This is a genomic window from Candidatus Neomarinimicrobiota bacterium, assembly GCA_018651745.1.
Classification (GTDB): Bacteria; Fidelibacterota; Marinisomatia; order Marinisomatales; family TCS55; genus JAAZYX01.
Genome location: JABIDL010000030.1, coordinates 1 through 57,671 on the forward strand (window position 1 = coordinate 1; position 57,671 = coordinate 57,671).

The following is a 57,671-nucleotide window of genomic DNA, read 5'->3' on the forward strand; positions in this document are numbered from 1 at the left end:
TACTATCTCTGCTCAAGATAGTTCAAATACGATAATCATGACCATTGCATATTTAGATAACAGAACGTATGATTCATTTAGGTTAGAATCACTTGGAACCTTGGTTGCATGGTATGACGGTAACGATCCACATGGCACAGGAAGCGTAAGTGTAGGTGATGAGATTGAAACATGGGTAGATAAGAGTGAAAACAACATCCATGTAACGCAATCCGAATCAGACAAACGTCCTGTGGTTGTAGCAGAAGGAAATAACTACTCTTTACAATTTGATGGAAACGATATGCTTGGTGTAGATAACGCCACCATGGAAGAAGCTTTTTCAGAATACACGTTTATTTCAGTCGTTAAATCATCAGTGAGCGGATATAAAAACATCATGGGTAGAAATTATTCAGTTTGGGAGTACCAATGGCATGGGGCTGCTAAAATAAATATGTACATTAATAATCGTGAGCAAGATGGCTCTTCAGACACATATCCGTTTGATGGGCAAGCAAGAATTGGCCTTTTTAGATATCACGATGCGAATGATGCCTTAGATCAATGGATCGACGGAACATCAACATTTACGAATAATCACAATCAATCAATCCCCAGTTCTACAAACGACTTTTACATCGGAGCGAGAATGGGTACAGGTGAATTTTTTAACGGAGAAATGTTGGAGTTGATTGTTTTTTCCGAGTATCTCACAAACACAAACAGAGAAAGAGTCGAAAATTATTTGGCTAATAAGTGGGGACTGAATGGTGATGATTTAGAACCTGAAGATGGAGAAGAGTTTGAAGTGGTAAATGTTGCACCGTCTCTTGCTGCACTAGCAGATGCAAGTACGGATGAAGAAACAGCCAGTGTACGTGTTCTTTCTGCTACAGATGCAGATGGAGATGCATTAACCTATTCTGCATCATCAGATACGTCGGCAGTGACTGCAACGGTCAGTAATGATACACTGACATTGACACCTGCGGTGAACTGGAATGGAATAGCTGATGTTATGGTTACTGTAAGTGATGGCGCTTTCTTAGATACAACATCATTTACATTAACGGTGAATGCAGTGAATGATGCCCCGTTTGTAAGTACACCTGTTCCGGATGTTACCATAGATGAAGATGATTTTGGTGCTGTAATAATAACAGCATTGGAAGCCCATTTTAATGATGTTGATCTAGATGATGATCTTTCTTTTAATGCTACTGCTTTAGGAACTGGTTTGGATTCCTTATCATTGAGTGATGATGGTATGCCACCCATGGGGCGATTTGCACATTATGGCTCTGCAAAGATCATGACCATAAAACGATCTGTAAAAAAGAATGCACAGGCGAAAGTGTTTACATTGGGTCAGGCTGAAGATAAATCAGCTCTTATGGATATTGTATCAATCAACAATCCTGTTGGACAAGGAAGATTCTCAAGCAGAACTGATTCCACATCTTTAATCGTATATCCGACGGAAGATTTTTTCGGTAATGTAGACATTGTTATTACAGCCACAGATTCGTCGGGTGAGTTTGCAACGGATACATTAAATCTAACCATTGAGAATCTCAATGATGCACCGTCTCTTGCCGCGATATCAGATGCAAGTACGGATGAAGAAATGGCAAGTGTACATGTTCTTTCTGCAACAGATGCTGATGGAGATACATTAACGTATTCTGCTACATCGGATACAACGGCAGTTACTGCAACGGTCAGCAATGATACACTTACTTTAACACCTGCAGTTAATTGGAATGGAACAGCCAATGTTACGGTATCTGTAAGTGATGGCGCTTTATTAGATACAACATCATTTACATTAACAGTTAATGCTGTTAACGATGCTCCGAGCAGTTTTGATTTAGTGGAAACAGATGCCGTCATTACTATTACTGAATCTGAACTTTCTACCGGCTCACTTGATTTGGAATGGGAAGGTGCAGAAGATGTGGATGGTGATTCGATTACTTATCATTTTACGGCGACTTTGACAGTGGGGACCTATACTGAACAAATGGATTCATCTTTAGCTGATACGAATTTTTCCCTCATGTCATACCAAGAGTTATATGATAAACTCTTTGCAATGGAATCGACAACAGCAGAATTAGAATGGAATGTAACGGCTGATGATGCTCAAATAAGTACGCCTGCTGGTAACGGTCCACTTACATTGACCATTGATGTAAGCAGTTTATCTATAGATGACGAGTTGATGCCTGACGTTTTTGCCTTACATCAAAACTATCCAAACCCATTCAATCCTGTAACGAATATTCGTTTTGATGTACCAGAGAACTCAATGGTCACAATGGTTATTTATGATCTTTTGGGACAAAAAGTAAAAACATTGGTCAATTATGAAATGAATGCAGGTTTTCATTCAATACAATGGAATGGAACCAATGATCACGGGAAACCGCTTGCCAGCGGTATGTATATCTACCGGATCAATGCAGGTGGATTTCATGCAGTGAAGAAATTGGTTTTCATGAAATAAGTTTAAGAACAATCAATACGAAAAGGGATGGCTTTTGGCTGTCCCTTTTTTTATTGGTTCTTCAGGGAAATGTGTGGAAGGTGTTAACAAGAATTTCAAACTTTATGGTAAATGAATAATCAAAACAACGTAGCGTGGGCTTTAGCCCAATAGATTGGGTAAGTGAGGTGATATTATCAACATCCATCCTAAAGCAGGAAGAGTCTAGTAATTTAGATTATTTTTAGCTTATCAATATTTTTTGACTAAATCTTTTAATCTTCTAAAACGATAGATATAGGAGTTAAATTTCAACAAATAGATTCGGAAGAATTATTTTGAAAGTTTTTTTCAAGTTTCCTTCAATATTTCACCAATAGGTGAAACAGCATATAGTAAAACGCTAAATGGTGAAATACTTATTTATGAAAAATGGACATTGGGAAATAATCACATGAAGTCAAAAGAATATTACTTAAAGTTCGCCATCTTTCTGGCAGCTGTTACCGTTTTTTATAACATTTTTGAAGGGATTGCGGCTATCTATTTCGGTTTAGAGGATGAAACATTGGCACTGTTCGGATTTGGTTTAGATTCTTTTGTGGAAGTGATTTCCGGTATTGGAATATGGCACATGGTTTTGCGGATCCGGAAGAGTGAAGATGAACATCAAGGACATTTTGAGAAAACGGCTCTCAAAATCACCGGATCGGCATTTTATATATTATCCGCAGGATTAATAATTTCATCAATATATAATTTGATAACTGGTGCTCAACCCCAAACTACATTTTGGGGAGTTATCATAGCTGGCTTGTCTCTTGGTGGGATGTGGTGGCTCATCCGGGAAAAATTAAAAGTGGGCAAAGCACTGCAATCGGATGCCATCATTGCCGATGCGAATTGCACCAAAGCTTGTATGCAATTGTCCTTTGTTTTATTGGTTTCCAGTTTGGGCTATGAATTATTTGGAATCGGAAGCATTGATGCTGTGGGCTCTCTAATTATTGCAGGGTTTGCATTTCGAGAGGGAAAAGAATCTCTTGAAAAAGCAGATGGTAAAGGAGAATGCAGTGATTGTGAACAATCTTCAAAACCAATGTGACTAAACCAGAGAATATAGAAATTAGTCAGGTCTATCTCTGTTGGGCATTATATTAAGCCATGTTTCTTCCGTCACATATTGCATCAGGATACATTTTGGGGAACGCTTTGAGCTGCAAAAATCCCACTTGGACAGATGGTCCGTTTTTGTCGGTTTTACTCTTTTCTTCCATCCTTCCGGATGTGGATGGAATTTGGTCAAATACCGTGGCGGGGCATCATTCGTTTCTTCATACACCCATTTTTTGGATATTCCTTTTTATAGGAATGACGGGCTTGGGGTCGATTTCAAACATCCGCTGGATGAAACCCGTTTCTCTTGGAATTGTTCTGGGTGCGATGCTGCATCTTTTCACAGATTGGATTACGGCGCGAACGGTTGGGATTCAGTGGTTATATCCGTTTAATATGACCAATTTTGATGTTTATTCTGTTCAGCCCGAAAAAGGACAAATCCCGGTTTGGGATATGATTCGCGATCCGTATTTTTCGTTTTACATTGAGAACAAAGTATTGCTTTGGTTTGAAATTGGCATGAATGGACTTGCCTTAATCTTATTTGGGAAAAATAAATTACAGGGAAATCGAGTATGAAATCTATTCTGCAAATTCTGACACCGATATTTTTGTCAACTTTGTTGTGGGGTCAATGACCTCTCTGAACGAATCCAAGCCTCCCGGTCGGGACGGCCAATTCTGGTGTTGGATTAGATAAAGGTGATCTTATCGTGGGGGCGAATATGATGGTTCAAAATATCGAGTGGTGGCATAGTGAGTTAATAGAATCCGGTGGAGACCACGAAGGGAATCTGAAATCAAGCTTGGCAGAAGTAAATGCAACCTATGGGATTTCTGATAACTGGAACCTGAGTGTGGATGTTATGACGGGAAACAGATCCATGGATTTTTATCCTGACGCGAATATTCATCACCGCGATGAAAACAAAATGGGCATCGGTGATACGAGAATTACGCTTCGCTATTTGATAGAAAATACAACATTTGGCCCCGGTCAGCGGGTTTTTATTGGAGGCGGATTAGTTATTCCTTCAAAGAATTCATTGACTGAAAATCCATTTAAACTTGGGGAATCCGGAGAGACACACACACATTTTGATTTGAGCGAAGGCGTGGTTAAAGCGCATACAGAATTCCAATATTTCAGGCGATCAGAAGGATCCATTTTTCCGGGAGGCGTTTTGAAAGTGGAAATACCGTTAGAAACGAATCAATACGGTTTCAAAGCGGGAATCCAATTATCCGGTGCGATTCTGGTTTATTTTCACACCCAATCTTTTTGGAGTGGGATTCCATTTTTACATATGCTGGGTCAGTATCGAAACCCAGATATTTGGGATGGAGAAGAAGCACCGAATTCAGGGGGAAGTGTACTGCAAATTGGCGGAGGCTTAACCTTTTCGAAGAACGGATATCTATTAACTGGATCGGCTCGTGTACCGATATATTTTAATGCAAGTGTGGCAGGCCAAGAAGAAAAAGATGTATCAAATAGAACGGATGTTTGGGGAGGATCCTTAAGTATTAGAAAAACAATTAATCTGTTTAAATTTGAGGACTAAAACCATGAATATAATGAAAGGAAACAACATGAAAAAATCACTCATTCTAATCGCCGGAGCAGCAATGATTATTGCAGCATGTGGCGGAGAAAATAAAACAGCAGATGTGGCACTTAGCACAATTCAATGCGGAATGTGCACATCTACAATCGAGAATGCTTTATCTGATGTCAAAGGTGTAGTAAGTATCAAAATCGATGAAGAAAAGAAAGTTGGGAAAGTTGTGTATCAGGCAGGAGTTGTTGATTTGGCAGCAATTGAAAATGCGATAGCAGCTGTTGGTTACAATGCCAACGATACCAAAGCCGACCCAAAAGCATATTCCGAACTTGCAATGTGCTGTAAAGTCCCTGGCAAGGAGTAAACCATTTTAAGAACAATGAATCGGGGTTGACGCTTTATGCTAATCCCGTTTTTGTTTACTTTTTTATTTGCAGGACGCTTTACGGATCCACCTGTTGGCGTTGGTAGCCGCTACCCCAATATCACCGAAACTGATCGCGGATTTACCCTTTGTTGGTTTGAACCGGTAGGAAAAAAATTCAGCCTAAAAATGTCTGAATTTGACGGAAACTATTGGACTAATCCGGTTACAATTACTATGGGCGAGAACTATTTTATAAACTGGGCAGATTTCCCCTCAATTTATTATTTAAATGATAATCGGTTTGCCGCACACTGGCCCCAAAAGAGCGGAACCGGTCCGTATGATTATGATGTGAAAGTTTCGCAGTCATTCGACCGCGGAAAAACATGGACAACCTCTGTGACGCCGCACCGCGATAAGAAATCCGGCGAACATGGTTTCGTTTCGTTCTTCACCAATTCCAAAGGTGGCCTTGCGTTGGCTTGGCTGGATGGCCGGAATATGTCCGATGGACATGGCGGAGGAGATTACGGAGCTATGAATTTGTTCACAACCACTCTGGATCTGGATGGGAATCTTGGACCCGAAATAATGCTGGATGATAAAGTTTGTGAATGCTGCCCGACATCGGCGGTTAATACCGAAGATGGTGTATTGGTGGCATACAGAGATCGTTCCGAAACTGAAATCCGCAACATAAATGTGGTAAGATTAACCGAATCATCTTGGACAGAACCCGAGCCACTTCACAATGATAATTGGAAAATTTCCGGTTGCCCGGTGAACGGACCGAAGCTTGCGGCTAACAGTAAAAATATTGCAGCTATATGGTTCACGTCACCCAATGAAACACCACAAGTTCTGTTTTCTTTATCCAAAGATTTGGGGGAATCCTTTAATGATCCTGTAAGATTAGACAGCGGAATGCCGATTGGCAGGACCGACCTCATTTGGCTAGACGGACGAAAGGTTCTGGCAAGCTGGATGGAATACGGGGAAGACAATACACACATTATTTTTAGGACAATATCCATTGATGGGCGGTTAGGGAAACCGTTTATTGCAGCAGAAATTGACGCCGGTAGGGCCAGCGGTTACCCGGTGATTACTCGTATCGGAAGAAAGATTTTCTTGGCATGGACGAGCAGCGGCGAATCCGGGAAAGTGGAATCGAAATGGGTTCCGGTTTCAAAATTTTGATCTATTCAATTCTAATTTTTCCATTTAAAAACCCCTTTTTCTAATTTGATGATTGTGTAAATTCATTTTCATATTATGAAGCAACTCATCACAGTCTGGCTCATCCGAATCTTAACCGCAACCATTTTCATCGGAGGCGTTTTACCGGTTTTAACTACACCGGTTTCTGCCCAAGAATCCAATAAGAAGAAAAAGAAAAAAAGCCGAAAAAAACCTTCTAAGAAAAAATCATCTAAGAAGAAAAAGAAATCCTCTAAAAAAAAGAAGCGAGGAAAGGCTAAAAAGAAACGTAAAAAAAGACCCACAAAAAAGAATAAAGCAAAACGTAAAACCAAAAAATCGAGTAGTTCAAAATCAACCGTGGCAGACCGGTCACGTCCACCTAAGATGAATGTGACAGAATTTGCCGATGAGTTATACACCATTACTGAGGCACTGAATGTCAGTTCAGATCAATTATCCCGAGCAACGTCTTATCTTAAAGAGCCGGATCAAAAGCGCCTTGTTAGGCTGGATTCGAGGGAAGCATTTACGACAACGGACTATGAAAAAGCAGCAGATAATGCACCTCAAAATATCCGCCTTCAAAGACAACTCGGTTTGCATTATGAATCGGTTCAGGAATTCGAAAAGGCAAAAGATGTGTATTTCCGGCTTTTGACTAAAGAACCCCAGAATTCGGATTATCATTACTTTTTAGGTTCCCTTTATGCTAAAGTTGGCGCTATTGGGAAGGCACAGCATTCATTCGAAGAAGCCTTAGATCTCCAACCTGATCATTATCAAACGTTAAATGCGATGGCATCTTTTTTAGGTTCGCCCCGTGAAAAAAATATGAGCAATGAAGTATTATCTCGATCTGCAGTAAAAAACCCGGATGGTCCGGCTCAGCAAATGACATCCATCCAAAATAAATTGAACTCGGGAGAAGCCCAAAAGGCAATTATGTTGGCAAAATCTGCTTCTGAAGAGCATCCTAACCACAGTGGATTTATATTTCTGCAAGGCAAGGGATATGAAGATCTTGGCGAAATTGATCAATCTAAAGCGTCTTACCAAAAAGCAATCCACATGGATCCAAAAAATAAGGAATCCCATATGGCACTTGCGAACTTGTACTACAACCAAGGAAAATATGTGTATTCTGCATTGGGTTATAGTGATGTAGTCTATCTCGATCCGTATAATGTTGATGCCCGATACATGCAAGGGCTCAGTTATTACAACGCATCCGAATGGGGAAGAGCCGCCAATGCTTGGGAAGATCTTTTGCATTATGATCCACAGCATCCGTTGGTCCGCATGTTGTTGCCCCAAGCATATTATGTATTGGCAGTGGAATACAACCGAATCGGAAAATCGGCACAAGGACGCTCGGCATTTGAAAAAGCAATGAGCATTAATTCTAACACGAGATCTTGGCTTTCGGGTGCGATGCGAACCTTGGGGAAAACGTATCGGGAGCGAGGAATGTATAAAGAATCGCTGGCCGCTTTTCAGGAAGTGATCGAACTAAAACCAGCCGATTCAAATGCATACCTTGGCATGGGTGTAACCTATTGGAAAATGCAAGAAACTCAACTAGCAAAAGCTGCATGGAATCGCAGTCTGGAATTAAGCCCGGATGACAATGAAGCAAAGGGTTGGTTGTTCATTGCACATCAAGCTGGTTCTTGAGCACTCGTTTATTTCGTAATATTCCCTTTCTTAATTCTATGAGAATGAAACCCATCTTATGTTTGGTTTCGTTTTCTATTCTTTTCTCATCACATCCTGCCGATGATAAAGTCCATGAAGGCGTTCGAGCTTTTTATAATTATGAATATGATCAAGCTGTATCGATATTAACTGATGTAAGTTTTGAACATCCTGATCATCCCGGAATTTTTCTTATTTTGCCTGCTGCAAGATGGGTGCTGGCGCAGGCGCATAGTAGTGTTGAAGTTTCCTATACCGTATTAGAGCATGACTTAAATGAAGCGTTGTTTATCTATAAAGATCTGATAAAGGATAATCCGGACAATCAGGAATATCGTCTTTACTATGGTTCTGCTCTGGGCTTAAAGGCAAGGGTAAATCTTGGGAAAAAGGAATGGGTCAAAACGCTTTCAAATGCTTACAAAGGCTTCCGCATCATTCAAGATGTGGCGGAGAAAGATTCCTCCCTTGTTGACGCCAATCTCCCAATCGGTATTGTGGAATATTATGCCGGCATGAGCAATGGACTGATTCAGTTTGCCGCCGGATTGTTTGGGCTGGATGCCTCACGCGAAGTTGGACTCTTGAAAATTCGTAAGGCGGTCGAAGCAGGTTCTTGGTCATGGACTGAAGCAAGTGCGATTCTTTCTTTTATCTATTTATGGTCTGACAGAAATCCGGACGAGGCTGAAAATTTCAGCCGAAAACTGGTGGAAACATATCCGCAAAATTTTTATTACCGAATTTTGTTAACCGAAAGTTTAACTCGCAATGGGAAATTGGAAGATGCTAAAAAATCGCTGCTAATTTTGGATAATTCGATTGGAAGTCTAACGGAAATTCAGCAAAAATGGTTTTATGGATATCTTCAATTCGAATGGGCACTGTATCATTTCTATTCCGAGAATCAGGAAGTCTCAATGCGCTATGTGAAACAAACCATTTCCTCTTACGGAGCGGAATTGGATATCATTCTGGGCGAAGCGTTTTTATTGAATGGAAAATTACTCGACTTAAAAGGAGAGCGAAATGAAGCGGTGTTATCCTACCGGCGATGCAAAGAATTGGATAACATGTCGCAAGCAATGCGTGATGCAAAAGAGTTTCTTAAAAAACCATTTTCTCTACCGAAGTGATTGGATGTTGTGTTTCCTCACCGGTAAATTTGTAGTCTATGATTGAACGGCATGAAACACGAAAAGTAATGGTTGGCGATGTTGCAATCGGAGGCGGCGCGGCAATTCCGGTGCAATCCATGACCACTACCAAAACGCATGACATCAAGGCGACGCTAAAGGAAGTGGAACGCTTGGAAGAAGCGGACTGCCAAATTATCCGTATCACAGTTCCCGATGAAAAAGCAGCCAAGGCGCTACCGGAAATCAAAAAACACATGACGGTTCCGTTGGTGGCAGACATTCATTTCAATTATCGCATGGCGCTCGAAGCCGTGGATGCAGGCGCTGATAAGATCCGCATCAATCCCGGAAATATCGGCGGAAAGGCGCGCGTGAAGGAAGTGCTGGAAAAAGTGAAAGGCGCGAACCTACCAATCCGCATCGGCGTAAATGCCGGAAGTTTGGAACGGGATTTAATAAAAAAATACGGATTTCCAACCGCGGAGGCGATGGTGGAAAGTGCACGCCGGCACATTAACATTTGTAAAGAGCACGATTTTGAGGAGATTATTGTTTCCCTAAAAGCATCGGACGTAAATCTCATGATTGATTCCTACCGCCTGTTCGCCGAAGAATTTGATTTTCCCACGCATCTCGGCGTTACCGAAGCAGGGCCGACCAAGGCAGGCAGCATCAAATCCGCTGTTGGCCTCGGAACACTCTTAAAGGAAGGCATCGGAGACACGATCCGGGTGAGCCTTACGGACGATCCGGTGGAAGAAGTGCACTGCGGTTACGAGATTTTGAAATCGCTTGGGCTCGCAACCAAAGGCGTAACGGTTGTTGCCTGCCCAACCTGCGGACGTTTGGAAGTGGACCTGTTCAAGATCGCCGGTGACATGGAAGAGCGGTTGAAAAATGTGAAAACGCCGATGTCAATCGCGCTGATGGGTTGCGCGGTGAATGGCCCCGGTGAGGCGGAACATACAGATCTCGGAATTGCCTTTGGGAAAGGCGCCGGGCATTTGTATTATAAGGGCGAAAACATTGGAAAGGTTAGCGAAGATGCGGCAATGGGAAAATTGGAAGAGCTAATTTCTGATTACGAAAAAGAGGTATCTACAAAAGGAGACGAATCATGAAAATATTACTCTCATTATTATTCATCACATCGTTTGCATTCCCTCAGGATGAAGCAAATCCGAATACCATTTCCCCGGCAGTGGCTTACTGGAAAACACTGACACCGGGCGAAAAGGAACTGTATTTATTTTCGTACCTCACGCAGGTGTATGAAACGCACCAGGACTTGATCAAAAAACGTGGCTACGATGAAATAACAACCTGGTATTACGAGAACCGTGCAGAATTAATTTATGGCATTTTTGACAAACTCGAAGAGGAGGAAATCAGTCGATTTGTAACTTGGATTGACGAATATTACAGCCATGAAGAATATATAAATCGTCCATTCTATGAAGCGATGTCCTTTGCTTTTCGGTTTCAAAAAGCATCAGGAGAGACCCTTTGGGATAAGTACGAAAATATGAAATTTGATACAATAAAACCGGATAACGACTGATGTCATTTTACCGGCCGCGTTTCCTCAAGGAATGGAATTTCATTCGGCAGGAAGGCGGATATAGACTTCTTTTCAAGAAAAAGGGTTGGGTGGTTTTTTTTGCCTTTTGCACATTTTATCTTATTCGAGATTCAATTTTATATTTGCTGATTCCTTATCTTGCTTTCAAAGGAATTATTACCTGTAATTAAATGGTTTCCAAAGTTCTTAGTAGCGCTGTCCTTGGGATTGATGCCTACATTGTTGAGGTTGAGGCAAACCTTTCCGGTGCTCAGTTACCCAAATTTATAACCGTTGGCCTCCCGGAAGGTGCCGTAAAGGAAAGCAAAGAACGAGTCACAGCTGCGATTCGCAACAGCGATTTTATTTTACCATATAAACATATTACAATCAACCTTGCTCCGGCGGATATTCGCAAAGAAGGATCTGCATTTGATCTTCCGATTGCCGTTGGAATCCTTGCAGCCACCGGTGCGGTAAAACAAAATTTTCTCAACAATTTGCTTTTGTTGGGTGAACTTGCTTTGGATGGCTCGCTCAGACCAATCAAGGGAGCGCTCCCGATCGCCATTAACGCTGCCAAAAAAGGAATTAAGGGAATCATTCTTCCAAACGAAAATGCGCAAGAAGCCGGAATTGTGGACGGTATAAAAGTAGCCGGTGTGGATTCACTGGCAGAAGTGGCGGCTCTGCTAAATGGAAAAATGTCCATGGATCCTATCAAAGTAGATAGACAGAAACTCTTTAATGAACAAAAAAATTATGATTTGGATTTTGCCGATGTGAAAGGTCAGGAACATGTAAAGCGTGCAATTGAAGTGGCAGCAGCCGGAGGGCATAACGCCATTATGATCGGTCCTCCCGGAAGCGGGAAGACGATGCTGGCAAAACGTCTTCCGACCATTCTTCCGGACCTCGTATTGGAAGAAGCACTACAGACTACCAAAATTCATTCCGTTGCCGGATTGCTTCCAGATGGAAAGGGGCTGATTGCTACACGTCCGTACCGTTCGCCGCATCATACTATTTCGGATGCAGGACTGATTGGCGGCGGAACGGTTCCGAAACCGGGTGAAGTCAGTCTTGCGCACAACGGTGTATTGTTTTTAGATGAACTTCCGGAGTTCAAGAAAAATGTTTTGGAGGTCATGCGTCAACCGCTGGAGGATGGTTCTGTTACCATCGCGCGCGCAACAATGTCGCTAAGTTACCCATCCAATTTTATGTTGGTGGCGGCTATGAATCCATGTCCTTGTGGTTATGCGACAGATCCGAAAAATGAATGCACCTGTAATCCGCAATTGATTCAAAAATATATGAGTCGAATTTCAGGTCCACTCATGGATCGAATTGATATTCACATCGAAGTCCCGTCAATCTCATTTGATGAATTATCCGAGAAGGAAAGTGGGGAAGCATCCAAATTTGTGCAAAAAAGAGTGCAGAATACCCGCAATGTTCAATTAACAAGGTTTGAAGGAAGAGATTCCATTTTTTGCAATGCACAAATGGAATCCAAAAATATTGCTGATTATTGTAAAATTGACAAAGAAGCATCTGATTTGCTGAAGACAGCCATGGAAAAATTGGGCCTATCAGCTCGAGCGTACGATCGGATTTTAAAAGTATCACGGACGATTGCAGATTTAGAATCTTTAAAAGAAATCAGTTCTCAACATGTGAGCGAAGCAATTCAATATCGTAGCCTGGATCGTAAGTTATGGCTTCAATGAAAGGAAAAAGAAAACATATTCGATTAGCTGATTATGATTATTCTCAATCAGGTATTTATTTTGTCACAATTTGCTCTCAGATACGGGAATGTATTTTTGGTGAAATAACGAATGGAAACATGAAATTAAATCTAATCGGGAATATTGCTTACCGTTGCTGGGAGGGAATCGAAAAGCATTATACGTCTGTAAATCTGTTTGATTTTGTAGTGATGCCAAATCATGTGCATGGAATGGTAGGATTGAATTCAACTCAATTCAAAAATCCGGTATTAGGTGATATTGTTGGCAAATATAAAGCAGCAGTAACAAGGGAAATAAACAAACGTAGGGGCGAGATATATCGCGCCCCTACAAAGGTTTGGCAAAGAAATTATTATGAACACATCATTCGGAACGAAACTGCATTCGAGAGAATTACAGAATACATTCGATCCAATCCATCCAATTGGAAACAGGATAAAGAAAACCGAGATCGAAACAAATTGAATAATTTTTATGGATGGGTAGATACCTACTGGAAAAATTAAAGAAAAATATGATACTCATTATCAGTTCAAGTTTGAATCCCAACAGCCTGAGCAGGGTCATGGCTCAACAGGTCAAGATTAGACTTGAGGAAAATAATGCGGAAGCTGAATTTATTGATATGCGTAATTACGATCTTCCTTTTTGCGATGGAGACTCATGTTACAATCATCCGAAAGTAAAGGAAGTAAAGGAAAAAATACAGTCAGCTCGTGCGATTTTATGTGCATCGCCTGTTTATAATTACGATGTGAATGCTGTTTTGAAAAATCTGGTCGAACTTACAGGAAAAGCATGGGAAAATAAAACTGTTGGACTTGTATGTTCGGCCGGTGGACAGGGTAGTTATATGAGTCCGATGCCATTTTTAAACAGTTTGATGCTGGATTTCAGGTGCCACATAATTCCACGCTTTGTTTACACTACAAAATTCGCATTTACAGATGGCGCCATATCTGACGAAAATTTGAAGAACAGAATTAAAGAATTATCAGCTGAATTAAAAAATACAAGAAGATAATGAGATGGAAAAAGATTTAACATTAAAAGACGTTTTCCCACCCATTGATCCGTATAATGGATTTATGTTAGATGTTTCTAGTCTGCATTCAATTCATGTAGAAGAGTCTGGGAATCCGAATGGTAAACCGGCTCTCTTCCTACATGGTGGGCCCGGAGGCGGAATTGAACCAATCTATCGCCAGTATTTCGACCCCGAGAAATGGCGACTGATTCTAATAGACCAGCGCGGCTGCGGAAAGAGTTTGCCGTTTGCCGAACTCGAAGAAAATACTACCTGGGAACTTGTAGAAGATATTGAGAAAGTCCGCGAATATTTGGGAATAAAGAACTGGGTAGTTTTCGGTGGAAGTTGGGGAAGCACCCTTTCTCTAGCCTATGCAGAAACGTATCCCGATCGTGTGATAGGGTTAATCCTGAGAGGTATATTTATGCTCAGAAAAAAGGAACTGCAATGGTTCTATCAGGAAGGCGCTAGTGAAATTTATCCGGACGCTTTCGAGCATTATGTAAAACCTATCCTTGAAGAGGATCGAGATGATTTTCTGCATGCTTTTTATAAACGCTTGACCTCTAAAGACAGGATGACTCGATTGGAAGCTGCCAAAGCCTGGTCAATTTGGGAAGGCGCAACCAGCAAACTGTATGCAGACTCAAATTTGGTTGAACGGTTCGGAAAGGACAAATTTGCGGAAGCCTTCGCGCGCATAGAATGCCATTATTTTGTGAATGGAGGATGGTTTAACCCGGAAGACCAGCTCCTGCGGGACATCAATAAAATTCGGCACATACCGGCCGTAATCATTCAAGGGCGGTATGATGTTGTATGTCCAGCAACTTCTGCTTGGGAGTTGCACAAAGCCTGGCCCGAAGCAGACTTTCATATTGTTCAGGATGCCGGTCATTCCATGTCTGAACCGGGAATTCGCTCAAAATTGATAGAAGCAACGGAGAAGTTTGCTACTTTGTAAAAATGTCAGAATCTTGATAAAATGGATTATGAACGTATGCTTTGATCAACAGATTGGCGTTATTTCCGTGAATTCAATCCACTGTTTTGCGTTGCTGAGTTTTTTAACTAAATTGTAACCATGGCTGGCCAATCCCGAAAGAAAACTAAAACCCTTGAAGTCATGGTTGCGGATGTAATTCGTGAGACTCCCGATACTTCAACGATAATCTTTTTTACCGGCAATGACCATCTTGATTACGCGCCGGGGCATTTTCTAACAATTGAACCCCACCAGTTTCCAGCACTCGAACGGTGGACTGCATATCTTGAGGATCAAAAGGGTAGAAGAGAACCTCCTCGGGCGTATTCTATGGCAAGTTCACCGGATGAACATCACCTTGCGATCACAGTCAAGGAAGAACGTTATGTTACCGATGTCACTAAATATCCTCCACTTTTATCCCCGATCTTGGCCTACCGCACTGTCCGGGGAACCAAAATGAAAATCACCGGATTTGCCGGTCCGTATACACTCCCGAAGGATGGGGTTCCTGAGAGTATTCTGCATATTTGTGCCGGTAGTGGAATCGTCCCAAACTGGAGTATTTTGAAGTATTGTCTTCGTAACCATCCCGATATGAAACACCGCCTCATTTATAGTAATAAAACGTGGGCAGACACTATTTTTGGCGAAGGATTACTTGATTTGCAGAGACAATTTCCTGAAAACCTAGAAATAGTATTTACCATAACCCGTGAAGACACTTTCCTGAAAAATGGCGCAACCTTACAAAAAGGTAGGATTACGAGAGATTTAATAGAAAAAACGATTGAAGAGCTTGATAACCCGATGCTGTATGTTTGCGGTCCGGCTTTGTCTAAATGGGATAAATTGTTAGCCAAAAAGAATGGAACTACCCCACCGCCTAGATTTATGGAATCTGCCTTGGGATTGTTGGAAGATCTGGGGGTAGATAAAAAAAGCATTACAAAGGAATCCTACGGTTAAACGGAAGTTTTAATTATTTCATTGTCTTAATCTTTTAACTATTTTTGGATAAAGCCCCAAAATCTTCAAAAAATAGGTTTCCATTCACTCATGAATTGTAACTGAAATTCATCTTACGTTTATTAGAAATAATCCCATTGACAAATCATTGGTTTAGGGTTTAAAATCTCAAAAACTAGGAATATGATGATCGTCAATACGCTCGTTAGTAGAAATCATTAAAATTTTGTACATTACTTGGCTTTATTTGAACCCAATAAAACATCTTTACAAAGGAACAGGAAAAAACATGAATAAAATAATAGAATCCCTAAAGAAGGGTTTCACAATGATCGAGATTATGGTTGTGGTTGTAATTGTCGCGATTTTAGCGGCGGTAGCTGTGCCTATTTATATTGATTATGTTGAAAGTGCCCGTGCGTCTGAGGCGAAATCGGTAATTGGAAGTATCACAAATGGTGCAAAGATGTATCGGCAAACGTACGGCGAATGGCCGTCAGATGTTGAAGAAATTGAAAGTGCAGGACAAATAAGTGTCGATCGAGCAACCAAACGTCAATGGATTTTCGAAATCCAAATGCCCGAACGTGTTCTTGCTACCAGCACCAGTGAAATGGAAGGTGGCGAAGGAAAGGTTGTTGAATACAATGCCGAAACGGGACAATACACAGGGTACGGAACCAAAAAACGTAATTAGAATTGTATGAACATTGATAAACTTCTATCCTACGCTCTCGAAAGCGGTGCTTCGGATTTACATTTAAGTACCGGATCTATTCCGATGGTTCGCATTAACGGAACCATGAAGCCGTTGAATCGTCCTGAAATGGAAGATTCTGATATGGAGACTATTCTTCCTCAAATCATGGACGAAGATCAAATTTCTCGGTACCGAAAAGATAAGGAAATTGATTTATCTTACAAATTAGATGGTCAGGGAAGATTCCGCGTGAATTTCTTTCACCAAATCAGCGGGCTTGCAGGAGTATTTAGAACTATTTCTGAAGTTCCGAAAGGGTTTGAAGAACTTGGATTGCCGCCTGTTTTATCGAATTTAGCAATGCTCGAAAATGGTTTGGTTTTGCTTACCGGTCCTACGGGATCGGGGAAAAGTACCACGCTTGCCGCTATGATTGATTATGTGAATCAAAATAAGTCGAAGCATATAATCACGATCGAAGATCCTGTTGAATATTTCCATAGTTCTAGCCAATGTCTCATCAATCAGAGAGAATTGGGTCTTACGACCCATAGTTTTGCAAATGCGTTGAGAGCAGCTCTTAGAGAAGACCCTGATGTGATTTTGGTTGGTGAAATGCGGGACCTTGATACGATTTCACTTGCACTCACCGCGGCGGAAACGGGACACTTGGTTTTGTCAACTCTTCATACTTCGAGTTCCGTAAAAGCAGTGGACAGAATTATTGATATTTTCCCCGCCAGCCAAAAAAGTCAAATCCGATCGATGCTTTCGGAAAGTTTGGAAGCAGTCATTTCCCAAAAATTATTACCAACCAAAGATGATAAAGGTCGAGTCCCGGCATTGGAAATTCTTATGGCGACAACGGCTATTCGGAATCTTATCCGAGAAGACCGAATTTACCAAATTCCTTCCGTGATGCAGTCCGGAGGAGTGGATGGAATGCAAACGCTTGACCAAGACCTTCAAAGACTTGTTTCTCAGGCAATTATCGAACGATCGCAAGCAGTTGCATTAGCAGATAATCCGAAACTATTTGAATCAAAAGTCCTGTAGATGAAACTGCACAATTCAAATGGATTTACGTTTATCGAAGTGTTGATTGCTGTGGTAATTGTGAGTGTGGCAGCATTTGGCTTAATGCTCGGCGCTGTACATGCAAGAGGAGAATTGCAGGCGCTTGAAATCCGCGAACGTGCGACAGAAGAATTATTAAGTTTTGTAGAAACCATGAAAGGTCGCGTTGCAGATGGACGATTAACTGGAATTGAGCGTAGTGGAGATTTAGAAGGGAAACAAGTTTTTCTTTTGGGGAACAATGAAAACCCCGATAAAATCGAAGCAAAAATTTACTACGATCCGATTTATGAAGAACCTTCAGATTCTTCCGGTGGAATGGATCGCTATAGGTTTAAAACATGGATCACATGGAAGGATTATACGTCTGCAAGAAACGATGTAAAGAAAACCCGTGTATTAGAAATGGTAATGCTGGAGTATCCGCTGTGAAGATTTCTTTCACTGAAAAATCATCTCCGGGACTTACTCTCATTGAGTTGGTTACATCTATGACGGTGATTGGCATTATGGTTGTCGGACTCTCAATGGGTGTACAAGGAATTCTTTTTCATTATCAAAACGACTCAGTCTTGTTGGAAGTTCGGCAATATGGTCAGGCTGTTATGCGGGAAATTATGTATGAAATTAATTCTTCAAGATTTATAGAAAGAGATTTTGCAAACGGATATGCACGTCTTAGTCTTTATAAGTATGATAAAAATGGGAACGAATCTACTTTGTTCATATCCGGGCATGCGCTGGATGGAATTCAATTTGATGGAAGAAATCCGGTAGGCGGAACACTCGGGTTTCCCAGAAAGGGTCGCTTTCGTGATAACCGTCAGCGGATTGTTCGGCTCGAAACATTCAAGGCAGACCAGAGGATTGAAGAACGACCAAGTCTCCAAAAATTTGCAGAAGCCACATGGGATATCGAATTGATTTTTTCAATTGAATCAGATGTAAACGATCAGAATCCGTTGAATACAAATATCCGGGTAAAGCGAACCGTATTTATGCCGAATAAATATATTTCTCTCTACGAAAAATCCAGCGAACAAGGGTAATTATGGGACATTTTCAAAAAGGTACTGCAACAATTACGGCTGTTATTTTTACCATGATTAGCCTACTGCTAACCATTGCCTATTTACGATATTCCTTGTCGGCTGCAGTCGTTGAAAAATATAGGTTTGCTGAATCGACCGCCATATTGCTTGCGGAAACAGGAATTAATAAAGAAGGGATGCCGAAATTGCCCTATTTATCCGATGAAGCTTTAGTGTTGGCAACCGAAAAAGTAAAATTCAGCGAAACGCCTGAATTTGATGGGTATTATCACGACGTTGTTTGTTCATCATATGTGAATGAATACGGGAAAACTTTCTTTTACGCTAGCGCCTGGGGAACGGTTGAATTTGAAAGTACGGAGGGGCAAACGGTAGAAATTAAACGGAAGGCCGAAGTCAACCTTGTTGCGGAAGATTTTTCAAAATTTATGTATTTCACAAATTCAGAAGAACCGGGTGGTGGTCCGCAGGTGAGTGGAACAGTTACGTTTGGTGCATCTGATTCCCTTGAAGGGATTGTTCATACTAATGGCGAAATAACAATGAGCAATTGGGGTTGCCCTGTGTTTTCGGGAAAGGTGAACGCTAGCGACGGGATTAATATGGCGAATTGTGAGGGAACATCTTTTGCGAATGCTACTTACGACGACTCCGCGGACGTTATAAGTTATCCACCAACAAATACGGTTCAATTAGTTAAAAATGCAGCAGATTACGTGTTTACAGCTGATGATTTACTTGGGCGAGGTTCCATTAAAGATTCTTTGATTATGACAGAAATTGAATTTGTAACAGGGGGATTTAAAGTTGCACAATGGGCGTATGTTGTTCCTCCGATTACCTTAGATGGCCAACCTGTTCTTTCATTTACTTGGGATGAAGATAACTCAATTGCCGAGTTAGATAATGGAAAAATAGGTTTGGAACTTCCCTTTAATGATATATCCGGATATGCCGGTGCAGATTCAGTTTTCATAAGCAGTTACGATTCTGAGGGTGAAGATGTTGATAACGTTTTGTCTGATTATGCTATTGGTGATACTATTGTTATTTCTTCTGTGGATACAAGTTATAAATATTGGGCTGCGGTCATTACCTCTAAATCAACCACAGGAGGCAATCATATCTACAAAGTAAGTTACCAAGAACAAGGCGCTTTTATTTTCGGTGGATTTGTAGATGGGGAGTCTGTTCAATTATCACACCGAACAGGATTAGAATCTGGAAGATTTAATCAATATGGTTTTTACCATAATCATAATGATAATGGTTCAATGTGTGCATCATCCGGTTTTCACCATTTTGATTTTGACCCACCAAGTAGTGGGGCTCAATATGTAATGAATTGGACGATGTTTCATAGAGACAGAGCTGTGATTTATGTGAAGAAAGGTCAAGTTCGAGTTTACGGGGAGGTGGATGGACAGTTTACGATTGTGACGGATGATAACGTTGAATACAGGCGCCACGATGATTTACAAATATGGGATAGAGTATGGGGGAATATTTGGCTGATTGATGATGTTATTTATGCCGATTCAAACCCGACTACCGGCGAGGTTGTATATGGCACATCCAATCGCTTAGGACTCGTATCCGGAGGAAATGTAATTATTGCGAATACTGCAGAAAACGGTGCAAGAAACAAAGCAAATGGTGCGGATATCATTGTCAATGCAGGCATTATTGCTATGCATGATTCTTTCGTAGCACATTATTGGCAGAATTCAGTTACCGGTGATGCGGAAAATGGTTGGAACCCTTTTACAAATGCGCCATATTATGCTTCAAATCCTACAAATTCTAGAGCAGATGGACGCGGTACTTTTAGGAATCCAAATTCAATTTTGCAACAGGATACAGGAAATGATTTGCGTGGTACGGTAAAATTGTGGGGGTCGATTACTCAAAATTTGCGTGGATATTTGAAAAGGAATCCATACGGTCCTTATGGTAATTACAAAATTGAATATGAAAAGAGTTATCATTACGATTATAATTTCAGCGATTTTTATGCGCCTCCCAATTTTCCCAATACAACGGGTGCTGACGGTGGTTTAAAATTAATTCTGAAAAGTTACAACGAAGTTCAAACTCGGAACGGAGGATCTGAAGGATGATTCTTGGATTGGATGTAGGAAGGCAGGTTATCAAAACTGTTACTGTGGAAAAACAGCGATCCGGAGGATATAAACTTCTCCATGTAGCTCAACGGCTTATTCCGGAACAGCATAAAGCGTATGACCCGGAAGCTGTAAGTCGTCCCATTGTTGTGATGGCAATAAAAGAAATCCTGAAACAGCAAAAAATAAATCCGAAACGTGTGCGAAATCTTGTAAGCAATATCAACGGCACCAATGTCAGTGTTCGTCAAATCATGACAATGGATATGGCGACGGAAGAATTGCAATCAGCGCTCACTTTTGAGGCAAGAAAGCATATTCCGATGGATGGCACAGATGCGGTCATTGATTTTCAAATCTTCGGCCAAAATCCCAATGAAGTGGATAAAATTGATGTTGGTATGGTCGCTTGTACGAAGCGCGTTTTGAATGGACATTTGGATTTATTAAAAGAATCCGGGTTTAAACCGGGAATCGTTGATACAGATCCCATTGCACTTTCTAATGCGTTTGTGTTACACCACGATTTCCCTGAAGAGGGTGTGATTGTGTTATTAGACATCGGTGCTGTATCCAGTTCCTTGGTGGTTTGGGGACAAAAAGACCAATTTTTTACACGAGACATTCCGGTAGGTGGACACTTGTTTGTAAAAGGATTATCAGATGTACGAAAAATGGATTATATAACGGCGCAAGATGAATTGTACAAAGATGGCGTGAATGCTTTTCAAGAAACAAACGGTACGCAGGAAATCGGTCTAGCCGAAACTCAGCGAACGGTTTTTGATAATTTAGTTGAGGATGTTCGAAGGTCACTTCGGTATTACGCTAAAACAACCAACCAAAGTTTCTTTCAAAAGATTTACCTTACAGGTGGCTGTGCAGGTACTCCCGGTCTTTGTGATTTTATTCAAAGTAATTTGAATATTGATGTAGAAATATTTAATCCGTTCGCAACTCTAGATGGAACGGATGGGTTGGATATTTCTAATCCCGGCCAATACGGTGTAGCCGTTGGGCTTGCCATTCGCGGAGGGGTGGAAGCGTGAAAAAATTTATCACAATTAACCTGAATCAATCCGAAACAAAGGAAGCACGGATTGAAATCTGGCGTGATCGCGTTAGATGGGGAATTTTTGGAATGATCATTTTGTTTTTACTGGGTGCAAACATCGGGGTGTGGATGATTGGGCAGGGATATCGCACACTAATTGAACAAAAACAATCTGAAATAACTCAAGTTAAAGAAGACATAAATAATCTTCGGAAAAAAGGAAAAAACCTATCTAAAGATGACATCATTTCCTTGGCAGATTTAGAGGGTAACAGATATCTGTGGGCGCGCTATCTTGAATTGCTGGGTGAAATGACTCCCGAAGATATGGCTTTGACAGGGCTAAAATACCGTAATAAGAAAATGATTATTGAAGGGATTGGTGTTATTTATCAAGATGAGGAACAAAAATTTGAAATTGTGTACAATTTTATAAATACACTGAAACAAAATCGCGATTTTTCGGATAATTTTAGCAGAATCAAATTTGATCAAGGTTCGCGAAAAAAAGTTCGCGGGCAGGACATTTATGAGTTTAGAATTGAAGCAACGCTGAAGCCTGGCGGAAGGACACTGAAGTCATCATGAAACAACGAAATACAATGTTATTCTTTGTGCTAATCGGGTTATCGGCTGTTTTTTGGCTTAACCTGAAATTTTCAATTTCTGATCATCCTGTAACAATGCTGGATTTGGAAGATGAACAGGAAGAATTAAATGAGCAGCTGATTAGTGCACAAATTTTAGCCAGTAAGCTAGATAGAGTCTATACCCTGTTTGATGAAAATTTAGCGATAGGAATTGCAGACTCAATTGCGGAAGATGCATCTATGCCCTTCTTACAGAATTTGACTGAAATGATGAATGATTTAGGTGTAACTCTGATGAATATCAAACCCAAACCGCGTGAAAAAAGAGAAAACTATTTCAGTGCTCCATACGAATTACTGTTAAAATGTAATTTTGATCAGTTGGGAAAATTTGTTGCTGAAATTGAACGATCACCGAGATTAATTACAATTGATGAATTTCTAGTAAAAAATGGGATTGAACGTGTGAAAACAACAACCTCAGAAGCAGATTTAAAAGAGCAAATTGTTGAGCTTCATCTATCCACTTTAACTTTGGTTAAATCTAAAGGATCATCGTCATGAGTAGAGAAAGAACCGTTTGGGCTTTACTGCTGATCTTGAGTACCCTTTCAATCGGGATAATGGCGTACAAAGTGGCCCCGCTCAATACCAAATGGTCCGGGGCAAAAGAAAGAGCAGAACAGATTCAGTTCGGTACAGATGAGGAACTTGAAAAAGTGATTGAATTTTTAGAAACAAGACTATTAAATCGCAGTCAATACCAGTTTGCCTTGGATGAAGAACCGATGCGTCTTACCAATGTATTGTACCTCACAGACGCATACGGTCGTCCCATGCGATATCGAAAAACTGGGAAACTTCGTGTTACAGCAATCATCGATGGATCTACCCAAAGAGCCATTGTTAATTATCGTGATAGGAATTTTGTAGTGACTGTAGGCGACTCTGTTGCCAAGGGTGAAGTAGTATGGATTGATGCCGAAGAAGTGGTTATTATTTCAGAGAATAAAGAAATCCATTATAGGGTATCTGGACTAAGTGTAGAAGAGGATGTATCCTCAAAAAACGGACAGAGGAGAGAATATTGATATGAAACGGCTGATTGCAATCATGTGTATCGGGATACTGGGTTCCATATTACCCGCACAGAAAAATACAGAGAAAAATATTGGAACTGTTTCTGCAAAGGAGGCTATGGAACCGACACTGGTAACCATTCATGCCGAAGATGCATTTTTACCGAGTATTCTTGCTATTCTTGCCAGCGAAAGCGGATATAATATCGTTACAGATCCCAATGTGAACCGGCAGGATAAAATTACAATTCATCTTGATGCTGTCCCTATTGAACAGGCAATAAATCTTGTAGTTCGAGCTGTGGGCTTGAGTTATGAAGTTGTCGGAAATTCTTTTTTGATTGCAGAACCAAAAAAATTAGCCGAAGAGGTTGGTATTACATCTCATGTGGTGGAATTAAAGTATTCCGATGCGCTTGAAGTCAAAGAATTATTGAAAGATTTGACAGAACAAATTCAAGTGGATGTTTCCGGGAATAAATTATTGGTGAATGCATCGCCGAAAAAAATCGCTGAAATTGAAGAAGTGATTCGCGAAATTGATATTCCGGCAATTCAGATTATGCTAGAAACCAGGTTGATTGAAGTAGCAATGGACGAGGAACAGAAAAACGGAATTGATTGGTCAAGACTCGCGAAATATACCACAATCCTTGCTGAAAGCGGCACACCTCCACACGGCGTAACCGGGGCCGGAAGCATCATTCCTGGATTGGGCCAAACCCCAAACGATGCCGGTACGGGAGTTGTGGAAGAATACGGCGATATGCCTTTTGAACAACTTCCAGCTGATATGCCATTCAACCGCCTCTACTACACCGATGCCAATGACCAAAGTATTCTGCCCACAAAATTCAGCCGCCAATTAACGGCATTTGATGTGACCCTTGATTTATTAATGAAAGAGAACAAAGCAGAAGTATTGGCAAATTCAAAATTGGTTACGCTTAACGGGAGAGAAGCCTATATAAAAATGATTGACATTGTACCGTATATTTTAAGTTCGGGCGGTGTGGGCGGACAGGTTCAGGTTCAGCGTGAGGAAGTTGGAATAAAACTGACGATTAAACCCAAAATAAACACAGATGGATACATTACAGTAAAGGTAGAACCTGAGGTTTCGTCTATTTTTGAATTTATTGGACCGGACAACAACATCCCGCGGGTTAAAAGCAGGCTTTCTTCAACCACAATTCGGGTGCGAGATGGAGAATCTATCATTATTGGTGGACTGATTAGTAAAGATAAAACAGTTACGGAATATAAAGTCCCTTACTTAAATAAAATCCCGCTGCTGGGTAAAAAGCTGTTTACCAGTTCTTCTATGACAGACAGAACAACCGACCTTATTATTCAAATAACTCCAACGGTTGTTAAAGATAACTATACAGGAATACTAAAGCGCCAAGACATGATTGAACTTGAAGAAACTGTTATTCAATTGAAAGAAATAGATTCAGATGAAGCTGAAACTGAATCGCAAGAAGAGGAAAAATCTAATGAAGAATAATTATAAAATTCTCACTCCATTGTTGTCAGGATTTTTACTATTTGTTACGTGCGATGAACAAAATCCTGTGGATTCGAGTGGAAGCGGATCCGGCGCAGAAGGGGCAAAATATACGCTTACACTTTCTATGCAACCCATGGCAACCGATTCCCTAGGGAATTTTGTAAGTGTTGGGGAAGATTTTGCCGGAACTCAAGCAAGTTCTCCGTTCACGTATTTAACTGCTGCGCTAACAGATACTGCAGGTTTGGCTGTGTCGGAAAAACTTATCAGTTTCAAAGCAGAAGTTGGTGGATCTGAATTTGGTAGTTTTGATTTATCTTCTGATTATACCAATGCTACAGGAATTGTAAATGTCAAATTTTATGATGGAAGTAGTAGTGCATATGATAATTCAGCAACCCAGGTTTATGAAGGTGTGAAAGTGACAGCATCCTTTATTGCAACAGAAGGTAGCACGGATGATATTGTTACAGCTTCATCACAATTTAGCGTATTTGATACATCTGCAGTTACCTTATGGCCATACAGTTTACTCTTTAACTCAGATAAAGAATCTATTAATCTTGGGGGAGACGCTAAAGCGACGTTGGAAGCGAAAGTTTTAGCCAAGAGAAACAATACGCCGGTTCAGGGCGCTGATATCTTCTTTTATTCCAAGGATGATAAAGGACTTTTTGCAGATAACTATAAAGCAACAGACTCGTCCGGAACGGCTTCCACAACATTCGAAGATACAGGGAATCCTGAAGAAGTTGGAGTCATTACATTAAGAGTTGCATTTGATCACCCCAATTTTGGAACAGTTTGGGATTCAATCAGCATTACCATTGTCGATACAACGTATAGTGGAGTGCCTGCATATATTGAAATCCCGCCTGTGAATCCAGGTGAATTAATTATTGTTGGTGGGGGTGGAATTGAATCAACCAATTTGAAGGCAAATGTTTATGATGAAAATGGTATTTTAGTAAATGAGCCAACTTTGGTTACTTTTACACTTGGCCCGAATATACCTGAAGGTGCGAACCTTAATAACGCAGGAACAACCGATACAGCTTATACTATTAATGGAGTTGCTACTGTATCTTTAAACAGCGGGACCGGCCCCGGCCCTGTTCGGGTCACAGCAACGGTTTCTTATGACACTTCTTTTATTTCATCAAATGCTGTTCCGGTTATTATCGCTACCGGCCCTGCAATGAGTATTTTTCCGGATTATGATTTAAATGATGTTACACCAATTGGCGCTGGCTTTTATGAAATGCAGGTTGCTGCAATGGTGTATGATCTGTGGAACAACCCTGTAGCGGATAGCACCTATGTGTATTGGTCCATGGCTATTTCCGGCGAAGACCTTGATGGAGTTCTTGCAGCACAAATTGAAGGTGTAAGTTTTACAGGAAATATGAATAAAGATGAAAATGCGTTCCCGGGAATGGCGTTCTCAACAATTATTTTCCCAAGCGGAGATATGCTTAGCAATGCGGTGGTTACCTCATTGTGTTTTGGTGGGGATTTAAATAATGATGGTGTGTATGGAGATACTGTTATGGCCAGCGTTGACGATGGTGTAGTGTTGCCGTTTTATGAAGGTTCGAATGGATCGCTGACCATATTCGTGAGCGCAACGTATTTTGATTTTACTGTAAGTGGTACCCCTGCAACTATCACTGCGACCGCAAGATTGTTAGATCATTATGCAAATCCGATTAAAGATGCGAGAATTTTATTTTCAGCATCAGCGGCAACTTCATACTCTGAATATGGGGAAACGCATTCAGATGATGGGTGGGGCCCAACAAGCACAGGTGGCGGCGATGGCTGTTTTAGTTGGTTTGATGTAAATGAAAATTCGTGGCCAGATACAGGTGAAACATGGACAGAAACGTACACCGATTCGGATGGAAATGGTTTCTGGACTGGTTACCCCCATATTGTACAATGTGGAAATCCAATTGTGCGTACCGATGCAGATGGATATACTAGTGTTGTCATTACTTACGATCAATCTATTTGCACACCGATTCCAAATAGCGATCCACAGCAGTACGAAGATTATACTTCATCAGTTACTGCCACTTTATTAGATCCTGTTGGAATTACCACAGAAACGCCCGCTCAAATTGAATTCCTTCGATCTTGGGCCGGCAAATCCAAGCCGAATTCAGAAACATTAGGGTCGAAATAAACAATGACAACTGAATTTAATCCGCAATTTAAAAAGATTGGTGAAATCCTCATCCATGAGAGGAAAATATCTGAAGCTGATCTAGAAAAAACGTTGTCATCTCAAAGAAACAGTAATGACAAATTGGGGACTTTATTAATAAAAGCCGGATATATCACAGAAGATGAATTGATACAAGTGTACTCCATGCAATTGGGTTATAAATCAGTATCGGAAGATGAATTATTCAAAGCAGATCCGGAAGCAGTAAGATTGATCCCCGAAGATTTTGCAATACAAAATCGCATGCTTGCTATCCGAAAAAATGAGAGTTCTTTGGTAGTCGCCATGGAAGACCCCGAAAACTTGATTGGCATTGATGCCCTAAAGCGCCATACAGACTTAAACCCGGAAATATACGTTGCCCCGCCATCTGCCCTTGCGAAAGCTTTGAAAGAAATTTATGGAAAAATTCAAAAATCGGGCGAGGTAGAAGAAGCGATTGAAGGAATCAGAGTTATTTCTGGAGATGAAGATCATCAGGAAGAAGTTGACCTTTCTCCGGATAAAGCATCTAGCGAAGATGCACCTATTGTCAGATTAGTAAACCTGATTATACAGGAAGCGATCAAAGAACGTGCCACAGATATTCATATTGAACCTCAACAAAATTCCGTTGAAGTCAGGATTCGAATTGACGGTGTGTTACAAATGATTATGACTCCGCCAAAATCTTCGCTCAGTGGATTGGTTACGCGAATAAAAATTCTTTCGAAGCTCAATATAGCTGAACGGCGTTTATCTCAAGATGGACGGTTCGGAATTAAAACATCGTCTAAAGATATTGATGTTCGCGTGTCTATTCTCCCAACTGTGCATGGAGAGAAGGTAGTTATGCGTCTTCTAGACAAGTCCGGATTTGATTTTAACCTAAGTAGTTTAGGATTTGATAAGGATATGTACCACATTTTCAGAAAAGTGATCGCCCAGCCGTATGGAATGGTTATGGTTTCCGGGCCAACCGGTAGCGGAAAATCAACATCGCTCTACGCATCTTTGAAGGAAATCAAAAATGTGAATACTAACATTACAACGGTTGAAGATCCGGTTGAATATCAATTAGATGGAATTAATCAAGTTCAGGTTAATGATAATATCGGTCTTACGTTTGCTTCTACACTACGATCTATCCTTCGTCAAGATCCTGATATTTTGCTGATTGGTGAAATTCGAGATGCAGAAACAGCCGATATTGCAGTAAAATTTTCACTTACAGGACATTTAGTTTTTTCAACAGTTCACGCAAACGACGCCGCTTCAACAATAACTCGACTATTGGATATTGGATTAAAACCCTTTTTGGTTGGTTCTTGCGTGAATCTTGTGATGGCTCAGAGATTGGTCAGGCGTATATGTGAAAATTGTAAAGAAGAATACATACCGGATAAAGAAACCTTGGATCTGCTTGGCAAGGATGTGGAAGCCCTGAAAGGAAAAAAGTTTATCCATGGAAAAGGCTGTAATCACTGTAGAGATACCGGGTACCTTGGACGGATTGGAATTTTTGAATTAATTGCGATGTCGAGAGACTTAAGGCAAATGGTTTTTGAGAATGCGAGTGAAGATGATATTCGAGCGAAAGCAATTGAAGAAGGAATGGTATCACTGCGCGACAGCGGTATTCGAAAAGTTGGGGATGGAATTACCACAGTGGAAGAAGTATTGAGGTCAACAGTAGCGGATTCCTAATGCCTACATTTGCATATCTCATCAAAGATCCTGAGGGAAACCGACAAGAGGGAGAAATCAGAGCTGACTCAATTGATAAAGCAACGCAAAAATTATCCTCTAATAGTCAAATGGTTATCAGTCTCAAAGAGCAAGATACATCATGGGATTTTCTTGGCCCGTTTCTGGATGAAATAAATTTATCAATCGAGCGGATTAAAAATCGTGTTCCGCTAAGCAATCTCGTTTTTTTCACTCGCCAGCTTTCTACCATGTTTTCTGCGGGTCTCACATTAGAGCGTGCTATTCATGGCCTTGCAGCTGAAGAAAAACACTCGAAATTAAAACAGGTGCTCACTAATGTAGCCGAAAACATCCGAAAGGGACTTTCTCTTTCAGAAGCACTTGCCCGTCATCCGGGAGTATTCACAAACCTCTACGTTGCACTTACTAAAGCAGGAGAAGTTAGTGGAAACTTAAACGAAATTTTGGATGACCTTGCCACCTATCTTGAAAATTTGGATGATACACGGCGAAAGGTGCGATCGGCTATGACCTACCCAATTTTTATGGTTTTGTTTTTAGGTGCGATGATGTCAGCGATGTTTTTGTGGATTATTCCAATGTTTTCGGGAGTCTACGCACAACTCGGAGCCAACTTACCTCCGGCAACACAAACACTTGTCGGAATGAGTGAGTGGATGAGTGGGCACTTCGGCCAGATTATCTTTATGACCTTTTTTATATTAACGTCAATTTGGTTGGTTTCAAAAACACAGCAAGGTGGGTTCGTTGTGGATTCTATTAAAAGACGAACTCCTATTTTTGGAAATTTGCTTGATCAGTCTATTTTGAATAAATTTTCTAAAACACTCGGAATTTTACTCGGGGCCGGTGTACCTGTTATCGAATCAATGAATCTTATGCAAAAGATTGTTGGCAATCGTGTGTATGAGCGTGCCATCCAGGATGCGACAAATTTTATTCGAGATGGATTTAACATTAGTACAGCGCTCCGGCGGACAGAAATATTTCCCGCTATTCTTCTTCAATTGGCTTCAACGGGTGAAGAAACGGGAGAATTGGACTCACTTCTCGGGAGGGCGTCAGATTATTATTTTAAACAAGTGGATGCTTTGGTAGAACGCATGACTACGCTTATAGAACCTTTATTAATTTTAATGGTTGGCGTTGTGATCGCGGTCATGGTTATTGTTACCTATCTACCCGTATTTTACCTCGGCGCTGCACTTCAATCGGGACTGTAATCATGATAAATAAAAATAAACTCATTCCAATCTTTAGCCTTTGTATTTCCCTTGGGCTTCTATCCGCACGGTCTGGTTCAGGTTCTGTCGCCGTAAAAACCAATGCAGAATTTTCTGTAAATCGGTCAGAATTAGGGAATGTCCTTACCTTTAATTTGCCTGATTATGCTATTCAGGAATTAACTCATTTAGGATCCCAATTTCATCAAATAGCGGTGGATGGATCTGGATCTATCGCCACTACAGAAGAACCTGATTTTCCGTCATTCACAACTTTCTATGCAATTAACCCCGAAAAAGAATACCATGTTACCGTAGATATTCTTGATTCTGAATTTCATTCAGGTGTGAATATGATTCCAAAAGGTACGTGGGAAGATTCTGATTTGGATCCGGTGATTCCCTTGGTTAAAAAATCTTCAGTTTATTTGTCATCACAATCGTATCCTGAAAAAATGGCAGTTATTTCTGAAAAAATGGTAATGAGAGATGTTCATTTTGTTTCTGTAACTGTGACTCCATTTCAATATAATCCGGTAACGCAAGAACTTGAAGTAGTAACATCTGCACGGGTTGAATTAACGGAAACAGGAAATACGAATGTTAATATGGAGGGAATCAGGAAACCATCTCGCGCGTTTGAAAATTTATACAATTCTTTTATTGTCAATTATGAGCGTAGATCCATGGATTACCAAAAACCGTCGATTTTATATATTTTATCAAATAATTCTTCGTCATATCAATCTATTTTAGATGTCTTATTGGATTGGCGCAAAGAACAGGGCTACGTTGTAAATACGGCCAACATAGCGGATATTGGTTCGTCCACAGGTTTAATAAAAAATTATATTTCCACTGCTTATACTAATTGGACAAACCCTCCGGAATTTGTTGTATTGGTTGGCGATGCAGGCGGTTCTTACAACGTTCCTACTTATTTTGAATCGTGGAGTGGATACTCCGGAGAAGGTGACCATCCCTATACTACATTAGAAGGGAATGATCAATTGTCGGATGTTTTGATTGGTCGGCTATCTTTTTCTGGAACGACGGAACTGGCAACTATTGTCAATAAAATTATTAACTACGAAAAAACACCATATATGGGAGAAAACTGGCTTTCAAGAGCAAGTCTTGTCGGTGATACAAATCCATCTGGAATATCTACAATCACGACGAATGAATATATTCACGAAGTTTTAGACAGGAATGGATTTGAAGATGTTCGAACTATATATAGTGGAGATTTTGATGCGCAAATGGTGAGCGACATTAATGATGGGGTTGCCTTTACAAATTATCGTGGTTATATAGGTATGAGTAATTTCGGCGTAAATGACATCAATGGATTGAATAACGGATTTATGCTACCTTTTGCAACATTTATTACGTGCGGTACTGGGTCGTTCTCAGGTTCAGGTTCCACTGTTATTGAAGCTATGATTCGCGCTGGTACACCGAGCCAACCCAAAGGAGGAGTTGCTGCTATTGGTACTGCGACCATTTATACGCATACCATGTTTAATAATGTGATGGATATGGGTTTTTATTCGGGGATTTTTATTGATCATATTCATTCTGCCGGCGGTGCGCTCATGGCAGGGAAATTAAATCTTTGGAAACAATACCCATCAAACCCATCTGATTTTACCAATATCTTTTCCCATTGGAATAATTTAATGGGAGATCCTTCCTTAAGGCTATGGACAGGAACCCCCAAATCCATGGATGTAACATTGAAGACATCCATAAAAGTCGGCACAAACTTTTATGATATACTTGTTGAAGATGATGTTCATAATCCAATTCAAGATGCAAGAGTGGTGATATACCGCGCAAATCAATTGCAGGAAATCCAATATTCCAATGAAAATGGACTGGTCACTATTCCATTAGGTGCTATTACAGCTGGTGAGGTTACCGTTACGGCTCTCAAAGACGGATTTATTCCTTTTCAGACGGATATTCTTGTTGAAGATCCTCCCGTAAATATCAATGTGGATTTGAATGATGTGATTATCACGGATAATGGGTCGGGCGCATCGATTGGGAATGGGAATGGATTGCTCAATGGCGGAGAGAGCATCGAACTATCTATCCCCTTATCAAACCTTAATTCATCTGATGCAACCGGAGTGTATGGATTATTATCATCAGCAAATCCACGGGTTACCCTATCAATTGATAGTGTGTTTTATGGGAACATATCCGGTTCGGGTGGACCATTTCCATCTGACCCATTTGTATTTCACCTTTCCGCTAATGTAAGGGAAGAAGAAAACCTTCAAATTCGGTTATTAATGGTGGATGATAACAACCGGGAATGGGAAACTGACTTACAATTGACTTCAACTGCGAGTGAAGTTGTTTTTAGTAATATGAATATATCAGATAATAATGATGGTATTTTAAATCCGGGTGAAACAGTAAACTTAAATGTAGTACTAAAAAATAGTGGATCTTCTACAGCCTTCAATGTTTTTGGCGTTTTAAGTACAAATTCATCGCTACTTACCGTAGAAGATGGAATTGGTTCATGGGGATCCATGAGCCCCTCAAACGCGAATGTAATGAATACAGATGGTTTTAGTGTTTCGGCAAATCCCTCCGCAATTCCGGGATCCATTGTAAATCTGGAATTAACTTTAACCATTGGCGGCGGACAGCAATCTACAATCATGTTTCCGGTTCAGATTGGAGAGGCAGAAGTAACCGACCCATTGGGACCGGATGAACACGGATATTATATTTATGATAGTGGCGATTGGCTTTACGCAAATGCACCCACATTTGATTGGATTGAAATTGATTCCCGTTATGGAGGGGAGGGGACAACTGTTTCACTTAGTGACGGCGGGGATAATCAAGATGATGTCCAAGTGTTGACTTTGCCATTTATGTTTCGAATGTATGGGCAATCGTATAATCAAATATCTGTTTGTAGCAATGGATGGATTTCTATGGGTACCACCACATTAAATTCATTTCGTAATTATCGTCTTCCCGGAACGGGGGGTCCATCTCCGATGATTGCCGCATTTTGGGACGATCTTGTACAAACAAACAGCGGGCGTATTTACAAATGGCATGACGCTATAAATCACCGATATATAGTTCAATGGTCTTCTGTAAGGACGTTTGATAAAAATGATACAGAAACATTTCAGGTTATTCTTAAAGATCCAACATATTACTACACACCCACTGGCGACGGTGAAATTATTATTCAATACAAAGTTTTTAATAATACATCTTCCGGTCAATATTCTTGGAATCAGGTTCATGGCAATTACGTTACCATTGGAATTGAAGATCAAACAGGAACGGTTGGACTTGAATACACCTTTGACAATCAATATCCTGTGACGGCCATGCCGTTGGAGGATTCTACGGCCATTTTAATTACCACACGCGGTTCAGATATTTTGTCCAAAGGTGATATCAACTTCGATAAAAAAATTGATCTTTTTGATTTATTAGCTCTCATTGATTATATCCAATCTGATCAAAACGGGTCCATAAATCCTTATCTTGCTGATATTAACGGTGATGGAAATGTAAATTATATTGATATGATTAGTCTCATCAAAGAAGTGATGAATTACTGATCGTATGAACTTGATCTGATAACCATCAGTAATCTATCATGTTTTCCCCATTGATCATTTTATCTATTATAACGCTTACTTTGATAATGATCGGGGGGGTCGAATATTTTCGCCACAAACAGGTCTTGGGGCTACTTCCACTTAGAATTCACATCAATGGAACACGAGGGAAATCAAGTGTAACGCGCCTTGTTGCTGCCGGGCTTCGGGCAGGTGGGTTAAAAACATACGCCAAAACTACCGGCACTGCCCCAAGAGTTATTGATCCCAAAGGAAGGGACAGGATTATTCATCGGTTAAGATCACCATCTATCGGAGAACAAGTTCGTTTGTTAAAGTATTTCGCCCAAGATAAACCTGATGCTGTGGTGCTTGAATGCATGGCTGTCCAACCGCAATACCAGTGGATTTCCGAACAAGAAATGGTTCGCTCACATATTGGCGTTATTACAAACGTTCGCCCGGACCATGTGGACGAAATGGGACAAACACTTTCTGATATTGCATCTTCTTTGAGCAATACAATTCCAAGACAAGGAGTATTTATTTCAGGAGAAGAATCTGTAATAACCATATTTGACGAAGTAGCACAGAAAAGGCAAACAAGGGTAGTTAAAGTGAACGAATCTGAAATTGGTGACGATATTTTGGACCAATTTTCTTATATGGAACACCCTCAAAATATCGCGTTGGCTTTGGCAGTTTGTGAACAGGCAGGCATCGAACGAACCATTGCGCTTGATGGTATGGTAAATGTTAGCCCGGATTTAGGTGCATTGGTTGCATGGAAATTGGATTTTTCAGATAGATCTGTTTCCTTTATCAATGGAATGGCTGCCAACGATCCTGTGTCAACTCTAACAATATGGAACTACATTTCCGGACGGTTTTCATGGAATGGTGAATCCTGTGTATTCCTGAACACTCGAGAGGATCGTAGAACAAGATCCCGCCAATTATTGAGTTTGGTTATGGAAGAAATCAAACCGGATTACTTTATCATTCGTGGCGAAAACCTTGAAAAAATGGTGAGTCATCTGAAGCATTATTCACCGAATACACATGTAATCATGATTCATTCTCAAGACACGGTCAAAGCTGTCTCAAACGCATTTTCTAATCTTTCCGATGATTCTCTGATTTACGCTATGGGAAATCAAGTGGGCTTTGGGCAGGAATTGGTTGACCATATTAAAATATATCGACATCATGGTTGAAATAACTATCGGGCTTGGAATCGTTTTAAGTTTGATTTTATCTGAGACACTCGGTGTTACAGCAGGTGGAATTATTGTCCCAGGCTATATCGCGCTGAATTTGCACCAGCCGCTTCAGGTAATTATAACTTTATTGGCTGCGGCACTGGTGTTGGGCATCATTCGCGGTTTGGGAAGATTTATGTTTATCTATGGAAAGCGACGCCTTGTTTTAGCGCTTATCCTCGGATTTATGGTAGGATATGCTTCTCGTAATTATTTCTTTTCTCCGTTAGAAGATGTTTCTCTTGCTGTAATAGGGAATATCATTCCCGGCCTTATCGCAAGTTGGATGGATCGACAAGGAGTTATCCGAACTGTTTCAGTCATTTTAGTTACAGCCGTTTTGGTAAAACTGATAGTAATGCTTTTTTCAGGCGGAGTTCTGAATGCCTAATCCATCTAAATCCGGAATGTTTCGCCCAATCATCCAAATGACACGAACATTGACTATAATGGCCGGAATAAGTGTCTTATGTTTTTGGTTTGCCTTCAATGCAAGAGTAGAAAAAGTGTCAGATAATTTTGATAGTAAAGTTCAAGCAGCCACCCGTATGCAGGAGGCAATGAATATCTTAAAGTTATTTCGGATGGAAAAGGGTGTATTTGTTGACATCGAAAATGATCCGAATGAAACCGGACTTGTAGGAGCTCAATTTAGTTTGATAACCACTGACGAAGGCGACCTTGATGCAAAGCTTACAACGCTTGATCCTAATTTTGCGGCGGCAATGATTGAATTATTATCCCGTGCCGGATTAACAACAGACGATACAGTGGCAGTTTTATTAACGGGGTCTATGCCCGGCGCCAACATGGCAGTTTTGATTGCGGCAGAAACCTTGGGAATTAACACGGTAGCAATAACCTCATTAGGAGCATCTCAGTGGGGTGCAAATTATCCCGATTTCACATGGCTGGATATGGAAGCAATTCTCATTGAAAAAGGAATGTTAAAAAACCGTTCTATTGCAGCTTCCATTGGCGGCAGGAATGATCTCGGTCGGTTACTGAGTCCCAGAGGACGAAATCTAATTATTCAAAATATTGAAAAACATTCATTGCCACTTATTCGGGCAACGAGTTTGTCGGCCAATATCGATATGAGGATGGAAACACTTTTCAAATATGGTCCGAGCCGGGGATATGATTTAATGATAAATGTTGGAGGTGGCGTTGCGAGCTTGGGAACATCATTTAATTTAAAGCTTTTGAATCCGGGGTTAGTGACGCGTGCGAACATTGAACCAATCAGCCGACCAGACGGAATCGAAGGTGTAATGGTTCGATTCCTAAAATCTGGCGTGAATGCGCTTCATATATTAAATATTTCAGCATTGACAGACATGCTTCAAATGCCTTACGCTCCAATACCCAATCCTGAAATCGGGAAAGGTCCATTATATGCAATTGAACAATTTAATTTGACGATTACTTTTCTATGTTTTCTAATTGTTGCCGGAATGGTATTTGCAGTTGGACACCATAGCCACAATCAAATATCCCAACGGATGAAAGAACATGAACCTGACAGCGTATTGTAAATTACTTCTTTTCTGCATTTTCTTCGGATCATTGGATGTCCTTTCTGCTGAACTATTGAAACCAGTCGAAGGGGGAGAAGAAAAAGAAATTTTAATTGTTAGCGGAAATCGGAGATTGTATTATGTCGTTCGCTCTAAAGAATTGATGTACGAAGTTAGCGGACCGGTGAGATTAAAATTCATCACTCGCTTTCCTGCGATGCAACCAGGGAAAAGAACCCGCCATGCGTTTAAATATGATCTATTAATTGATGAAGCAGACACCATACATGTGAACCATAAATATCTCCGACAAAAAGGAATTCGATCCATTCAACATCCGAATCATCATTATACACATTCAGGGCATTATACAATCAATATCCCTGAAGGACGTCATTGGGTCAGAGTTTTGGTCCCTGAAAATCAAGATTATCCTGTTTTGATGCGAGCGGTTGCAAAAACATTTGAACTACCAAAAGGTGCGAAAAAAATTCTGACACCAATGGTTCACCAACTCAGCAAAATTGTTCAAGTTGGTAGTAAGGAAATTGAGTATTTTGAGCTTAAATATGGTGCACCTCTTCAAGTTGCAGTTAAAGGTCCAAAAATACTTAGGGTGACTAGCAGACTATTATTTGAAAATTGGATGGGAGATGAAGAAGCTTACCGGCTTCAGTTGAAAGAGGGTAAAGACATTTTTGGAACATATTATTTTAGTACGGATCGATCAGATAAATCATCGCTGAAATCGAATGATGAAATTGTTCCAGGAAAATGGCGTACTTGTGAAATCAAACTTTCGGAAGGAGACCATATTATAACGGTCAAGGTATTAGAAAAAGACAAAACAGTATTATTGAGATTTTTGGAATTCAATTGATGCGTTTTAATTATATCGGAATTATTTTTCTCGGTTTGGGATATCCTCAAGCACAAGCAACCATTTTAAACACACCGATATATTTCAACATCAAATTGACCAATGGATATGATTCCAATGTACTTCGTTTTTCTAGTGGAGAACAAGAATCTGCTGCGGTCGAACCGGACTTAATGGGTGGAATGTCCACATTTGATTCCCACTATTTACGTGGCGAATTGCTTGGAAAATCTATTTTCAATTTTAGCAGGAAACGCAATATAACTTTTTCGGGGAGAGCAGCATTAATCCGATATTCTCACAGTCAGGAAAAACAATACACAAGTGGAAAAATAGAATTGAAGTACAGTTGGGGGCCGTATAGATCTTTTAAATATTCTATCCGTGATTTGTCTGATTATTATTTGCGGGACTATGTGAATAAAGATGTGACGAATACTCAATTTATCGCCTGCATGTTTTCCGATAGAGATCAACAAATTGCTTTATCATATCCAATTGTTCGTCGAACTTGGATTTCACTTGCTGGCGGATACTTGCAGCGATATTTTAATGGTGATTTTTCTGAATTTGATTTGGACATCCTATATCAGAAAGGTCGAATTTCATGGAAAACTCCATGGAATTTGACGATGAGTATAGAAGGGGAAATTGGAAAAGCAGATAATATCACTTTTGGAGAAACCGCCCGCGCGAGCGATTTGGATAGATCTTATCAATATTCCCAATTCTATTTTCCTCTTAAATCATCTACTTCCCTTTGGTTATTGGACGAATTAGGAGGCGCTTTTCGACAGGAAATTCGTCAATATGCTGCTGAATCATTAGATGATCCACTTCACAGCGGAAGGGCGCACACCGATCGTAAATTAGATATATGGATGAAAAAAAATATCTCAGAATCGTTATCTGTTAAACTCATGGTAAGAAACCGCGAAAGAATTACACACTCCAATTATAGTTGGGTCCAAAAATTAAAGTCTTTCAGACAAGTTCAGGTGTGGGTTGAAATTGGATGGAGGTCGGTGTATGACAAATATTAAACATTTCAAAATACTTGGTATTTTGGCAGTTTTCATGCTGCAGTCTTGTATGGAACCAGACTTAGACTCTGTTTGGGATATTGAGAGAATTACAACATTGAATACCATTGGATATTGCCGATCAGCGGTTGTGGTGAATGACACCGCTTATGTTGCTGCCGGTCAGAACGGATTTCAAATTTGGGATATGTCCGCTTTTATAAATATGGGGACCGATCCAACTCTTGTTGCAGCTATGGATTCTTATGCTACAGAACAGGATTTTGATGATATTACACAAGTAGAATATTCTCAAACTCACAGAGTTGTTTTTGCAGTTGAAAGCAACTCTCTTGTAAATATTATTGATAAAATTGGTAGTGATAGTTTGGATTGGGACGGTGCAAAAATGAGCGAGAAAACTCGCGAAATTCGTGTCATAGATGATAGTAGCGGATTTACGATTTATGCTGCAGATAACGATGACGGTCTCAAATGGAATTATTTCGAATTACAGAGTTGGGGAGAATGGTTTCATACGTCCGGGGAAGAAATTTGGGAAAATGGCAAACCGACGGGAATTGATATTGTTGGCAATCAACTTGCACTTACAACTGACCAAACCGGAGTAAGTTTATATCAGTTGAGCGATTTAAAAACGAACCCAGAGTTCATCAATTCGGTTGATACCCAAGGTAGCGCCGATAAAGTAACATTAACCAATACCGGCTTATTTGTGGCGTCCGAAGAGGCTGGGGCTTATTTTATTCCATTTATGGATTTTCCCAGTAGTGCTAATAGAACACCGCCCGAACTGTTAAAAACAACTCGATTTGCTGAAGACTTGTATGTTAAACATATATCAGTTTCTGGGAATACAGCAGTTTTATCGCTCGGATCCGGAGGCATAGCATTATACGATATTTCAAATTTGTTTGTCCCAATTTCGCGAGGGATTTTTGAAATTGGGTATGTGTATAAAACAGTCTTTGAATCTAGCTATATTCTTGCTTGCTCACGAGAAGGACTACAAGTTTTATCCATTAAGGAATAATATGAACCACCCAATAAAACATACCAAAATTCTTGTTTCATCCATATTTCTAATAGTGTTTCTCTTTGGACAAACTGATGCATGGCAAGCCAATGGAGTCGCAATTCGGCAAGGTGTTCATATTGAATGGCAAAAAACTACGTGTCCGGGTTCAGTTGGATCGGCTATTATGATTTGGTCAGATACAAGAAATGGGAATCGAGATGTTTTTGCACAAAAAGTCAGTTTTACCGGTGATGTTTTTTGGGGAACAGGTGGCGTTCCGGTTACAGAATTGCCGGGAAGACAGGAAGATCCTGTTGCGATTGAGGACAATGCTGGCGGCGCGTTTATTGCATGGGTGGATTATCGTTTTGATAAAGAGGGAGACATATATTTACAACATATTAATTCAGACGGAAATAGCGTTTTAGATAATTTGGGTATTGCAATATGTAATGTGGCTGGAAAACAGGGTTCCATCAATATGTGCACAGACAGTTCCGGAGGTGTTTTTATTACATGGCAAGACGGACGTAACGGTTTAGATGAAGATATTTATGGAACACATGTGGATTACAATAATAATGTTGGTCACCCGGGAATCGGTGTTGCAATTATAGAAGCATCCGGTACTCAAGGACCAAAAAGCATTGAATATGCAGGGGACGGTGATGCTTTTGTAGTTTGGTCCGATGCAAGAATCAGCGCAGAAAATTTGGATATTTACGCTCAAAGAATTCACCAAGATTTGTCTCTTCAATTTGATGTCGGTGGTTTACCGATAGCAAATACGATGGAATTAGAAACACGCCCAAAAGTTACATTTATGTCAGGAGTAAAATCCTGCGTTGTTTGGCAGCAGGGATCAGGAATTACGGAAGTCGTTTACCAAGTAGTTGACACATCCGGTTTAGTTTTGTCCAATGAAAAACCATTAACAAAAGACCCGGCGTCAAAGGCAGGTCCCCGTGTGAAGCGTGGAACCGGTGGTACAGTTTTCGCATCATGGGAAGATTACAGGTTTGACTCCACAGATCCGACTTATTTTATCCAAAAAATTAGCAACGATGGCTCTATTCTTTGGGATTCAGCAGGAGTGCCTCTGGATTCAATTTACAATACACAAGATGGCGCCAGATTTTCCGGTGATGAAAATGGTGGCGTAGTTTTCGTATGGGAACGAGGTACATTTCCAGATAAGGATATTGTAGCCCAACATTTTGATTCGTTTGGAAATCGTATTTTGCCGGATTCCGGTCTTGCTATTTCTAACGCAAATGGGAATCAAGATTCACCGATTATTACATCAGATGAAGTGGTTGGGCAATTTGTTATTTTTTCTGATGTAAGTGGCGGAAGTATTGATCTTAAAACTCAGTTAATTGATGATATGAATACTATTGGTTTTTCTGAAAATGGAATCACAGTCATCGAAGGATTGGATGGGGATATAAATTATGTTCGAGCGGAAACTATGGAAAATGGACAAGTAGTGCTTGCTTGGGAGGATAATAGATATGGGAAAGTGTTGTTTGCGAACTATATTTTAGAGGAGGGCTCAGATTCTACCGAGCCAAATGGAAAACAAATCGGCTTTGCCTCTTTCCATTCAGATCCCCTAATAAATGAACCGGTGTTTACCAATTCATACGGAAGCTTTTATACAGGTATTTACGATAAAAGTAGCGGTGTAGCATTATCTCGCGTTAACCGTTTGGATATGAATTTGATAAACCAATGGGATTCTACCGGTATATATCTTAATAATGGATCTGATCAGATTAACCTACATTTAACACCCCATATATCTGGTGTTGCGTGTGTTTGGTCAGAAATTCGCAATGTATGGGATTATGATATATATTTTACTGTACTGGGTGATGATGGCAATATCCTAGAAGCTGAAAACACCATTGCAAATGAATCAGTTAATGAATTTGTTGAGTTAGTTTTTCAGCTTCCTGATGGAGATTATATGGTTCTTTGGCAAGAGGGGCATTGGAATGCAGGCGTTCTAAAATATATTCGTCTAAATTCGTCCGGAACACCTGCGAGTGGGTGGGTATCGAGCGGAAAAGTATTATCACACTCGGGAGATGCCAGTAATCTAATTGGAACAATGAACCATGATTCAACAGAAATTATTTTGGTTTGGGAAAACAGATTTTCAGCGACAAAAAAAGACATTTATAGTCAAACCATTGATTTGGATGGGAATACACTTTTTGGTGAGGATCCCCTTATTTTGACAGAAGCTATAAATGATCAGAGATCTCCGTCTATTGCTCTAGATGAAAACACCGCTGCATTTGTTTCATGGGCAGATTTTCGAAATGGTGATGCGTTCTCAATCTATGGCCAGCGGATTGATGTGGAAAATCGATCCTTAATTGATTCTAATATTCTTATTTGTTGTGACCAAGATACATTTTACCGAGACAATCCTGATGTGATAGCGTTTGGTGATGATTCATTTTTTATCACATGGGAGGATGAACGTGGTTCAGCGGTTGACGATCCTCTTCTTTCTGGTGGGTTGGATATTTATGGTGCAAAAGTAGTCAATGGTTTAGTTCAAAACCAAATTATCATTGCTGCAGAATACCATGATCAGAAATCCCCAAAAATAATTCCCATCGGTGGGATCGATTCTAATGCTTGGTTTTTATATTGGCAAGATTATAGAAGTTCGGGAAAAGCTGATTTAGTGAATTTATATGGACAAGTGTTGTTAATTGATCCAAATATGAATATCAATTCACATACAGTTCCAATTGAGTTTAGAGTTGGTCCGGCATACCCTAACCCATTTAATGGGATAATTTCAATCCCGATCCAAACCCATTCTTCAGCACCAATCCGGATTTCTATTTACAATGTGCTTGGCCGTCAGGTTTATGATGCAATACTCATCCCAAATCATCCGGGCGAAATGACGTTTAATTGGACGGGGGAAGATATATTTGGTCGTGAAGTAGCAAGTGGAATTTATTTGTATCAGATTCAATCAAGAGATGCTGTTTTTAAAGGCAAGGTCTCTTTTTTAAAGTGATTTATGGTAAACAAATTTATATTATGTCTGTTTGCCTTGAATTGTGGTCTTTTTGCCGAGCCGCTCGACCCGCGCTTTCACTCGTTTAATGAAATAAAATCCTTCCTCGATTCGCTCGATCAATTAGAACAATACGAGGATATATTTCGTGTGGATACGATTGGCTACTCCGGCGCCGAAACTTTGCCTATACTTGCGGTGAAAATTTCCGATAATGTTCACATAAAAGAAGATGAACCAAGAGTATTATTTCTTGGACAATGCCATGCAGAAGAAATACTTGGTGTGGAGGCAGTATTGGAAATGATTTTGACACTACTGAGTCCACCCCCCCCTATGGCAAGTCATGTTCAGATTTTGCGACAGGAAATTGAAACATGGATCATTCCCACCTACAATCCGGAAGGCTTAAATGTGGTTCATTCGGAAATGGATTTAAGCTATCGAAAAAACAAACGCGATTTCAGCCCGACCGGGCCGACTCCCAACGGTGTGTTTGATTTTGATCCGAGTATCGGTAACGATGTGGATGGTGTGGATTTAAACAGGAATTACGATTTCAATTGGTTTTTTGGTGATTCGTTTTTAGTTAATGATCCAACGGATTATGCTGCCCATTATGATTATTATCGTGGTCCTGAACCTTTTTCAGAACAGGAGACAAAGGCTATTCGTGATTTTGCATTGGAACAGGATTTTCTTTTTTCCATTGCGTGGCACAGTGCTAGATCGGGGCGTTATTCTGAATTGGTGATTTCATCTTGGAAATGGGCAGAAGGGAAAAATACCCCGGACAATAATGCTCAAAATACCATTGCCGATGCATTGGCTGGAAACCTTCAAAAAGAGTACAGTGAAGATTTTTACCAGTCTGAGCAGAGTGTGTCACGTCGGGGGAATGCTCACGATTGGTTTTATACTGCAACGGGTTGTTTTCAATATCTTGTTGAGTGTGGGACTGCAAATCTGCAACCCGACAGCGCGTTGATTGAAGATACGATCCAGAGGTTAATCCCTGGAATGGTGTACTTAATGGATCGAACGATTGGTTATCAAGAAGATGCCGCCCAAATCACCGGAATTGTAACGGACGAATTGGGAAATCCTTTTGAGGATGTGGAAATTATCATCAATGAATTAAACGGTGGTGTTAACGATCCGCGCCTGACGGATGAATTTGGGCGGTATCGGCGTATTGTCACTGAAGGCACTTATCAGTTAACGGCGCAAAAATACGGGTATGAACCGGTAACAAATACGATCACCGCAAACAACAGTGGAACCACAATACTGGATTTTTCTTTGGATCCGCTAACCGAGGTTAACATCAATTTATCGATCGGGTTTTACCAACAATTATGGCACGATGAACATTTCTCATGGATAATGACTAATGATTTTTTTACAGATACAATCATTGTTGATGATGGTAGTAATACATTTGCGATGCCAAAGGGTAATTGGGACATTCAAACAGTTTATGACGACAGCTATTTTCCGTGGATAAGGAATCTTGAATTGGACTCAGACATGGAAATCAACGTGAGTTTTAGGCAGAATGTAATTGACACAGTTTTAGGCTTCGGCGATTCGACGATGTGGAACCAAATTGGAGGTGACTGGACAATTGATTCGGGATCTCTTAGATCTCAAGTTGGTTCTTTCTACAATAATGGAAACAGGGAAGATACCCTTGAAATTCGATCCCGATGGTTTGATATGACCGGAATGCAACAGATTGCTTGTGTAATCAATCACCGCTACGAACTTGAATGGGACGTGGATTCCCTGTTTCTTACACTGGTGAACGGACAGGACAGCGTTTTAACAGAATGGTCCGCGACCGACCAGAATTGGCATGCATTTCGTACGGACAGAATTGTTGCGCGGGATACGTCTGGATTTGACTCAGTCCGAGTGCGGTTAAGGTTTTCACGGGATGCTTCTGTCAATTACCGCGGCTGGGAAATAGCATCATTGCGCATCTTGGGTTTGGATGACCCGTATCTGAATGTTACAGAATCAGGCCCTCAAATCCGTTCTTCTTTCTCGGTTTCCGACCCGTATCCAAATCCGTCATCCGGTATGATTTCCATTGATATGGAGCACATTCAATTTCCGTTGCAAGTAACTATATTTAATCTGCTAGGACAGGAAATATTCAACCAATCGTTGAATCAGGGATTTAGGGAACAAATTACATGGCAATTGAATTTGTTTAATCAAATGGATGTACCAATAAGTTCAGGTGTATATTTCCTGCGCTTTTCTACCTCACACAAGGAGTTCATCAAAAAATGCGTTTACTTGCGGCCGTAATTATATCCATCAATGTTTTATTTTCTGCGGATGCAAATTTTCGCGGAAAATCAAAAGCAGATTTAACCGGTCAAGCAATTCCGATGGCATTTAAATCATTAGTACAAGCGGAATACGGCCTTGCTGGGAATGACATCAATCCGATGCGCGGGACGTATATGATTATTGTTCCGGATGCTTGGGAATCGTACATCAGTATGTTTGCCTCTTTCAAAATGTCTCAGGGATTTGATGTGATTGTCAAGAAACAATCTGATGCTGGTAGTTCGGCTGATGAAATAAAAGCGACTATTTCCAATCATCTCGATCAAGATCCACTCTTGGAATATGTACTACTAATTGGTGAAGTGAATGAAGGCTCAGGAAGTGTTATTCCTACTTTTTATTATGGTGATGCTAACGATGTTACGGATCAAAAATACTCGCACTTGGTTTCGGATGATTTCATTCCTGATATTTTTATCGGACGCATGTCGATTACATCTGTAACAGAATTGATGGTTATAACACAAAAGACGATCCAATACCATCGTGATCCCCTGGCGTTCAACCCAGATTGGTTGAACAAGGCGCTAGTTGTCGCCGGAAATTACAGCAATTCAATTCCGATTCCGACTACACCCAAATGGACTTCCTACTGGCTACGGGATGAACTTTTAAACAACGGCTATGCTTCTGTAGATACGGTCTATTATCCCCCGACACAGCAAGGTGCTTCTCAAATATCTGCTTCAATTGATGCCGGCGTAGGCATTGTAAACTACCGCGGTTGGGGTGATGCAAATGGATGGCATTATCCCGAGTTTCATGTAAGCGATGTGGCAGGGCTTAACAATGGCTGGATGACCCCGGTCTTCACCAGCTTTGTTTGCAATGCGAATGATTTTGGGAACCCTACAGTGCCAACTTGTTTTGGTGAATCGTTAATTCGTGCTGGAACACCCACAGTTCCGCAGGGTGGCGTTGCCATTATCGGTCCGTCAGATTTACATACGAGCACAAAATTCAATAATGTGATAAATGCTTATATGTTTGATGCAATGTTTGACAACGGTGTTACGGAACTTGCTCCGGCAATGCTTGCAGGACAGTTAGGATTACTAACCGAATTCCCGCATTTAGACGGACCGGGTGAAGGACAAGAATTTTATTTTCACGTGTACAATATCTTGGGCGATCCTTCGCTTTCCATGCACTTGGGTACGCCGGATGTATTTGCGATTGAAGCAGATTCTATCTGGTCGGCTGATGGATATATTTCATTAAACGTCACAAATGCCGCCGGGAATCCGGTACGGGATGCAGTTGTCGCAATCATGGCGGATGATTCTCTATTAGCAAAAGGAATCACAAATTCCAGCGGACAATTTCAAGTTTCGGTGGATCCGGGAGATGCTGCAGCATTGGACATTTACGTGAATAAAAGTGGATTTATCCAGGGACATGAAGAAGTGTCGATTCATGAATCCGGACAGTCCATTGGATTTATTGGATACGTCTTGAGTGACAATGGAAACGGGCTTGTAGATCCTGGAGAAAAGGTGGCACTTTACCCAATATTAAAAAATCATTTGGATATCATGATTTCAGGTGGGACCGGAACTGTTTCATCTTCATCCGATATTGAACTTTTGGATTCCACCTTTTCTTTTACAGATATTCCGGAAGGAAGTGAAGTGACTGCTACAGATTCTATTGTTTTCCGTTATAAAGGAATGGGATCAATGACTGATCCATTGCTTTTATCATTTGAAGCAAATGGGGACGTTGGAAATACATTGGTTTCTGTAAGTGATCCAATTCTCAAAATTGACCTGATTAATACCCCATCACAATCAACGGACGGATCTTTATCCATTAGTCCTGATTTAATATTCCACAATTTCAGTAATGCACAACTTGATACAATAAATATCGTGTTGCTCTCTTTGACGGATTCAATTTCCATTGATGTTTTTACTACAGAAGTAAAACCACCATTTACTTTGAATTCTTGGGACACCGCTTTTGTGGATTTGGAATATTACAATTTAAATATTGGTGATGTTTCCATAAGCAGTGAGTTATCTCTTGCGATAATATTAACGGATGCAGTTTGGAATAAATTGGATTCTATACGCATTGATATTCCTATAAATCCATCAAATGAAAATCAGACAATGAACCCATCGGATTACGGTTATTGGTCCTACGATGATATTGATTCAGGTTATACACAGACACCTGAATTCAACTGGGTTGAGCTTGATCCTGCTCACGGGGGTTCCGGCGGAACGGAATATGTTTTGGACGACGACGATCACATCCGCGTGGACCTGCCGTTTGCATTCCAATATTTTGGGAATTCCTACGATCAGATTACCATCAGTTCCAACGGCTGGACATCCTTCGAAACAACGCCAGTGGATTATTTCTGGAATTTTTCGATTCCCATGGCGATGGGTCCGAATGCCATGCTTGCGCCGTTCTGGGATGACCTTGAAACCATTGACACGGACGGAGACGACGCAATTGATGTGTGGATAAATGTTTTCACAAGATATGACGAATTGGAAGGCCGCTTCATCATTGAATGGTCTCGCGCACTGAACGGTTACGACGAGGCGACAGAAGAGACATTTGAAATTATTTTGTATTCCCAGTCCGCCATACCGACAGCAACCGGCGACGGCGTGATTGAATTTCAGTATTACAAGATAGACAATGTGGATGTGACTAAGAATTATTCCACGGTCGGGATCGAGTCGCCGGACAAGAATGACGGACTTCAAATCACTTTCAATAATACATACGCCGCCGGCGCGGCAGCTTTGGACAGCGGGCGGGTGATTCGATTTACAACTGAGGCGCCGGAAAATTATGTGCCGTCCTTGAGCGTTGAGGATGACATTATTCCAAGCGGATTCCAACTGCATCCCGTATTTCCCAATCCATTCAATCCTTCCACAACCATTCGTTTTCAAATCCCTGTAGGGGCGAGATATATCTCGCCCCTACAATTACGGGTTTACGATATAACCGGAAGATTGGTGGAAACATTGGTGGATGGAAACATGCAACCGGGAAGGCACGAAATTGTTTGGAATGCCAAACAACACAGCAGCGGAATGTATTTTGTAGAATTAGGGTCAGGGTCATTCCGCCAGACGCAAAAAATGATTCTCCTGAAATAGGAATTTTCCACCGAAATCTGTAATTTTTACCGATTAAAAAGAATGGAAAACTAAAATGAACGTCACAATTTATACCACATCCCGTTGCCCGTACTGCTCCATGGCGAAACGCTTATTTGATGAGCAGAACATTGAATATAATGAAATCGATATTGAAGCTGAAAAAATGAGCAGGGAAGAGATGTCTAAAATTGGTAAAGGGTCAACTGTTCCACAAATTTTAATTGACGAAAAACCAATCGGTGGTTATGATGATCTTTTGGTTTTGTATCAATCCGGGAATCTTGGTTCCAATCAGGCGGGTGAATAAAGAAATTATGTCACTCTGATCCTGACGAAGGGTAACATAATATCAATTCCTAATCATGCTTCGTCTAGCTCAGCATGACAATTATTCTTTCATGAGGTTTTTCTCATTTTCATTGCTTCTCTTTGTCTTTATTTCCTGTGCTGGACATAAATCAACAATCCGGAAATATCAGGATGTCCAAGCCATGACCTCCCAAGTGTTGAATTATCGGGAAAAGATTCGCGATAATGGAAATGATTTAATAGCGCTTAAAGGAGCATTGGAACCCACACTTACTTTTTCACTTCGTAAAGATTTTGAACTATATGATGAACTTTCATCCGCTCTCACAGCTATGGATGAAACACACAACTTTATTCTTGGGAAAGTTCAGATTCAACGCAAAACAGTTTCGATGATTCGAAAAGACTCGAAAGTTTCTTTAGATACAGAAATCCCGGATACTGAAACGACATACGGCGATAATTTTTCAAAACTGGATTCTCTAATAAATGATGCTTTCAATAAACTTAATCGGGACCGAGAAAGGCTCATTAAAGCGTTGAAAAAAAAGAATAAAAATCTCATCTTTATTTCGAATCAATTGCTCAAATGGAAGCCAACTATTTTAAAACTTCAGGAAAAACGGAAAAATTTTCAACCACGTATTGATAAATTAACTGAGTCTATTGCGATTGAAATCACGTTTGATAAGGCAGGTGAATCTGTTGAACTTATTTCTCAAAAGACGGCTAAAGTTGATGAAGTAACCCAACGCATGATAAAAATTGACAGATATTTTTCTGCAATGGAATCTATTGCAAAAAAGGAAGCTGGCGGGAATGTTTATCTCATTGGGATAGGTAGTAAGAAAATGAAATACGAACGAAGGTATCATCAATTTGTCGAAGAATACAGAGACCACCTGAAATCTCTCAATATTTTGCTACCGGATTAATTATTTAAGATATAATATTTTTTCAGATGTCGTAGTTGATTGCCCAATTGCATTTACAAAATATAAACCGGATGGAGCACGTTCACCGGTTTCCATTCTTCCGTCCCATGTTAAAGGTGTACCACCTGCTTCTACATTTCCTTCCAAAATCGTTCGAACTGTTTGTCCAATGGAATTAACAATTTCCACTTCCATTTGTTGTGTCTCGGCTATATTGATTTGAAATGATGTGGTTCCATTGAATGGATTTGGGTAATTGGATTCTATTTTGATTTCACCCGGGAGTAATGGCTCGCCGATTACTGATGGAATTCCATCCGTAATCGAAATGGAATAGTCCCAGTCTCCGCCAACAGTATCTTGGCTAACAATTGCAAGCGTCATAGCTATCATTCCGGTTGGATCAATATTGACTTCGTTTCCGCTGAAGATTGTAATCAAGCCGGTATTATTTTGTAAAATTGCATTCATTTGAAAATCAGCGGTGTAGGTGGAGACTGAAGATAAAACAACTTTCATAGGATTATCAGATTCGAGTTTGATATACTGAGTTGCATATTTGTTGAGTGATGTACTTGTGACTGAGGATTCAAATCCTTTGATAAAACTCACTGTTCTATAAATGCCGGGCTCTGAAATTGGATAATCTTCTGCTTCGCTATAAGTGTAGTCACTTGTTTCTGAATCGGAAGTGAGGAGTAGGTTTGCAATTGCCATTCCATTGAGTGCCTCTATAAAAGAAAATCCTTGTTCCACCAACGCTTGGTCAATGTTTGATTGGCTAAAATCCGTTTCATCGCTTGGTTGACTTACACCAATCTCAAAAATCCGCTGCATCGCACTACTTCCACCCATGTGTTCCTCAATATATTGAAAGAAAATGAAAGAGCCGTACCAATGTGTTCCTCCCGCATTCAAGGAAGTTTGCGGGTACGCAAACCAAGACGGAAGATATTGATAGCAATCGTTAATAGAATCGTAAACCTGCTCTTCCATCCAAACGGCTGTAGCTTCCATCAGCCAAGGTTTTTCGTAGGCATTGTACCCAAATTGGATTGCATGAAAAAACTCATGTGCTGCAGTAACCTGAATATTTTCGATCGGTGTGTTGGACGGGAATCCATCGTAATCATTTCTCATGGCCATATAACTTGTAACTGCCAGCATTTCTGTTCCCTCGCTATTTTCATTATCGCCATTTCCACTGGCAAAATTTTCAGCTTGAACGTATCCATAATATCCTGCTTGTAGATTGCGGATATAGATATCATAATGGTCAGACCCACCGCCGGAACCATCTGAAGGCGGTTGAACATAATTCATATCTAAAAGCTGATTCGTATGAACATTGCTAAAAATTGTTACCATAGAATCAACGTAGTCAGGGATAGAATTTCCATTCAAATCTTCGCTGCCAACCGAATGGGTTCCATCGGTTGTGTAATGAAATCGAAACATTCCACTATCGGTAAATTGGTCCAGACCATCGGCCTCCCAACGTGTTATGGATGTATGGTTGACCAATTCTCCGGTAAATGAATATCCCAATTCTCTTAGAGATTCCTTTTGATTTTCGGAAAGTGAATGTCCATGAAGGGCGATATTAAGAAGGTGTGGAGTTGTATGAATCCATGGATCAGCTGTCGGATTTAAAATGAAATCAGCAGATAATTCTACTGGTCTTTTCTCAGCAGTGACTACAGACAAAAGAGCCAAAATTAGTAGGAAATATCGTATCAATTTAATCTCGATTTCTCCGGTGTTTCTCGGCGTCCTCTTTTATCTTTTTCGCCATTTCTTCTGCTACTTTTTCTCCACCACCTATTTTTAAGATTTTCTCATTTTCCCTAAGACGTTTTCGAGCAAGATAAAACCGAATAAAAAGTCCAAAAGCTATAATGCCGATTCCATAAAATATTGCAAAGTATGGTAAAAATTCACCCATGGTTTTTAGTATCCATATTTTTCCCAAAGCCACGTTCCAACAATCATTCCGGCTCCCGTAGGTAATTCCCAACCAAGATTTTCTCCGTGATCTTGGTCAATGATTCCGGCAACGAAAAGGGATGCGCCAATAAAATAAAGCCCTTTCCTAATTAATAGAACATTCTTTGAAACGGGGTTCATATTTGAAGAAAGAAATTCGGCCTCATCTTCTTTTTTTGCTATCAATTCTTCAATCGGGAACCGTAATGATGCTAGAATTTCCGGAGGATTTTCAGAAAAATAAAATTCGGATTGTTCAATATATCGAGCGGATTTAATTGCAATTTGTGCCGAGCTGTCTTCGGTTGAAGCCTGGATTTCCAAAATGGGGAATGTTGTTTTCTTAGTTGAAAGAGATGCGGAATCTACTTTTGCATGAAGGATGGAAATGTAAAACCAGCCTGTGGTGGGCGCGTACCACGATGTTAAATTATTTTGAAGTACAGGACGAGTACAGGACAAGGAAACCATGTATCCATTCTGTTTCGTTTCAATGGAAATTCCGGTGATTTCTGTTATTTCCTCAGAGAAAACAATCTGGATAGAAAATAGGATCAGAATAATTGACTTGGGTATGTTATGCATCATATCTTTGCAGGAAAATTAACAAAACACTCTTCATTTAGCGAAGGATTTAGACGTTGAACCATCCCTGCTCTCAACCCTAATTTTTGACCTTACACATGAGCCACATATCCTTACATCGTTTTTTATGGATTTTAGTTCCATTAGGAATCATATCCCTGAAAGGTCAGCCTCAAGTCCAAGGTGCGTTTGGCGCGGTTACGATTGATGGAAAAATTTGGAATCAAATAGCACTGCGCCCGGTTATTCCAATTGGGAAATGGGGAGTTGCACTTGATTTAGTATTTTATATTGACGAAGATGGAAATCTTCATAAAGATGAATGGGATTTTTCTTCCGGTGAAGCATCTAAAAATACGATTATCGATAAAATTTATTATATCAGGTATGGATTCCCAAATCAACCACTTTATTTTAAGGTTGGTGCGCTAGACCAAGTTGACATGGGATACGGTATTTTAGTTAGCCAATATTCAAATTCTATTCAATATCCATCTGTTCGAAAAGTTGGATTGGATTTCGGATTTAGACGATCTTCATTATTTATTGAAGGATTTTCTAATGATTTCAAAGAAAACCTTGGGTTGGTTGGATTCCGCGCAGGATCAACCAATATATTTTCGGTTCCGGTTGCAGCATCATTCGTAATAGACCGAAATCAATTTCTTGGTCTTAAAGATCGAGATGGTGATGGAAGACCGGATATTGTGGATGATTTCCCCGAAAATAATATGTACTGGCTTGATTCGGACGATGATGGGATTGCCGATGCTGATCCTGCCGAATGGGATATTGACGGTGATGGCATTACGGATACACTTGATTCCGATATTCCCGGTTGGGATCAGGATACTATTCTTGTATTAGATACTGATATTTGGAGGAAAAATGAACCTCTGAACGTGAGAGAATCTCAAGATGATATTAGCGCTATTGCAGTTGATGTTGCCTACCCAATTATTCGGGAAGAAAAATTATCTGTGACACTATATGCTCAGGCAGCTAAAATGATTGGTGAAACCGATCACCCGAACCAGTTGGGAGAAAAACTGCAATTAGGAACAGGATTGGTCCCGGTTGCCATCAGTGCAAAATTTGGCCCAGCACGTTTTAATCTTGAATATCGGATGATCCCACAAGGACAGTTTGAATTCGGTTATTGGAATCGATCTTATGAAATTGAACGTGTTAGTTTCTCATCAACTTCGTCTGGGAATGTCACGATTCGTACCAAAGAATCCCAATTGGGTCGTTATGGAAAACAAAAGGGGTTTTATGCGCAATTAGGTGTCAGCCTCGGATCTTATTTGGCTTTTAGTTCGTCCTATCAGAATTTGAATGGCGATATTTGGGATGATGTTACTCAAGAATACGAAACACAAGAAAACAGCAGTTTTTTATCGATTTTGTCGTTAAGTAAATCCATTAGCAGAATCAAAAAGGCGCAAGGATTTTACCAACAAAGAAATGTTCCTAACCCTTTTAAATTTGAATACTCAGAAAGCACCATCATGGGATACGAAGTCGGAATAGAACTCGGATCTGGAATGGTGCTGATGTACAAATTCCAACGATCTTTTCGAGATTTAAACGGCGATGGTTCTGTTGATGGTCCAAATGAAACCGTGAACAATTCCACAGTTGAAACGTCTTTCATGTTCTAATGAAAAGTAAACAAATCAGATCTTCATTTATTGACTTTTTTGAAAAAAAGGATCACCATTTTGTTCGCAGTTCACCTGTGGTGCCAATTCAGGATAAAACACTTCTGTTTACCAATGCAGGAATGAATCAGTTTAAACCCATATTTTTGGGTGATGAATCTCCGGAACATCCACGAGCAGTCAACTCTCAAAAATGCATTCGAGTAAGCGGAAAACACAATGATCTTGAAGTAGTAGGATTGGATGGATTTCATCATACCTTTTTCGAAATGCTAGGAAATTGGTCCTTTGGGGATTATTACAAAGCAGAAGCTATTGAATGGGCTTGGGAATTGTTAACAAACGTTTGGGGATTGGATAAAAACCGGTTGTGGGCAACGGTGTATAATGATGATGAGGAATCATTCAACCTTTGGCCTGATGTCACGGATATTTCAAAGGACAGGGTGTTAAAGTTTGGTGATAAAGAGAACTATTGGGAAATGGGTGAAACCGGTCCCTGTGGACCGTGCTCAGAAATTCATTATTATGTCGGTGATGATCTAAATAACCAATCAGCAAAAGGTGTAAACCGATCTGATGATTACTGGGAATTATGGAATTTGGTGTTCATTCAATCCAACCGCGATGTACATGGTAAACTGAACGATCTTGCGCAAATTCATATTGATACCGGCGCAGGGCTTGAGCGAATTGTGTCTGTTATTCAAGGGAAAACGAATAATTATGAAACGGATTTATTTTCGCCAATCATTCAATCCATTGAAAAACTGACTAGCTTGAAGAGCGAAGATAACCCATCTCCGTTTCATGTGATTTCAGATCATATCCGTATGCTGTGTTTTTCAATTGCAGATGGTGCATTGCCATCTAATGATGGCCGCGGCTATGTCCTCCGTCGTATTCTAAGACGTGCATCACGATTCGGAAGAATGTTGGATCAGCGAGAACCTTTTATGTTTGAACTTGTTGATTCCGTTGGAAAAATTATGGGTGATATCTATCCGGAAGTGGCGGAAAAATCCGCGCATATTAAAAAAGTAATCCAAGCAGAAGAGTTGATGTTTAACAATACGCTGGATCGCGGTCTGGTTCATTTTGACAAATGCCTCCAAGCAACAACAGGAAAAACCATTTCGGGAAATGACGCTTTTAAACTGTATGATACCTATGGATTTCCACTAGATTTGACAGTTTTAATGGCACGTGAAAAAGGATATTCCATTGATGAGAAAGGATTTGAAACTGAAATGGGAATTCAAAAGAAAAGGGCAAAATCTTCGGGGAAATTTAAAGCGGACAGTAGCTCATTGGATTGGGTGGATTTGTCGGATGGGGCTGATTCACAATTCGTCGGTTACGAAACGCTCGAATTTGATTCTAAGGTCAGACGTTTTTCTGAGGCGAACCAAAACCTTCATCTCTTGTTGGATAAAACACCGTTTTACGCAGAATCAGGTGGGCAAATTGGAGATACGGGCACCATTAATGGGGAAGGAATTTCACTGATTGTTGAAGATACGCTGAAAGATGGGAATTCGCATATTCATGTGTGCTCAGGGAAATGGAACATTTCCGCATTAAAGTCAGTTTTGTCCTGCAGTGTGGATAAACCTCGCAGGCAAAATATCCGCAAGAACCACACAGCCACTCATTTATTAAATGCTACCCTGAAAGTTGTTCTCGGAGACCATTGCCAACAGGCCGGTTCGCTTGTTCACTCGGATTATTTAAGATTTGATTATACTCATTCCGAAAAAATGACGCTCGAACAAATTCAAAATGTTGAAACCATTGTCAATTCAGAAATCCAAAATAATACTGATTGCAACCTTTCGATTAAGGATTTTAAGCAAGCTCAAAAAGATGGGGCTGTTGCAATGTTTGGGGAAAAATATGGTAAAAAAGTTCGGGTGCTAACCATTGGCGATTTTTCGATGGAACTTTGTGGCGGAACGCATTGCGATACAATTGGAGAAATCGGATTATTTAAAATCACCGAAGAATCATCCTTGGCTTCCGGCGTAAGGCGAATTGTTGCATTGACCGGCCCCGGTGCTGTTGCGTGGGCACAAAAACAGGCTGGAATTTTGGGGGTCTTGCAAGCGGAATTAAAATGTTCAGCGGATGATTTACCAGAAAGAATTTCGCAATTAAAGACCCAACGAAAAGATCTTGAGAAAAAATTAAAACAAAAGAAAAGTTCTTCTGATTTTAATGCGAAAAGTCTAGTAGAAAAGGGAACAGAACAGGATGGATTCACCATCGTTGTTTCCCATGTGGATGCAGTTGGAATGAATGAATTAAAATCCTACGGCGATTCCCTCATTTTAGCATTAAAATCCGGTGTAGGCGTCCTTGGATCTTCTGATGGCGAAAAGCCCGGAATTGTTGTGGTAGTCACGGAAGATTTGATTGAAAAAGGATTAACAGCTAATGATTTAGCAAAAACTATTGGCACTGTGATGGATGGCGGCGGCGGCGGAAGTGCCCGCTTGGCAACTGCAGGAGGAAAAGATAAAAAGTTGTTACAAAAAGCAATGAAAAAAAGTAAATCAATTATTTATAAAGCACTTAAGGAAAAAACCTAATTATGAAATCATCGCAGCGGAACCAAAACCATATTATTTTCGTCGAAAAGGGCGAAAATGTAATGGAAACATTAACTGAGTATTGCGTAACCCATGGAATCCGGAATGGGAAAGTTTCTGGAATTGGTGCCGTCGAAAAAATTAATATGGGTGCCTTTGATATAACCAGTAAACAATATGTGCAATCAACTATTCTTGATGTAAGAGAACTTGTTTCTTTTCAGGGAAATGTTACGTTGAAAGATGGACAACCGTTCATTCATGCGCATGCAATTGTTGGTACCCACGATTTGGATATTAAAGGAGGGCATATGTTTGAATGTACTGTAGCAGTGGTCGGCGAATTTATTATCACGGAAATAGACACCAACATTTCTCGAAAGATTGATGAAACAATTGGTCTTGCCACCATGTGCCCCCAATGAGCGAACCAACCGTAATTACTACCTCAAATGCACCGGCGGCAATTGGACCATATAGTCAGGCAAAAGTTGTCAATGGGTTTATATTTACTGCCGGGCAAATTCCATTGGTGCCGGATACCGGAAAACTAGTGGATGGTGGTTTTACCCAACAGGTTACCCAGGTATTAACCAATCTGGATGCGATTTTAAACGTAGCCGGATCTAATTTGGGTAAAGCGGTAAAATTAACGGTATTTTTAAAGGATTTTTCCAACTATGCAGAACTAAATGACGTATTTGCAGATTTTTTCTCTGAGTCGGAACCACCCGCAAGATCGGCATTGCAAGTCACCAAATTGCCTATGGATGCAGAAGTAGAAATTGAGTGTATTGCTGTTCTTTAAACTTTGGTGATTGATTGGTCCGCTTATCATTTTTAATCGTATTTGCAACCTTGAGTTTTGCCCAGCAGCCGGACAGCCTTATCTATCCTTCTCCCAAAAAAGCAGGGATGTATGCTTTACTTTTTCCGGGTGCAGGTCAATTATATAATGGGCGATATTTGAAGGCAGCTTTCATACTGTCTTTGGAAGGGATATCAATCTGGAGATATTCTGAAAATGCCAACTCTTATGCTAATTTTGATGAATCAATTCATACACTTGGGAAACATCGTTATCTAGAGAAACGGAACAAATATATTTGGTGGGCAGCATTTTTGTATCTTTATGGTTTTTTAGATGCCGTAGTTGACGCACATTTATACCCCTTCGATCAGGTGATGGAAGAGGATTTGGAAGTAAACAACCAATAAAGTAAAAACACATTTAGGGAGTTACATGGAAAAAAGAGAGCATTGGGGATCTAAATTTGGATTTATTCTAGCCGCCGCAGGCTCAGCGATTGGTTTAGGAAATATTTGGAAATTTCCATACATCGCCGGTGAAAATGGTGGAGCTGCTTTTGTTTTTATTTATCTTATTTGTATTGCATTAATTGGATTACCAGTGCTCATGGCAGAAGTGCTAATGGGACGAACAACGCAGCGAAATCCTGTAGGTGCTTTTAAAAAACTATCGGGTAAACCATTTTGGGTTGCGGTTGGAAG

49 protein-coding genes (1 of these 49 running past the window's edge) are annotated in these 57,671 nt (G+C 40.4%); 46 read left to right on the forward strand and 3 right to left on the reverse strand.

All coding sequences use genetic code 11. The features are described 5' to 3' along the window. Positions 1-37: 37 nt before the first annotated feature. From HOD97_05675 to HOD97_05870, 40 genes are all read left to right on the forward strand, one after another. Positions 38-2,491: a tandem-95 repeat protein gene (locus HOD97_05675; GenBank protein ID MBT4281082.1), complete on the forward strand. Its 2,454-nt coding sequence runs from the start codon at positions 38-40 to the stop codon at positions 2,489-2,491. Between the two features lie 433 nt (positions 2,492-2,924). Next, positions 2,925-3,575: a cation transporter gene (locus tag HOD97_05680; protein ID MBT4281083.1), complete on the forward strand. Its 651-nt coding sequence runs from the start codon at positions 2,925-2,927 to the stop codon at positions 3,573-3,575. Positions 3,576-3,634: 59 nt separating this feature from the next. Then, the gene (locus HOD97_05685; protein ID MBT4281084.1) at positions 3,635-4,168 is read left to right on the forward strand and encodes a metal-dependent hydrolase; all 534 of its coding nucleotides are present in this window, start codon (positions 3,635-3,637) and stop codon (positions 4,166-4,168) included. Between the two features lie 146 nt (positions 4,169-4,314). Then, complete coding sequence (locus HOD97_05690; protein ID MBT4281085.1) at positions 4,315-5,154, forward strand: hypothetical protein; 840 nt, start codon at positions 4,315-4,317, stop codon at positions 5,152-5,154. A 28-nt stretch (positions 5,155-5,182) separates the two neighbouring features. After that, positions 5,183-5,518: a heavy-metal-associated domain-containing protein gene (locus tag HOD97_05695; protein ID MBT4281086.1), complete on the forward strand. Its 336-nt coding sequence runs from the start codon at positions 5,183-5,185 to the stop codon at positions 5,516-5,518. A gap of 36 nt (positions 5,519-5,554) precedes the next feature. Then, positions 5,555-6,721 (forward strand): exo-alpha-sialidase, encoded by a 1,167-nt coding sequence (locus HOD97_05700; GenBank protein MBT4281087.1) that lies wholly within the window; start codon positions 5,555-5,557, stop codon positions 6,719-6,721. Between the two features lie 75 nt (positions 6,722-6,796). Further along, the gene (locus HOD97_05705; GenBank protein ID MBT4281088.1) at positions 6,797-8,398 is read left to right on the forward strand and encodes a tetratricopeptide repeat protein; all 1,602 of its coding nucleotides are present in this window, start codon (positions 6,797-6,799) and stop codon (positions 8,396-8,398) included. 44 nt (positions 8,399-8,442) lie between these two features. Beyond that, positions 8,443-9,555: a hypothetical protein gene (locus HOD97_05710; GenBank protein ID MBT4281089.1), complete on the forward strand. Its 1,113-nt coding sequence runs from the start codon at positions 8,443-8,445 to the stop codon at positions 9,553-9,555. 38 nt (positions 9,556-9,593) lie between these two features. Next, the gene (ispG, locus tag HOD97_05715) at positions 9,594-10,679 is read left to right on the forward strand and encodes a flavodoxin-dependent (E)-4-hydroxy-3-methylbut-2-enyl-diphosphate synthase (GenBank protein ID MBT4281090.1); all 1,086 of its coding nucleotides are present in this window, start codon (positions 9,594-9,596) and stop codon (positions 10,677-10,679) included. Next, the gene (locus HOD97_05720; GenBank protein MBT4281091.1) at positions 10,676-11,119 is read left to right on the forward strand and encodes a hypothetical protein; all 444 of its coding nucleotides are present in this window, start codon (positions 10,676-10,678) and stop codon (positions 11,117-11,119) included. Before ispG ends, HOD97_05720 begins: the two co-directional genes overlap by 4 nt. Before the next feature lie 191 nt (positions 11,120-11,310). After that, positions 11,311-12,852: a YifB family Mg chelatase-like AAA ATPase gene (locus HOD97_05725; GenBank protein ID MBT4281092.1), complete on the forward strand. Its 1,542-nt coding sequence runs from the start codon at positions 11,311-11,313 to the stop codon at positions 12,850-12,852. After that, on the forward strand, positions 12,840-13,382 hold the full coding sequence (locus tag HOD97_05730) for a hypothetical protein (protein MBT4281093.1): 543 nt from the start codon (positions 12,840-12,842) through the stop codon (positions 13,380-13,382). The genes HOD97_05725 and HOD97_05730 overlap by 13 nt, the downstream gene beginning before the upstream one ends. Positions 13,383-13,390: 8 nt before the next feature. Further along, positions 13,391-13,900 (forward strand): NAD(P)H-dependent oxidoreductase, encoded by a 510-nt coding sequence (locus HOD97_05735; GenBank protein MBT4281094.1) that lies wholly within the window; start codon positions 13,391-13,393, stop codon positions 13,898-13,900. 4 nt (positions 13,901-13,904) lie between these two features. Beyond that, a complete protein-coding gene (pip, locus tag HOD97_05740) occupies positions 13,905-14,870 on the forward strand; it encodes a prolyl aminopeptidase (GenBank protein ID MBT4281095.1) in 966 nt (321 codons plus the stop codon). A gap of 120 nt (positions 14,871-14,990) precedes the next feature. Beyond that, on the forward strand, positions 14,991-15,860 hold the full coding sequence (locus HOD97_05745; GenBank protein MBT4281096.1) for an oxidoreductase: 870 nt from the start codon (positions 14,991-14,993) through the stop codon (positions 15,858-15,860). 301 nt (positions 15,861-16,161) lie between these two features. Then, positions 16,162-16,557 carry a prepilin-type N-terminal cleavage/methylation domain-containing protein gene (locus HOD97_05750; GenBank protein ID MBT4281097.1) on the forward strand — a complete coding sequence of 132 codons (396 nt, stop codon included), beginning with the start codon at positions 16,162-16,164 and terminating at the stop codon, positions 16,555-16,557. Between the two features lie 6 nt (positions 16,558-16,563). Continuing rightward, entirely contained in the window at positions 16,564-17,616 is a 1,053-nt protein-coding gene (locus HOD97_05755) for a type IV pilus twitching motility protein PilT (GenBank protein ID MBT4281098.1), read from the forward strand. Then, positions 17,617-18,069, forward strand: a complete 453-nt coding sequence (locus HOD97_05760) for a prepilin-type N-terminal cleavage/methylation domain-containing protein (GenBank protein MBT4281099.1) — start codon at positions 17,617-17,619, stop codon at positions 18,067-18,069. It begins immediately after the preceding gene. Further along, entirely contained in the window at positions 18,066-18,686 is a 621-nt protein-coding gene (locus HOD97_05765; protein MBT4281100.1) for a hypothetical protein, read from the forward strand. Before HOD97_05760 ends, HOD97_05765 begins: the two co-directional genes overlap by 4 nt. Before the next feature lie 2 nt (positions 18,687-18,688). After that, on the forward strand, positions 18,689-20,809 hold the full coding sequence (locus HOD97_05770) for a hypothetical protein (protein ID MBT4281101.1): 2,121 nt from the start codon (positions 18,689-18,691) through the stop codon (positions 20,807-20,809). Next, complete coding sequence (gene pilM / locus HOD97_05775; protein MBT4281102.1) at positions 20,806-21,861, forward strand: type IV pilus assembly protein PilM; 1,056 nt, start codon at positions 20,806-20,808, stop codon at positions 21,859-21,861. The genes HOD97_05770 and pilM overlap by 4 nt, the downstream gene beginning before the upstream one ends. Next, positions 21,858-22,454 carry a PilN domain-containing protein gene (locus tag HOD97_05780; protein ID MBT4281103.1) on the forward strand — a complete coding sequence of 199 codons (597 nt, stop codon included), beginning with the start codon at positions 21,858-21,860 and terminating at the stop codon, positions 22,452-22,454. Before pilM ends, HOD97_05780 begins: the two co-directional genes overlap by 4 nt. Next, a complete protein-coding gene (pilO, locus tag HOD97_05785; protein ID MBT4281104.1) occupies positions 22,451-23,020 on the forward strand; it encodes a type 4a pilus biogenesis protein PilO in 570 nt (189 codons plus the stop codon). The genes HOD97_05780 and pilO overlap by 4 nt, the downstream gene beginning before the upstream one ends. Next, positions 23,017-23,547: a hypothetical protein gene (locus HOD97_05790; GenBank protein ID MBT4281105.1), complete on the forward strand. Its 531-nt coding sequence runs from the start codon at positions 23,017-23,019 to the stop codon at positions 23,545-23,547. The genes pilO and HOD97_05790 overlap by 4 nt, the downstream gene beginning before the upstream one ends. 1 nt (position 23,548) lies before the next feature. Beyond that, positions 23,549-25,045 carry a hypothetical protein gene (locus HOD97_05795; GenBank protein ID MBT4281106.1) on the forward strand — a complete coding sequence of 499 codons (1,497 nt, stop codon included), beginning with the start codon at positions 23,549-23,551 and terminating at the stop codon, positions 25,043-25,045. Beyond that, positions 25,035-27,236: a hypothetical protein gene (locus tag HOD97_05800; GenBank protein ID MBT4281107.1), complete on the forward strand. Its 2,202-nt coding sequence runs from the start codon at positions 25,035-25,037 to the stop codon at positions 27,234-27,236. The genes HOD97_05795 and HOD97_05800 overlap by 11 nt, the downstream gene beginning before the upstream one ends. A gap of 3 nt (positions 27,237-27,239) precedes the next feature. Continuing rightward, positions 27,240-28,964 carry a Flp pilus assembly complex ATPase component TadA gene (gene tadA, locus HOD97_05805; GenBank protein MBT4281108.1) on the forward strand — a complete coding sequence of 575 codons (1,725 nt, stop codon included), beginning with the start codon at positions 27,240-27,242 and terminating at the stop codon, positions 28,962-28,964. Beyond that, positions 28,964-30,211, forward strand: coding sequence for a type II secretion system F family protein (locus HOD97_05810; GenBank protein ID MBT4281109.1), 1,248 nt, complete (start codon positions 28,964-28,966; stop codon positions 30,209-30,211). Before tadA ends, HOD97_05810 begins: the two co-directional genes overlap by 1 nt. Positions 30,212-30,213: 2 nt before the next feature. Beyond that, positions 30,214-33,822, forward strand: a complete 3,609-nt coding sequence (locus HOD97_05815) for a hypothetical protein (GenBank protein MBT4281110.1) — start codon at positions 30,214-30,216, stop codon at positions 33,820-33,822. Positions 33,823-33,860: 38 nt separating this feature from the next. Further along, positions 33,861-35,039, forward strand: coding sequence for a poly-gamma-glutamate synthase PgsB (gene pgsB / locus HOD97_05820; protein ID MBT4281111.1), 1,179 nt, complete (start codon positions 33,861-33,863; stop codon positions 35,037-35,039). After that, complete coding sequence (pgsC, locus tag HOD97_05825) at positions 35,032-35,475, forward strand: poly-gamma-glutamate biosynthesis protein PgsC (GenBank protein ID MBT4281112.1); 444 nt, start codon at positions 35,032-35,034, stop codon at positions 35,473-35,475. Before pgsB ends, pgsC begins: the two co-directional genes overlap by 8 nt. Then, the gene (gene pgsW / locus HOD97_05830; GenBank protein MBT4281113.1) at positions 35,468-36,622 is read left to right on the forward strand and encodes a poly-gamma-glutamate system protein; all 1,155 of its coding nucleotides are present in this window, start codon (positions 35,468-35,470) and stop codon (positions 36,620-36,622) included. The genes pgsC and pgsW overlap by 8 nt, the downstream gene beginning before the upstream one ends. Then, positions 36,600-37,484: a hypothetical protein gene (locus tag HOD97_05835; GenBank protein ID MBT4281114.1), complete on the forward strand. Its 885-nt coding sequence runs from the start codon at positions 36,600-36,602 to the stop codon at positions 37,482-37,484. The genes pgsW and HOD97_05835 overlap by 23 nt, the downstream gene beginning before the upstream one ends. Next, positions 37,484-38,527, forward strand: a complete 1,044-nt coding sequence (locus HOD97_05840) for a hypothetical protein (protein ID MBT4281115.1) — start codon at positions 37,484-37,486, stop codon at positions 38,525-38,527. The genes HOD97_05835 and HOD97_05840 overlap by 1 nt, the downstream gene beginning before the upstream one ends. After that, positions 38,514-39,560 carry a hypothetical protein gene (locus HOD97_05845; GenBank protein MBT4281116.1) on the forward strand — a complete coding sequence of 349 codons (1,047 nt, stop codon included), beginning with the start codon at positions 38,514-38,516 and terminating at the stop codon, positions 39,558-39,560. Before HOD97_05840 ends, HOD97_05845 begins: the two co-directional genes overlap by 14 nt. A gap of 1 nt (position 39,561) precedes the next feature. Further along, positions 39,562-42,594, forward strand: coding sequence for a T9SS type A sorting domain-containing protein (locus tag HOD97_05850; protein ID MBT4281117.1), 3,033 nt, complete (start codon positions 39,562-39,564; stop codon positions 42,592-42,594). Between the two features lie 3 nt (positions 42,595-42,597). Next, positions 42,598-44,913 (forward strand): T9SS type A sorting domain-containing protein, encoded by a 2,316-nt coding sequence (locus tag HOD97_05855; GenBank protein MBT4281118.1) that lies wholly within the window; start codon positions 42,598-42,600, stop codon positions 44,911-44,913. Continuing rightward, the gene (locus HOD97_05860; GenBank protein MBT4281119.1) at positions 44,892-48,086 is read left to right on the forward strand and encodes a T9SS type A sorting domain-containing protein; all 3,195 of its coding nucleotides are present in this window, start codon (positions 44,892-44,894) and stop codon (positions 48,084-48,086) included. Before HOD97_05855 ends, HOD97_05860 begins: the two co-directional genes overlap by 22 nt. 55 nt (positions 48,087-48,141) lie before the next feature. Next, entirely contained in the window at positions 48,142-48,396 is a 255-nt protein-coding gene (grxC, locus tag HOD97_05865) for a glutaredoxin 3 (protein ID MBT4281120.1), read from the forward strand. 112 nt (positions 48,397-48,508) lie between these two features. Then, positions 48,509-49,333 carry a hypothetical protein gene (locus tag HOD97_05870; protein ID MBT4281121.1) on the forward strand — a complete coding sequence of 275 codons (825 nt, stop codon included), beginning with the start codon at positions 48,509-48,511 and terminating at the stop codon, positions 49,331-49,333. Here the strand turns inward: HOD97_05870 and HOD97_05875 are convergent, their stop codons facing one another. Genes HOD97_05875 through HOD97_05885 form a run of 3 tightly spaced genes read right to left on the reverse strand, consistent with a single transcriptional unit; the run spans position 49,334 to position 51,907 of the window. Beyond that, positions 49,334-51,073 carry a T9SS type A sorting domain-containing protein gene (locus tag HOD97_05875; protein MBT4281122.1) on the reverse strand — a complete coding sequence of 580 codons (1,740 nt, stop codon included), beginning with the start codon at positions 51,071-51,073 and terminating at the stop codon, positions 49,334-49,336. A 1-nt stretch (position 51,074) separates the two neighbouring features. Next, complete coding sequence (locus HOD97_05880) at positions 51,075-51,278, reverse strand: hypothetical protein (protein MBT4281123.1); 204 nt, start codon at positions 51,276-51,278, stop codon at positions 51,075-51,077. A gap of 5 nt (positions 51,279-51,283) precedes the next feature. Further along, the gene (locus tag HOD97_05885) at positions 51,284-51,907 is read right to left on the reverse strand and encodes a hypothetical protein (protein ID MBT4281124.1); all 624 of its coding nucleotides are present in this window, start codon (positions 51,905-51,907) and stop codon (positions 51,284-51,286) included. Between the two features lie 95 nt (positions 51,908-52,002). Between HOD97_05885 and HOD97_05890 the strand changes: the two genes are divergently transcribed. The 6 genes in view from HOD97_05890 to HOD97_05915 are tightly spaced (at most 25 nt apart) and all read left to right on the forward strand, a layout consistent with a single transcriptional unit that may run on beyond the window. Beyond that, positions 52,003-53,568, forward strand: coding sequence for a hypothetical protein (locus HOD97_05890; protein ID MBT4281125.1), 1,566 nt, complete (start codon positions 52,003-52,005; stop codon positions 53,566-53,568). Then, on the forward strand, positions 53,568-56,159 hold the full coding sequence (alaS, locus tag HOD97_05895) for an alanine--tRNA ligase (GenBank protein ID MBT4281126.1): 2,592 nt from the start codon (positions 53,568-53,570) through the stop codon (positions 56,157-56,159). Before HOD97_05890 ends, alaS begins: the two co-directional genes overlap by 1 nt. Positions 56,160-56,161: 2 nt before the next feature. Then, positions 56,162-56,584 carry a DNA-binding protein gene (locus HOD97_05900; protein MBT4281127.1) on the forward strand — a complete coding sequence of 141 codons (423 nt, stop codon included), beginning with the start codon at positions 56,162-56,164 and terminating at the stop codon, positions 56,582-56,584. Further along, positions 56,581-56,967 carry a hypothetical protein gene (locus tag HOD97_05905; GenBank protein MBT4281128.1) on the forward strand — a complete coding sequence of 129 codons (387 nt, stop codon included), beginning with the start codon at positions 56,581-56,583 and terminating at the stop codon, positions 56,965-56,967. Before HOD97_05900 ends, HOD97_05905 begins: the two co-directional genes overlap by 4 nt. A gap of 14 nt (positions 56,968-56,981) precedes the next feature. Continuing rightward, entirely contained in the window at positions 56,982-57,377 is a 396-nt protein-coding gene (locus HOD97_05910; GenBank protein MBT4281129.1) for a hypothetical protein, read from the forward strand. Between the two features lie 25 nt (positions 57,378-57,402). Further along, on the forward strand, positions 57,403-57,671 hold the beginning of the coding sequence (locus HOD97_05915; GenBank protein MBT4281130.1) for a sodium-dependent transporter. 1,177 nt of this gene lie beyond the right edge of the window; the window shows 269 of its 1,446 coding nt (coding positions 1-269); its start codon is at positions 57,403-57,405; its stop codon lies off the right edge, out of view.

What these genes read in the sequence shown, in the direction of transcription:
- HOD97_05790 (MBT4281105.1), top strand. Translation starts at nt 23,017, where the DNA reads ATGAGTAGAGAAAGAACCGTTTGGGCTTTACTGCTGATCTTGAGTACC.
- HOD97_05675 (MBT4281082.1), top strand. Translation starts at nt 38, where the DNA reads ATGACCATTGCATATTTAGATAACAGAACGTATGATTCATTTAGGTTA.
- HOD97_05760 (MBT4281099.1), top strand. Translation starts at nt 17,617, where the DNA reads ATGAAACTGCACAATTCAAATGGATTTACGTTTATCGAAGTGTTGATT.
- HOD97_05705 (MBT4281088.1), top strand. Translation starts at nt 6,797, where the DNA reads ATGAAGCAACTCATCACAGTCTGGCTCATCCGAATCTTAACCGCAACC.
- HOD97_05685 (MBT4281084.1), top strand. Translation starts at nt 3,635, where the DNA reads ATGTTTCTTCCGTCACATATTGCATCAGGATACATTTTGGGGAACGCT.
- HOD97_05710 (MBT4281089.1), top strand. Translation starts at nt 8,443, where the DNA reads ATGAAACCCATCTTATGTTTGGTTTCGTTTTCTATTCTTTTCTCATCA.
- HOD97_05900 (MBT4281127.1), top strand. Translation starts at nt 56,162, where the DNA reads ATGAAATCATCGCAGCGGAACCAAAACCATATTATTTTCGTCGAAAAG.
- HOD97_05755 (MBT4281098.1), top strand. Translation starts at nt 16,564, where the DNA reads ATGAACATTGATAAACTTCTATCCTACGCTCTCGAAAGCGGTGCTTCG.
- HOD97_05815 (MBT4281110.1), top strand. Translation starts at nt 30,214, where the DNA reads ATGATAAATAAAAATAAACTCATTCCAATCTTTAGCCTTTGTATTTCC.
- HOD97_05720 (MBT4281091.1), top strand. Translation starts at nt 10,676, where the DNA reads ATGAAAATATTACTCTCATTATTATTCATCACATCGTTTGCATTCCCT.
- pip (MBT4281095.1), top strand. Translation starts at nt 13,905, where the DNA reads ATGGAAAAAGATTTAACATTAAAAGACGTTTTCCCACCCATTGATCCG.
- HOD97_05810 (MBT4281109.1), top strand. Translation starts at nt 28,964, where the DNA reads ATGCCTACATTTGCATATCTCATCAAAGATCCTGAGGGAAACCGACAA.
- HOD97_05905 (MBT4281128.1), top strand. Translation starts at nt 56,581, where the DNA reads ATGAGCGAACCAACCGTAATTACTACCTCAAATGCACCGGCGGCAATT.
- HOD97_05885 (MBT4281124.1), bottom strand. Translation starts at nt 51,907, where the DNA reads ATGATGCATAACATACCCAAGTCAATTATTCTGATCCTATTTTCTATC.
- HOD97_05770 (MBT4281101.1), top strand. Translation starts at nt 18,689, where the DNA reads ATGGGACATTTTCAAAAAGGTACTGCAACAATTACGGCTGTTATTTTT.
- HOD97_05800 (MBT4281107.1), top strand. Translation starts at nt 25,035, where the DNA reads ATGAAGAATAATTATAAAATTCTCACTCCATTGTTGTCAGGATTTTTA.
- HOD97_05835 (MBT4281114.1), top strand. Translation starts at nt 36,600, where the DNA reads ATGAACCTGACAGCGTATTGTAAATTACTTCTTTTCTGCATTTTCTTC.
- pgsB (MBT4281111.1), top strand. Translation starts at nt 33,861, where the DNA reads ATGTTTTCCCCATTGATCATTTTATCTATTATAACGCTTACTTTGATA.
- HOD97_05680 (MBT4281083.1), top strand. Translation starts at nt 2,925, where the DNA reads ATGAAGTCAAAAGAATATTACTTAAAGTTCGCCATCTTTCTGGCAGCT.
- pilM (MBT4281102.1), top strand. Translation starts at nt 20,806, where the DNA reads ATGATTCTTGGATTGGATGTAGGAAGGCAGGTTATCAAAACTGTTACT.
- alaS (MBT4281126.1), top strand. Translation starts at nt 53,568, where the DNA reads ATGAAAAGTAAACAAATCAGATCTTCATTTATTGACTTTTTTGAAAAA.
- HOD97_05745 (MBT4281096.1), top strand. Translation starts at nt 14,991, where the DNA reads ATGGCTGGCCAATCCCGAAAGAAAACTAAAACCCTTGAAGTCATGGTT.
- HOD97_05700 (MBT4281087.1), top strand. Translation starts at nt 5,555, where the DNA reads ATGCTAATCCCGTTTTTGTTTACTTTTTTATTTGCAGGACGCTTTACG.
- HOD97_05890 (MBT4281125.1), top strand. Translation starts at nt 52,003, where the DNA reads ATGAGCCACATATCCTTACATCGTTTTTTATGGATTTTAGTTCCATTA.
- ispG (MBT4281090.1), top strand. Translation starts at nt 9,594, where the DNA reads ATGATTGAACGGCATGAAACACGAAAAGTAATGGTTGGCGATGTTGCA.
- HOD97_05735 (MBT4281094.1), top strand. Translation starts at nt 13,391, where the DNA reads ATGATACTCATTATCAGTTCAAGTTTGAATCCCAACAGCCTGAGCAGG.
- pgsW (MBT4281113.1), top strand. Translation starts at nt 35,468, where the DNA reads ATGCCTAATCCATCTAAATCCGGAATGTTTCGCCCAATCATCCAAATG.
- HOD97_05880 (MBT4281123.1), bottom strand. Translation starts at nt 51,278, where the DNA reads ATGGGTGAATTTTTACCATACTTTGCAATATTTTATGGAATCGGCATT.
- pgsC (MBT4281112.1), top strand. Translation starts at nt 35,032, where the DNA reads ATGGTTGAAATAACTATCGGGCTTGGAATCGTTTTAAGTTTGATTTTA.
- grxC (MBT4281120.1), top strand. Translation starts at nt 48,142, where the DNA reads ATGAACGTCACAATTTATACCACATCCCGTTGCCCGTACTGCTCCATG.
- HOD97_05690 (MBT4281085.1), top strand. Translation starts at nt 4,315, where the DNA reads ATGATGGTTCAAAATATCGAGTGGTGGCATAGTGAGTTAATAGAATCC.
- HOD97_05730 (MBT4281093.1), top strand. Translation starts at nt 12,840, where the DNA reads ATGGCTTCAATGAAAGGAAAAAGAAAACATATTCGATTAGCTGATTAT.
- pilO (MBT4281104.1), top strand. Translation starts at nt 22,451, where the DNA reads ATGAAACAACGAAATACAATGTTATTCTTTGTGCTAATCGGGTTATCG.
- HOD97_05855 (MBT4281118.1), top strand. Translation starts at nt 42,598, where the DNA reads ATGGTAAACAAATTTATATTATGTCTGTTTGCCTTGAATTGTGGTCTT.
- HOD97_05850 (MBT4281117.1), top strand. Translation starts at nt 39,562, where the DNA reads ATGAACCACCCAATAAAACATACCAAAATTCTTGTTTCATCCATATTT.
- HOD97_05860 (MBT4281119.1), top strand. Translation starts at nt 44,892, where the DNA reads ATGCGTTTACTTGCGGCCGTAATTATATCCATCAATGTTTTATTTTCT.
- HOD97_05725 (MBT4281092.1), top strand. Translation starts at nt 11,311, where the DNA reads ATGGTTTCCAAAGTTCTTAGTAGCGCTGTCCTTGGGATTGATGCCTAC.
- HOD97_05695 (MBT4281086.1), top strand. Translation starts at nt 5,183, where the DNA reads ATGAAAAAATCACTCATTCTAATCGCCGGAGCAGCAATGATTATTGCA.
- HOD97_05795 (MBT4281106.1), top strand. Translation starts at nt 23,549, where the DNA reads ATGAAACGGCTGATTGCAATCATGTGTATCGGGATACTGGGTTCCATA.
- HOD97_05840 (MBT4281115.1), top strand. Translation starts at nt 37,484, where the DNA reads ATGCGTTTTAATTATATCGGAATTATTTTTCTCGGTTTGGGATATCCT.
- HOD97_05845 (MBT4281116.1), top strand. Translation starts at nt 38,514, where the DNA reads ATGACAAATATTAAACATTTCAAAATACTTGGTATTTTGGCAGTTTTC.
- tadA (MBT4281108.1), top strand. Translation starts at nt 27,240, where the DNA reads ATGACAACTGAATTTAATCCGCAATTTAAAAAGATTGGTGAAATCCTC.